The sequence below is a fragment of the Bradyrhizobium commune genome (genome assembly GCF_015624505.1).
Lineage (GTDB): Bacteria > Pseudomonadota > Alphaproteobacteria > Rhizobiales > Xanthobacteraceae > Bradyrhizobium > Bradyrhizobium commune.
The window spans coordinates 4,879,982-4,936,685 of record NZ_CP061379.1; the positions used below are offsets into that span (position 1 = coordinate 4,879,982).

General features: G+C 65.9%; 54 protein-coding genes and 2 riboswitches (2 of these 56 cut by a window edge). Of the genes, 24 read left to right on the forward strand and 30 right to left on the reverse strand.

Going from position 1 to position 56,704, the window contains the following annotated elements; all coding sequences use genetic code 11:
- Nucleotides 1–11 carry the 5' end (the start) of an EthD family reductase gene (locus tag IC761_RS23135; protein WP_195798936.1) on the reverse strand. 301 nt of this gene lie to the left of the window's left edge, so only the first 11 of its 312 coding nucleotides appear in the window; its start codon is at nt 9–11; the stop codon falls past the left edge of the window.
- Nucleotides 12–604: 593 nt separating this feature from the next.
- Here IC761_RS23135 and IC761_RS23140 point away from each other — a divergent pair.
- The 4 genes from IC761_RS23140 (at nt 605) to IC761_RS23155 (ending at nt 3,631) form a co-directional block, all read left to right on the forward strand.
- Nucleotides 605–1,033 carry a PaaI family thioesterase gene (locus IC761_RS23140; RefSeq protein ID WP_246791307.1) on the forward strand — a complete coding sequence of 143 codons (429 nt, stop codon included), beginning with the start codon at nt 605–607 and terminating at the stop codon, nt 1,031–1,033.
- Between the two features lie 170 nt (nt 1,034–1,203).
- Nucleotides 1,204–1,767: a GNAT family N-acetyltransferase gene (locus tag IC761_RS23145; RefSeq protein WP_195798937.1), complete on the forward strand. Its 564-nt coding sequence runs from the start codon at nt 1,204–1,206 to the stop codon at nt 1,765–1,767.
- A 208-nt stretch (nt 1,768–1,975) separates the two neighbouring features.
- Nucleotides 1,976–2,431, forward strand: a complete 456-nt coding sequence (locus tag IC761_RS23150; protein ID WP_195804748.1) for a MaoC family dehydratase — start codon at nt 1,976–1,978, stop codon at nt 2,429–2,431.
- 291 nt (nt 2,432–2,722) lie between these two features.
- A complete protein-coding gene (locus IC761_RS23155) occupies nt 2,723–3,631 on the forward strand; it encodes a DMT family transporter (RefSeq protein WP_195798938.1) in 909 nt (302 codons plus the stop codon).
- A 282-nt stretch (nt 3,632–3,913) separates the two neighbouring features.
- Here IC761_RS23155 and IC761_RS23160 read toward each other — a convergent pair whose 3' ends face one another.
- On the reverse strand, nt 3,914–4,249 hold the full coding sequence (locus IC761_RS23160) for a hydroxyisourate hydrolase (RefSeq protein ID WP_195798939.1): 336 nt from the start codon (nt 4,247–4,249) through the stop codon (nt 3,914–3,916).
- Nucleotides 4,250–4,530: 281 nt separating this feature from the next.
- Between IC761_RS23160 and IC761_RS23165 the strand changes: the two genes are divergently transcribed.
- Complete coding sequence (locus IC761_RS23165) at nt 4,531–5,730, forward strand: MFS transporter (RefSeq protein WP_195798940.1); 1,200 nt, start codon at nt 4,531–4,533, stop codon at nt 5,728–5,730.
- 145 nt (nt 5,731–5,875) lie between these two features.
- Here IC761_RS23165 and IC761_RS23170 read toward each other — a convergent pair whose 3' ends face one another.
- Entirely contained in the window at nt 5,876–7,309 is a 1,434-nt protein-coding gene (locus tag IC761_RS23170; RefSeq protein ID WP_195798941.1) for a PepSY domain-containing protein, read from the reverse strand.
- Nucleotides 7,310–7,318: 9 nt separating this feature from the next.
- Complete coding sequence (locus IC761_RS23175) at nt 7,319–9,670, reverse strand: TonB-dependent receptor (RefSeq protein WP_195798942.1); 2,352 nt, start codon at nt 9,668–9,670, stop codon at nt 7,319–7,321.
- Between the two features lie 116 nt (nt 9,671–9,786).
- Nucleotides 9,787–9,988, reverse strand: a riboswitch (cobalamin riboswitch).
- 72 nt (nt 9,989–10,060) lie between these two features.
- On the opposite strand from IC761_RS23175, the gene IC761_RS23180 reads away from it, so the two are divergent.
- The gene (locus IC761_RS23180) at nt 10,061–10,633 is read left to right on the forward strand and encodes a histidine phosphatase family protein (protein ID WP_195798943.1); all 573 of its coding nucleotides are present in this window, start codon (nt 10,061–10,063) and stop codon (nt 10,631–10,633) included.
- Here IC761_RS23180 and cobT read toward each other — a convergent pair whose 3' ends face one another.
- The 7 genes from cobT to cbiE are packed head-to-tail and all read right to left on the reverse strand — an operon-like array spanning nt 10,634 to nt 16,806.
- Nucleotides 10,634–11,686 (reverse strand): nicotinate-nucleotide--dimethylbenzimidazole phosphoribosyltransferase, encoded by a 1,053-nt coding sequence (gene cobT / locus IC761_RS23185; RefSeq protein WP_195798944.1) that lies wholly within the window; start codon nt 11,684–11,686, stop codon nt 10,634–10,636. It lies immediately after the preceding gene.
- 10 nt (nt 11,687–11,696) lie between these two features.
- Nucleotides 11,697–12,446: a precorrin-6A synthase (deacetylating) gene (cobF, locus tag IC761_RS23190; RefSeq protein ID WP_195798945.1), complete on the reverse strand. Its 750-nt coding sequence runs from the start codon at nt 12,444–12,446 to the stop codon at nt 11,697–11,699.
- A complete protein-coding gene (gene cobA, locus IC761_RS23195; protein WP_195798946.1) occupies nt 12,443–13,174 on the reverse strand; it encodes a uroporphyrinogen-III C-methyltransferase in 732 nt (243 codons plus the stop codon). Before cobA ends, cobF begins: the two co-directional genes overlap by 4 nt.
- Nucleotides 13,171–14,481, reverse strand: a complete 1,311-nt coding sequence (locus IC761_RS23200; protein ID WP_195798947.1) for a cobyrinic acid a,c-diamide synthase CobB — start codon at nt 14,479–14,481, stop codon at nt 13,171–13,173. The genes cobA and IC761_RS23200 overlap by 4 nt, the downstream gene beginning before the upstream one ends.
- Entirely contained in the window at nt 14,481–15,263 is a 783-nt protein-coding gene (gene cobM / locus IC761_RS23205; protein WP_195798948.1) for a precorrin-4 C(11)-methyltransferase, read from the reverse strand. Before cobM ends, IC761_RS23200 begins: the two co-directional genes overlap by 1 nt.
- Nucleotides 15,260–15,628 carry a cobalamin biosynthesis protein gene (locus IC761_RS23210; protein WP_195798949.1) on the reverse strand — a complete coding sequence of 123 codons (369 nt, stop codon included), beginning with the start codon at nt 15,626–15,628 and terminating at the stop codon, nt 15,260–15,262. Before IC761_RS23210 ends, cobM begins: the two co-directional genes overlap by 4 nt.
- Nucleotides 15,625–16,806, reverse strand: a complete 1,182-nt coding sequence (gene cbiE / locus IC761_RS23215; RefSeq protein ID WP_195798950.1) for a precorrin-6y C5,15-methyltransferase (decarboxylating) subunit CbiE — start codon at nt 16,804–16,806, stop codon at nt 15,625–15,627. The genes IC761_RS23210 and cbiE overlap by 4 nt, the downstream gene beginning before the upstream one ends.
- Between cbiE and IC761_RS23220 the strand changes: the two genes are divergently transcribed.
- Nucleotides 16,805–17,551: a cobalt-precorrin-6A reductase gene (locus IC761_RS23220; protein ID WP_195798951.1), complete on the forward strand. Its 747-nt coding sequence runs from the start codon at nt 16,805–16,807 to the stop codon at nt 17,549–17,551. The two genes, cbiE and IC761_RS23220, sit on opposite strands and share 2 nt — an antisense overlap.
- On the opposite strand, the gene cobJ is transcribed toward IC761_RS23220, so the two are convergent.
- Genes cobJ through IC761_RS23255 form a run of 7 tightly spaced genes read right to left on the reverse strand, consistent with a single transcriptional unit; the run spans nt 17,527 to nt 25,434 of the window.
- The gene (cobJ, locus tag IC761_RS23225; RefSeq protein ID WP_195798952.1) at nt 17,527–18,261 is read right to left on the reverse strand and encodes a precorrin-3B C(17)-methyltransferase; all 735 of its coding nucleotides are present in this window, start codon (nt 18,259–18,261) and stop codon (nt 17,527–17,529) included. The two genes, IC761_RS23220 and cobJ, sit on opposite strands and share 25 nt — an antisense overlap.
- Complete coding sequence (locus IC761_RS23230; protein ID WP_195798953.1) at nt 18,258–18,989, reverse strand: precorrin-2 C(20)-methyltransferase; 732 nt, start codon at nt 18,987–18,989, stop codon at nt 18,258–18,260. Before IC761_RS23230 ends, cobJ begins: the two co-directional genes overlap by 4 nt.
- 2 nt (nt 18,990–18,991) lie before the next feature.
- The gene (locus IC761_RS23235; RefSeq protein WP_195798954.1) at nt 18,992–19,621 is read right to left on the reverse strand and encodes a precorrin-8X methylmutase; all 630 of its coding nucleotides are present in this window, start codon (nt 19,619–19,621) and stop codon (nt 18,992–18,994) included.
- Nucleotides 19,621–20,784 (reverse strand): precorrin-3B synthase, encoded by a 1,164-nt coding sequence (cobG, locus tag IC761_RS23240; protein WP_195798955.1) that lies wholly within the window; start codon nt 20,782–20,784, stop codon nt 19,621–19,623. Before cobG ends, IC761_RS23235 begins: the two co-directional genes overlap by 1 nt.
- Nucleotides 20,781–24,029, reverse strand: a complete 3,249-nt coding sequence (gene cobN, locus IC761_RS23245; protein WP_195798956.1) for a cobaltochelatase subunit CobN — start codon at nt 24,027–24,029, stop codon at nt 20,781–20,783. The genes cobG and cobN overlap by 4 nt, the downstream gene beginning before the upstream one ends.
- Nucleotides 24,029–25,063, reverse strand: coding sequence for a cobalamin biosynthesis protein CobW (cobW, locus tag IC761_RS23250; protein ID WP_195798957.1), 1,035 nt, complete (start codon nt 25,061–25,063; stop codon nt 24,029–24,031). The genes cobN and cobW overlap by 1 nt, the downstream gene beginning before the upstream one ends.
- Nucleotides 25,060–25,434 (reverse strand): DUF1636 family protein, encoded by a 375-nt coding sequence (locus IC761_RS23255; protein WP_195798958.1) that lies wholly within the window; start codon nt 25,432–25,434, stop codon nt 25,060–25,062. Before IC761_RS23255 ends, cobW begins: the two co-directional genes overlap by 4 nt.
- A 94-nt stretch (nt 25,435–25,528) precedes the next feature.
- Nucleotides 25,529–25,746: riboswitch (cobalamin riboswitch) on the reverse strand.
- A 40-nt stretch (nt 25,747–25,786) separates the two neighbouring features.
- Here IC761_RS23255 and cobO point away from each other — a divergent pair.
- Both cobO and IC761_RS23265 read left to right on the forward strand, forming a co-directional pair.
- On the forward strand, nt 25,787–26,422 hold the full coding sequence (gene cobO, locus IC761_RS23260) for a cob(I)yrinic acid a,c-diamide adenosyltransferase (protein WP_195798959.1): 636 nt from the start codon (nt 25,787–25,789) through the stop codon (nt 26,420–26,422).
- Between the two features lie 11 nt (nt 26,423–26,433).
- The gene (locus IC761_RS23265; RefSeq protein ID WP_195798960.1) at nt 26,434–27,882 is read left to right on the forward strand and encodes a cobyric acid synthase; all 1,449 of its coding nucleotides are present in this window, start codon (nt 26,434–26,436) and stop codon (nt 27,880–27,882) included.
- Here IC761_RS23265 and cobD read toward each other — a convergent pair.
- Both cobD and cbiB read right to left on the reverse strand, forming a co-directional pair.
- Entirely contained in the window at nt 27,871–28,836 is a 966-nt protein-coding gene (gene cobD, locus IC761_RS23270) for a threonine-phosphate decarboxylase CobD (protein ID WP_195804749.1), read from the reverse strand. The two genes, IC761_RS23265 and cobD, sit on opposite strands and share 12 nt — an antisense overlap.
- An 11-nt stretch (nt 28,837–28,847) precedes the next feature.
- On the reverse strand, nt 28,848–29,789 hold the full coding sequence (cbiB, locus tag IC761_RS23275; RefSeq protein ID WP_195798961.1) for an adenosylcobinamide-phosphate synthase CbiB: 942 nt from the start codon (nt 29,787–29,789) through the stop codon (nt 28,848–28,850).
- A gap of 121 nt (nt 29,790–29,910) precedes the next feature.
- Between cbiB and cobU the strand changes: the two genes are divergently transcribed.
- The 5 genes from cobU (at nt 29,911) to IC761_RS23300 (ending at nt 35,661) form a co-directional block, all read left to right on the forward strand.
- A complete protein-coding gene (gene cobU, locus IC761_RS23280) occupies nt 29,911–30,414 on the forward strand; it encodes a bifunctional adenosylcobinamide kinase/adenosylcobinamide-phosphate guanylyltransferase (protein WP_195798962.1) in 504 nt (167 codons plus the stop codon).
- Nucleotides 30,411–31,196, forward strand: a complete 786-nt coding sequence (gene cobS, locus IC761_RS23285; RefSeq protein WP_195798963.1) for an adenosylcobinamide-GDP ribazoletransferase — start codon at nt 30,411–30,413, stop codon at nt 31,194–31,196. Before cobU ends, cobS begins: the two co-directional genes overlap by 4 nt.
- 3 nt (nt 31,197–31,199) lie before the next feature.
- Complete coding sequence (gene bluB, locus IC761_RS23290; RefSeq protein ID WP_195798964.1) at nt 31,200–31,832, forward strand: 5,6-dimethylbenzimidazole synthase; 633 nt, start codon at nt 31,200–31,202, stop codon at nt 31,830–31,832.
- A 104-nt stretch (nt 31,833–31,936) separates the two neighbouring features.
- Nucleotides 31,937–32,968, forward strand: coding sequence for an ABC transporter substrate-binding protein (locus tag IC761_RS23295; RefSeq protein ID WP_195798965.1), 1,032 nt, complete (start codon nt 31,937–31,939; stop codon nt 32,966–32,968).
- Nucleotides 32,965–35,661, forward strand: coding sequence for a hybrid sensor histidine kinase/response regulator (locus IC761_RS23300; RefSeq protein WP_195798966.1), 2,697 nt, complete (start codon nt 32,965–32,967; stop codon nt 35,659–35,661). The genes IC761_RS23295 and IC761_RS23300 overlap by 4 nt, the downstream gene beginning before the upstream one ends.
- Here the strand turns inward: IC761_RS23300 and IC761_RS23305 are convergent.
- A complete protein-coding gene (locus IC761_RS23305; RefSeq protein ID WP_195798967.1) occupies nt 35,654–36,550 on the reverse strand; it encodes a LysR family transcriptional regulator in 897 nt (298 codons plus the stop codon). The genes IC761_RS23300 and IC761_RS23305 overlap by 8 nt on opposite strands.
- Nucleotides 36,551–36,679: 129 nt before the next feature.
- Here IC761_RS23305 and IC761_RS23310 point away from each other — a divergent pair, with 129 nt between their 5' ends.
- The 10 genes from IC761_RS23310 (at nt 36,680) to IC761_RS23355 (ending at nt 46,465) form a co-directional block, all read left to right on the forward strand.
- On the forward strand, nt 36,680–37,615 hold the full coding sequence (locus tag IC761_RS23310; RefSeq protein WP_195798968.1) for a ring-cleaving dioxygenase: 936 nt from the start codon (nt 36,680–36,682) through the stop codon (nt 37,613–37,615).
- On the forward strand, nt 37,615–38,241 hold the full coding sequence (locus IC761_RS23315; RefSeq protein WP_195798969.1) for an alpha/beta hydrolase: 627 nt from the start codon (nt 37,615–37,617) through the stop codon (nt 38,239–38,241). Before IC761_RS23310 ends, IC761_RS23315 begins: the two co-directional genes overlap by 1 nt.
- Before the next feature lie 179 nt (nt 38,242–38,420).
- Entirely contained in the window at nt 38,421–39,203 is a 783-nt protein-coding gene (locus IC761_RS23320) for an IclR family transcriptional regulator (RefSeq protein WP_195798970.1), read from the forward strand.
- Nucleotides 39,200–40,075 (forward strand): ABC transporter permease, encoded by an 876-nt coding sequence (locus IC761_RS23325; protein WP_195798971.1) that lies wholly within the window; start codon nt 39,200–39,202, stop codon nt 40,073–40,075. The genes IC761_RS23320 and IC761_RS23325 overlap by 4 nt, the downstream gene beginning before the upstream one ends.
- Nucleotides 40,076–40,083: 8 nt before the next feature.
- The gene (locus tag IC761_RS23330) at nt 40,084–40,950 is read left to right on the forward strand and encodes an ABC transporter permease (protein ID WP_438265145.1); all 867 of its coding nucleotides are present in this window, start codon (nt 40,084–40,086) and stop codon (nt 40,948–40,950) included.
- 23 nt (nt 40,951–40,973) lie between these two features.
- Complete coding sequence (locus IC761_RS23335; protein WP_195798973.1) at nt 40,974–42,038, forward strand: extracellular solute-binding protein; 1,065 nt, start codon at nt 40,974–40,976, stop codon at nt 42,036–42,038.
- Nucleotides 42,035–43,111: an ABC transporter ATP-binding protein gene (locus IC761_RS23340; protein ID WP_195798974.1), complete on the forward strand. Its 1,077-nt coding sequence runs from the start codon at nt 42,035–42,037 to the stop codon at nt 43,109–43,111. The genes IC761_RS23335 and IC761_RS23340 overlap by 4 nt, the downstream gene beginning before the upstream one ends.
- A 4-nt stretch (nt 43,112–43,115) precedes the next feature.
- A complete protein-coding gene (locus IC761_RS23345) occupies nt 43,116–43,802 on the forward strand; it encodes an AroM family protein (RefSeq protein WP_195798975.1) in 687 nt (228 codons plus the stop codon).
- Nucleotides 43,799–44,905 (forward strand): S-methyl thiohydantoin desulfurase family protein, encoded by a 1,107-nt coding sequence (locus IC761_RS23350; RefSeq protein WP_195798976.1) that lies wholly within the window; start codon nt 43,799–43,801, stop codon nt 44,903–44,905. The genes IC761_RS23345 and IC761_RS23350 overlap by 4 nt, the downstream gene beginning before the upstream one ends.
- A 6-nt stretch (nt 44,906–44,911) precedes the next feature.
- Entirely contained in the window at nt 44,912–46,465 is a 1,554-nt protein-coding gene (locus tag IC761_RS23355) for a hydantoinase/oxoprolinase N-terminal domain-containing protein (protein WP_195798977.1), read from the forward strand.
- A 139-nt stretch (nt 46,466–46,604) separates the two neighbouring features.
- Here the strand turns inward: IC761_RS23355 and IC761_RS23360 are convergent, their stop codons facing one another.
- The 9 genes from IC761_RS23360 to IC761_RS23400 form a co-directional block, all read right to left on the reverse strand.
- Nucleotides 46,605–48,263, reverse strand: coding sequence for a methyl-accepting chemotaxis protein (locus IC761_RS23360; protein WP_195798978.1), 1,659 nt, complete (start codon nt 48,261–48,263; stop codon nt 46,605–46,607).
- 88 nt (nt 48,264–48,351) lie between these two features.
- Nucleotides 48,352–48,672, reverse strand: coding sequence for a plastocyanin/azurin family copper-binding protein (locus IC761_RS23365; RefSeq protein WP_195798979.1), 321 nt, complete (start codon nt 48,670–48,672; stop codon nt 48,352–48,354).
- A gap of 17 nt (nt 48,673–48,689) precedes the next feature.
- Nucleotides 48,690–49,775: a cytochrome-c peroxidase gene (locus tag IC761_RS23370; protein ID WP_195798980.1), complete on the reverse strand. Its 1,086-nt coding sequence runs from the start codon at nt 49,773–49,775 to the stop codon at nt 48,690–48,692.
- 420 nt (nt 49,776–50,195) lie between these two features.
- A complete protein-coding gene (locus IC761_RS23375; protein WP_195798981.1) occupies nt 50,196–51,692 on the reverse strand; it encodes an ABC transporter substrate-binding protein in 1,497 nt (498 codons plus the stop codon).
- A gap of 54 nt (nt 51,693–51,746) precedes the next feature.
- Entirely contained in the window at nt 51,747–52,751 is a 1,005-nt protein-coding gene (locus IC761_RS23380; RefSeq protein ID WP_195798982.1) for an ABC transporter ATP-binding protein, read from the reverse strand.
- A complete protein-coding gene (locus tag IC761_RS23385; protein ID WP_195798983.1) occupies nt 52,748–53,761 on the reverse strand; it encodes an ABC transporter ATP-binding protein in 1,014 nt (337 codons plus the stop codon). Before IC761_RS23385 ends, IC761_RS23380 begins: the two co-directional genes overlap by 4 nt.
- A 2-nt stretch (nt 53,762–53,763) precedes the next feature.
- Nucleotides 53,764–54,651, reverse strand: a complete 888-nt coding sequence (locus tag IC761_RS23390) for an ABC transporter permease (RefSeq protein ID WP_195798984.1) — start codon at nt 54,649–54,651, stop codon at nt 53,764–53,766.
- Nucleotides 54,648–55,598 (reverse strand): ABC transporter permease, encoded by a 951-nt coding sequence (locus IC761_RS23395; RefSeq protein ID WP_195798985.1) that lies wholly within the window; start codon nt 55,596–55,598, stop codon nt 54,648–54,650. Before IC761_RS23395 ends, IC761_RS23390 begins: the two co-directional genes overlap by 4 nt.
- An 84-nt stretch (nt 55,599–55,682) precedes the next feature.
- Nucleotides 55,683–56,704: the 3' portion of an amidase gene (locus IC761_RS23400; RefSeq protein ID WP_195804750.1), read on the reverse strand. The gene runs 400 nt beyond the window's last position; the window shows 1,022 of its 1,422 coding nt (coding positions 401–1,422); its start codon lies off the right edge, out of view; the stop codon is at nt 55,683–55,685.

Here is a 56,704-nt window from a genome sequence, read left to right on the forward strand (position 1 = left end):
TGAGCCGACATGGTGCGTTCCTTCCTAACCATGAGTGAAGTTGCAACAGAGTATGGATTGGCCGGCGTTGTCTGTGGGGTATGGAATTCTGACCTGCTCGTTGAACGCCGCCCGGGTGTGGCGTCGCCACGCGAGACCGAGCCGCCCGGTCGTCTCGGAAGCCGCTATCGCGACGAATAGGCGGCAAACGATGTCGCCCGAGTCCACCGTCGTTCCGCTCCGTCGCTTCGTGCGGGCGAACAGGATGTTACGACGCGTCTTCCGCGTTGCTGCGGCCAGCGTGGGAATGCCTATCGCTTCGGCTTCCTCAGTCTCAGCGTGGCGGCGGTCAATGGTACGGTTTCACCCTCACTGTCGATCAGGCGTACACTTAGAGGCTTTCCTTGACGATCAATGATTTCGACCGGCGCGTCTCTGCCGGTGACATGTTCTTCGCACCACGGCGTCAGCGCCAGAAATCTTGGCGAAGCGGTCCGGATTACGCACCCAACGCGCCAGCATTTCGGAGCGATAATATCCTCGAACGGCCTACATAGGAATCGAGGACATTTTTCGGTGCATGGCTCTCGTTGCTTGCCGCGCATCATTTCAGGAGAGCAGATCAATGGATATCAAGATCCCCGAAACACTGGACGCCTGGAACGCAGCCGGCGCCGATTATCTCCCCGGTCTCCTTGGGATGCGCTTTCGTAAAGTAGAGGCTGATGAAGTTGTCGCGACGCTTGAGGTAAGCCGCGCCGTCGTCGCCTGGCATGGCTATCTGCACGCCGGCACCGTGACGTCACTCGCTGACACCTGCTGTGGTTACGGGACTCTGCGCGGCCTTCCGGCCGGCGCCAGTAGTTTCACCACCGTTGAGCTCAAGAGCAACCTAATCGGAACGACACGCGAGGGCATCGTGATCTGTACCGCGCGTCCGATACATAAAGGACGTACCACGCAAGTGTGGGACGCCGAAGTGCGCCGCGAGGCCGATGGCGTCGCAATCGCTTACTTTCGCAACACGCAATTGGTCCTGTGGCCGAAAGCGTGATTGGCAGTCGTCGGCTACGCCGTAACCCGGCTCCGTCCGGAGTGGTGTCCGTCGATCGGCTCCGCCGTCGGTCGCAGACGGAGCAATTTTTCTTGGGCTTCCATTCCGACGTGAGCTGCCGGTGTGGCGCACCCGGCACGATTCGACGTGCGGCCTCGAGCGATTGAAGAATGGCTTACCAAATCCAGCGTTATCCTGCCGAATTGATCGACGTGGTACGTCTGACTGCTGGCGAACGTGTCGTTATCCGGCCTGTCTTGCCGCAGGATCGGGAACTTCTGAACGCGTTCTTCCATAGTCTCTCTGCTGACGCGCGGTGCAGTCGGTTCATGCATCCTGTCAATGGACTGTCTTCCGAACTGTTGCGGCAATTCACGCAGGTTGACTATGCCAATCATGTCGCGCTCGTTGCCGAAGTCTTCGTCGATGGCTGCGAAGTCGTAATTGGAGAGGCGCGCTATGTTCGAGCGGCCGACGCCTCGTCAGCAGAATTTGCGGTATCGGTGGCCGACTCCTGGCAGGGTAACGGCCTCGCAAAACTGCTCTTGGGCAGACTTGAACGCTTCGCGTCAGAGGCCGGCGTTCGTCAGATAACGGCTCAGACATTTGCTAGTAATAAGAAAATGCTGGCGGTGGCAGCAAAAGCTGGCTTCAAGATTTCTGCGAGTCTCGACGCGCTGGGCGTAATGCGGCTTGAAAAGAGACTGGCGCCGCTGCAGCAGAGACCGAAATGACGCCCGATACCCCTTTTACGACGTTGAACAAATGCAAGCGCCCCAGGCTGCGAAGTGTGATCGCCCTGTGCCTCGGGCTGGCCGGATTGGTCCTCCTTATGGGGGCAAATTTGGGAGGCGGGGTCGGCGGGCAGCGATACGCGACAATACCGTCAAGCGAGGTCGATGGCCGGGACCAATCGGCCACGCCCCACAGTGATTTGAGGGACTGGCGATGATCGAGTGGTTCGAGGATTTGTCTTTGGGAATGCGCTTCAAAAGTGGAACTGTCCAAGTCTCCGAGCACGATATCAAGCAGTTCGCGGCCAAGTTCGATCCGCAGCCGTTTCATCTAGACGATGACGCTGCGCAAAAAACGATTTTCAAAGGCCTCGCAGCATCGGGATGGCACACCGCTGCCATAGCAATGAGCCTTGCGGTTCAAACTCGTCCGTTTGGTCCTCATCCCCTCATTGGTCTCGGAGTTGACGGTCTTCGCTGGATGATGCCGGTGAGACCCGGCGATATCCTGTTCGTCGAAGGCGAAGTTGTTGGCCTCACGCCTTCCAAGTCCAAGCCTCAAGGCACCGTTTTGATCAAGTGGATTGCTTACAATCAGAACGGCGACGCGGTTTACACTTTCACTCCGATTGGTTTTGTGCCGTGTCGGCCGAAAGCGATCTAGACGCGCGGTGAGGCGATCGAGGCGCCCAAGGGTCCGCGGGATGACGGGAACACCGCAGCCCTTGTGGGCGTCACCTATCGCCTTGTCGGATTCGACGCGGCGGAGACCGGCCGTCTGACGCAAGGGCCAGCGAGGCTGCGCCCGGCGGCTACCCTTCGGCTGCGGTCGATCATTACCGGCGGGCGGCTCAATCTTTCCGCGTCCTATGGGCCGACCGGCCGAGGGAAGCCCAATATGGCCGGCTGTGCGGCGGCCGCACTGACTATGTTCCGAACTGCAGCAGAGACCGAAATGACGCCCAATACCCCGTTGAACAAATGCAATCGCGCTATTCGCTCGCATGCTTGGGGCCTGCTGCTTGTGGTCGCGACCGCCGTTGGTTGGGGCCTCGGCTGGCCCACGATGAAGCTCGCCATGCACGATTGGCCGCCGCTGTTCGCCCGCGGTTGCGCCGGGCTGGCTGCCGCGCTCGGCCTTGCCATCATCGCGGTGGTGCGGGGACAGAACCTCTTACCCTCGCGCAGCCTGGCGCCGCGGCTCGCCCTCGGGGCAGCGACTAATGTGTTCGCCCCTATGGGCTTCACAGCCCTGGCGCTGCTGTGGCTTACGGTGGCACAAGCTGCGCTGCTGACTTACTCCATGCCGATCTGGGCGACGTTGCTCGCCTGGCCGATCCTTGGGGAGCGCCCCAGGCTGCGAAGTGTGATCGCCCTGTGCCTCGGCATGGTCGGATTGGTCCTCCTTATGGGGGCGAATTTTGGAGGCGGGATCGAAACCTTTCCGGGCGTGGCGCTCGCCCTTGCCGCGGCCATCCTGTTCGCCCTGGGCGCGGTCACCTCCCGGGCGCCTATTCCACTGCCGCCGATGGTCTCAACCGCGTGGCAGATCGGCCTCGGTTCGGCGGCAATGATCGTCGTTGGCTTGACCCTCAACGGGTCGGAGATCAGGCCGCTGAGCTTCGCTGGAGCAGGCGGGCTCGCCTACCAGGCGGTGTGTTCCATGGCTCTCTGTTATCTCTCGTGGTTCGCTGCCCTTGAGCGTGTTCCCGCAGCGACGGCATCGACCGGGCTTCTACTGGTCCCGGTTGTCGGCGCGCTGTCTGCCACTGCGATTCTCGGTGAAGCGCTAGGTTTCCGGGAAATCTGCGCATTCGTGCTGACACTTGGAGGGGTGGCACTGGAGTTGCGGGGACGCAGATGATGGACCGCGCCGCCGGCATGTCGGTTTCGGTCAGCGCCTTGGCTTTCCGAATCGCCGAGCCCGGCTGCTTAAGCGCGCAGCGACGCAAACCCACAGACGCAACAGCCGCAACTTTTTTGATTCATTTGAATTGCTTGTCGCTCCAATTCGCGGCAGGCGGTGATCGCCGAAGTCAGCTTCGGGCTAAAGCCGGTAGTTCTCTGAAAGAGCGGGATAATTCCGCCTTGCCTCCAAGACCGGACATCCGCGTTTATTGAGAACGCGCCCTACTCTCATCGCGCTTCACGCGCCGCGGAATAGCGAATAGCCCCAGCGCGTGAATTTCAGCGGCAGATGAAAATGCTCGTTGACATCCTTGATGCGAAAGCGGAACGGCGTCACCGTAAGAAAACCGTCGCTGTCGCCAAAGAACTCGCCGAGATGAAACAGCACCTCATACTCGCCGGCCGTGACGCCCTCGCCTTGCGCGACGGGATGATCGAGCACGCCGTTGGCACCGAGCCGTCCGTCGGCGATGCGCAGCGAGTCCGGATCGATTCGCCAGATCTCGACCCGCAGCCCCTGCGCCGGGCGTCCGCTCGCCACATCGACCGCGTGAATGGAAATGCCGCCTGCCACTATGGTCCTCCCGCGAATGCGCAAGGCAATCCCAAATGGTGTGCACGATGCAGCGGCATCGGCAGTAAGCCCCCTCTCCCGCTTGCGGGGGAGGGTTGGGGTGGGGGTATCTCCGCGTCGGGATTGTTGCGCATTGCGGATGATGTCCCTGTGCGGCGAGAACCCTCACCCGCCGCGCTCTGCGAGCGCGTCGGCCTCTCCCGCAAGCGGGAGAGGCGGAGCAAGCCCGCAGACCGTTTCCTAAAACCCATATGCAATTGCCCTCCCGTAAGCTCAGCGCCATGGTAGACGCAAACACCGCCATTCGGCCAGCGCCCGCGCTGCTGCCGGCACTCGGCGCGATGACCTGGCTCCAGGCATTGGTGGCGCTGGCTTTGTTCGCGCCCGGCGTGGTGGCGCCGCGCGCCCATATCGAGGTCTGGCAGCTCTCGATGTTCTCCTGCGCAGTGTTTGCCGTCGGCATCCCCGCCTCGTTCTGGGGCGGCGGCTTCATCGCCCGCCTCGGCTCGTTCCGGATCGCGAGCCTCTGCGCGGCAGCGATCGTCATCAGCATGGCACTGGCCTCGTTCGGATCGACCGCAGCCCTGCTCGCCGCAGGCCTCTGCCTCGGCCTCGCCTTCGGACCCGAGACACCCGCAAGCGCCGCACTGCTCGCGCGACTCGTGACCGCCGAGCGGCGCGCTTTCGTCTTCTCGGTGCGGCAGACCGGCAACCAGATCGGCGCCGTCTGCGGCTCGCTGGCCCTGCCCGCGATCGCGATCGCGCTTGGACCCGCGTGGTGCTATGGCGCAGTTGCGGCCAGCGCACTGCTCGGGATCGCGCTGTTCGAATGGCTGCGGCCGGCCTATGCCGGCAAGATCGTGCCACCTCCGGAGCTCGGTCTGCGGGCGCGGTTGGCGCTCGTCACCGCCGACCGGCGCATCGCCATGCTGGCGCTCGCCTCGATGCCGTTCAGCGCGATGCAGGTCTCGCTCAACACCGTCTTCGTCACGCTCGGCACGCGCGAGCTCGGCCTCAGCCATATCGAGGCCGGCATGGCGCTGGCGTGCGCACAAGCCGGCGGCCTGGTCGGTCGGCTCGGCTGGGGCGTCCTCGCGATGCGCCTCAAGACCTCGCGCATGGTGCTGATCGTCATCGGCCTCGGCATGGCCTTTTGCGCCGCGCTTCTCGGCCTCGACGGCGCATCGCTGAGCCACACATGGCAGTTCGCCGTCGCGGCGCTGTTCGGCCTGACGGCGTCGGGCTGGAACGGCGTGTTCATCGCCGAGATCGCGCGGCTCGCGCCACAGGACCGGATCGGCGAGACCACCGGTGCGGTGCTGACCGCATCCTATGCGGGTCTCCTTGCGGCGCCCGCGCTGGTGTCGATCCTGGATGGCGCTGCCGGCCTCGGCGCGGCCTTCTTCGCCCTGGCGTGCCTTGCGCTGTGCGGCACAGTCGCGCTGATCTGGAGTGGCGATGGCAAAGCCGGCACATGGTGAGAGCGACGGTTTCGGAATAGTCGCAGTATACCCCTGTTTTGCCCGACAGGTCAAATCGCCTCAAAGCCTGCGTAAGCCGTTGATTCCGCGATCGCCGGCTACTGTGCATGGGGTTGTTTTCAAACTTTTTGCTTGATCGGGCATCCTAGCTGGCGAGAGACAGACGCAACCGCCGCCAGCCGATGACGATTCCGGTGATGGAGAACACCAGCCCGAGCGCGCAGAGCCCGACGATCAGAACATCGCGCAGCCGCGGATGCGCCGTCAGGACGGGGAAATCGAGCGTGTGCAGCGCGCTATAGGCCCAGCGATAGGCCCGCCGCGACGCGTCCAGCCGTTGCAGCACGCTTCCATCGGCCCCATCGATATCGAACCAGAGGTCACCGCATTTGGAGCGGTAGACCGGCGCGCCAGGGACGACGGACCGTGCTGGATAGTCGTCATCATCCGCAAGGACGAACGGTGTATCGCGTCGCGGGGCAAGGCGCGCAACCAGGCCTTGCACCTCCAGCGCGCTCAAGACTCCGGCCTGTCCGACACGAGGTGTTTCTCCCGCTCTTGTCAAAGTCTGGTCGGCGAGGCCGATCCGATCGCGGCGATAGACATTGCCGTTGAAAGCGAACCATTCGATCTCGCGGGCCGATGACGGCATCGGCTCCCAGCGAAGCGATGTGACGGTCCTCCAATCCGGTGCGACGTTGATCTCGCCAGCCTCCCCCGCGGTCAACTGTCCCCGCGAGAACAGCAAGCCGTGATCCATCGAGAGCCAGCCACTGACAATCCAGGTCAGCACGAATATCGTCGCCACCAGGCCGACGATATGATGGAGCGCATGCCAGCCCCGGTAAGGTGAGCCCAGCATACCCCCTCTGAGCCTGATCCGTGCGATCCCGAGCACCGCACCAAGCAAGGCTGCGATCGAGGCCAGCAGCGACAATGTCCAGACCACGCGATCCCACAGCCGCCAGTCGCGCCTCAGGACGGTTGGATAGATCCAGTGCAAGACGCTTCCGGCGAGATTCCACCCGCGCTCGCTTCGCGTCGTGTCCAGGACCACTTCACCCGTCAGCGACGAGACGTAGAATTCGGTGCCGGCGGCATCGCCAAGCGCCACGCGAAACAAGGGCCGGTGGCGATCAAAACCGTTCGGCACGCTCCATTGATCGTAATTCCTGTGGGCGATGACCGCGGCCCGCGCGGCATCGATCCCACGGCTGCGGGCGTGCGCCTGCGCGATGGCGAGCGCCACGTCGTCAGACGCGACCGTCGCATCCCGCCCGTCGGCGCCACGGACCGCGCGCATCAGCAAGGCTCCCGACACGATGTAGACCGGTCCGTCGCTGCGCTGGATCAGGCGAACGCGCGTTGCCCCGGTGATGCCGCTGGACACCACCGCATCCGCGGCTCCGATGATCAGCTGGGCACGATCGACCGGCGCGAGCCCGGCAAATCGTTCCGCTTCCGTCAGCGACGGAAACGGAACGAAATGCATCACGATCCCCGTCGCGAACCACATCGCGAACAGCAGGCACAACGCGACCCCGAGCCAGCGGTGCAGCAGGATGATCGCGCCCATCACCTCAACGCCTCACCATTTGAACGCCGCCGAGATCTCATAGGTGCGCGGCGCACCCAGCAGGATCTGGTCAGGATAGAACGGGTCGCCCCAGATCGCATAGCGCTTGTCGGTGAAGTTGCGCACCCGGAAGGTCAGGCGGGCCTGGTCGACCGCATTGAACACGTTCCTGGGAACGTCGACGAAGGCGTAGAGGTCTCCGACCGTGTAGACGTTCAGTGTCACGGCGTTGGAGTCGGTATTGTAGCGGTCGCCGACATGGCGGCCGACGATACCGACCTCCACCGGCCACGGCGTGAAGAAGCGGTAAGCCGCACCGGCATTGGCGACGATGCGCGGCACGTTCGGCGGCGTGTTGCCCGAGAACGATCCGCCGACGAAATTGTAGTCGGCATAGCGCGCATCGACATAGGCGATGTTGCCCCAGAGCCGCAAAGGCTCGATCGGGCGGATCGATGCCGCGAGCTCGACGCCCTTTGATTCCTGCCGCCCGGCGATGTTGAGCAGCATGCCGCCGGCCGCGGCATAGACGTTCTTGCGCAGGATGTCGTAGGCCGAGAACGACCACTCCGCCCTGTTGCCCCAGAACAGGTGCTTGACGCCGGTCTCGTAGGTACGCGAGGTCGTCAGATCCAGCGGCTGCGTCGGCAAAAGCAGGAAGATGTTGTTGGCGGAGACGTCGGCGCCGGTGGCGTATTGGCTGAAGAAGGTCAGGCCGGGAACGGCCTCCCAGGTGTAGCCGATGCGGCCGGTGACCGGAGCCCAGTCCTTCGTGAACGGGAAGCTCGCTTTCTCCAGGCCGCTGACATCGGTCGAATTGCGGTCGAGCCCGATATGCTCGACCCGCAAGCCGCCGATCAGGGCAAAACTACGCGTCAACTTCAACCGGTCCTCGAACGCCAGCGCCTCGTTGTCGATGCGCGCGGTCTGCTGCTGGATCGTGAGCAGGCCGTAGGTGCCGCGGGCGGGATCGACCAGCGTGACGGTATCGTCGGGGAAGTTGGCAGCGCCCGGTCGCACGAAGTCGAGGTAGCTGGACGACAGCGTCGTGACCAGACGGTTGTCGAAGCCCGCGATATTCGCATCCCAGGTCAGGTCGGTGATGTTGCCGATAAGGCGCTGGCTGTGCGCGACATAGAAACGTTCGCGGTCCACCAGGTTGGTGGTGGAATTGAACGCCTCGACCTCGTTGTTGAACCAGCTGCGTTCCGCACCATAAGCATAGGCCTGGCTCTTCAGCGTCAGGTCGAGAGCGAGCTTCAGCTCGAAGCCGCCGCGCAGCCAAATTTCTTGCGCTAGGTTGCGGTTGTCGATGACGTTGTAATTGGTGTTGAAGGTGCGATCGTCGATTGTGACCGGACCGAGATTGGTTCCGTTGAAGTTCGAGACGTAACTGCCCGAGACGATCCCGGCCGTCGCATGCGAGCCGCTGAAGGCCACCGGCACCAATGGCGCGCCCCAATAAGCCTTGCCGCGATCCTCGCGATATTCGATCGCGCCCCAGACCTTGAGGCTGTCGGAGATGCGGTAGTTGAGCTGGCCGGAGACGTCCAGCGTCTTGGTGTTGGTGTCGTCGGCAAAGCCGTTGAGCGAGGAGCGGCTGACGTCGAAGCGATAGTCCAGGCCCTCGACGTTGGTGCTGCCGCCCGAGCCGTAATGGGTGCGGAAGGAATTCAGGGAGTCCCAGGAGAAATCGGCCTCGCTCCGGATCGCGCCGGTGTGCGGCTGCTTGGTGACGAAATTGATGGCGCCGCCGCTGGCACCCTCGCCCGACATCAACGACGCCGGACCTTTCAGGATTTCGACCGCTTCGAGATTGGCCGTATCCATGATCCGCGAGGTCATGTTCTGCGGGCCGATCTTGATGCCGTTGTAGAGCGTGTTGATCTGGCTGTTGGTGAAGCCGCGCATCGAGAAGGCCGAGGGCTCGGCCGGATTGTCGCCGGCGGTGACGCCGACCGCGCCCTGGGCGACATCCGAGACGGTGCGGTAGCCCTGCTCGCGCATGGTTTCCGCCGAGATCACCTCGACGGTCGCGGGCGTTTCGCGCACGGTCAGGCCGAGGCGCGAGGCGCTTGTCGCGACCGCATTGGTATTCAGCGGTGTCTGCGTCGGTACGACGGGCTTTGGCGCGGCCGGGACCGCCGCGGGCCTGTGCGCAGCGACGCGACGCGCGCCCTGCCCTGCGCGTGCCGCCGGCTTGGGAGGTTTGCGGGATGGCTCCGCCGGAGTCACTTCGACCGGCGGCAGCATATTGCGGGCCTCCTGCGCCAGCGCGGCAGGCAGATTGGCAGCAGCAAATGTAGTGAGAGCGGCTGATGCGAGCAAGAATTGGCGCGGTCGCGCACGGCGAACGGAAGACATGGTCGTGGACCTCGGTGTGACGTCAGTGGCACGTCACCGCGAACCAAGGTCCCATCTTCGGCCTTTCAGCCTTCCGATGAAGCCGAATGTCTGTACTCCCCGACCGACATCTTCGCGTGTGACCACGGCTGACGGCAGGTCTCCTGGCTCGCGGGTCGTGACCGCTTCGTCACCTTCCCGGGACCGAGGACCCAGTGGCTTCTGACGAAGGATTCACCGCTTACAGTTGCGGGGGCAGCTACGGCATTGGGGACAACGTCCCCGCACCGCATTCCCTTTTCATCCCCTCTCGGGGAAACCGTCACGGCCATCTAGGATTACGACCAAGACGGAGTCAATGTGCCAGCCGCGACGATATTGTCACAGCCACCAACTTCCTTGGAGATCTCTATGGAAGGCGAGACCTTGCTCTGGCTGATCCGTCATGCCCCCGTCGACGGTCCCGCGGGGACGATCCACGCGCCCGACGCGCCGGCCGATCTCGGCGATCGCGCGCAGCTCGAGACCTTGCGGCGGCAATTGCCGCAGGACGCAGTGAGTTATGCCAGCCCGGCCCGACGCACGGTCGAGACGGCGCACGCGCTCGGGCTCAATCCCGCGCTCGTGGGCGAATTCGGCGAGCAGGATTTTGGCGACTGGACCGGCCGCAGGCATGACGACCTCGCAGCCAGCGGTGGCGAGGCCTATGCGCGGTTCTGGACCAATCCTGCCTGCGAGCGGCCGACAGGCGGTGAGAGCTTTGAGGAGCAGGTCGCACGGGTCAGGCGAGGCCTCGCAGGGATCGGCGCGGGCTCGGCCACGCTCGTCGTGCATTCCGGCACGATCCGCGCCGCACTCTGCATCGCGCTCGATCTCGCGCCGCAAGCCGGCTTGCGCTTCGTCATCGATCCGCTGTCGCTGACCCGGATCGACCGGCTCGCGACCGACTGGCGCGTCGTCTCGGTCAATCAGCGCATGGCCTGATCAGGCCGGGCGATCCGGCACGTTGGCCTGAGCAAATGTCGCCATGCCGTTGTGGAGGCTGCATGCGAGCCGCACCAGCGGCAGCGCGATTGCGGCGCCCGATCCCTCCCCGAGCCTGAGATCGAGGCTGATCAGCGGCTGCACGTTCAGCGCGCGCAGCACCAGCCGATGCCCCTGCTCCGCCGATTGATGCGACGGCAACAGGAATGGCTGGCACGACGGGTTGAGCCGCACCGCCGCGAGCGCCGCGACGGACACGATAAAGCCGTCGATCAGCACGGGAATGCGGGCTTGCGCGGCCGCGATGATCGCGCCGGAGATCGCCGCGATCTCGAGACCGCCGACGGCGCACAGGATCTTCTCGGGCGACCCACCGGCAACGCCGTGATGCGCAATCGCGGCATCGATCACCCGCGCCTTGTGGGCGCGGCCGGCCGCATCGACACCGGTGCCGCTGCCGGCGATCTCCTCGGCGCTGACGCCGAGCAGGCTCGCCGCGATTGCCGCCGATGTCGTGGTGTTGCCGATGCCCATCTCGCCGAAGATCAGGAGATCGGGCTGGCTGGCTTCCGCGCGCGCGACGGAGCGCAGGCCGGCCTCGAAGGCAAAGGCCAGCTCGGTGGGCGCGAGCGCGGCCTCGACACTGAAATCGCGCGAACCATTGCGCGGCTTGTCGGTGACAATGCCCGGCATTGCCGCGTCCGCCAGCGTTCCGGCGTCGACGACCTCCAGGCTGGAGCCAAGCTCGCGCGCCAGCACCGAGATCGCGGCGCCGCCCGAGGCAAAATTCGCCATCATCGCGATGGTGACGGCTTGCGGATAGGCCGAGACGCCTTGGGCTACGACGCCGTGGTCGCCGGCGAAGATGATGATGGGCACGCGTGCTGCGCGGGGGCGTTCGGTGGCTTGCAGTCCAGCAAGCTCGATCGCGAGCTGCTCCAGTCGGCCGAGTGCGCCGGTCGGCTTTGTCAGCTGCGACTGCCGCGCGATCGCCGCTTCGCGATGAACGGCAGAGACATCGGGGCATTTTCGGGTGATCCATTCGGGGAGCATGCTGCCTCGCTTACGGCCTGCGCTTGAGAATGTAGGAGTCCATGATCCAGCCGTGCCGTTCGCGCGCATCCTGCCGCGCGGCGACGATGCGCGGGCCGATTTCGGCGAGCGCGCCGGACATGATGATCTGATCGGGCATGCCGAGATAGGCGCCCCACCAGATCCGAAGCCCGGTTGGATCGAGCGACTGAAACGCCGTGCCGCCGTCGAGCATCACCACCACGGTGTCAACGCCTTGCGGCCAGCCGCCTTCGCGCAAGCGACGACCCGTCGTGACCAGGAAGGGCTCGCCGATATCGTTGAGCGGCAGCGCATGCGCCGCACACAGAGCCTGGATCGCGGTGATGCCGGGAATGACCTCGATCGTCGGCAAGCGTTTTAGACGCCGCGCGATACGCAACGAGGAATCATAAAGCGACGGGTCGCCCCAGATCAGCAGCGTGACCTTGCCGTCGTTGCCGAGATGGTTTTCGATCGCCTGCGACCAGGTCGCCGCGACCGCATCGTGCCAGTCGTCAACGCCTTTGTGGTAATCCACCTCGCCAGCATTCCGCACGGGAAGATCGAACTCGGCGATGCGCGTCGCTGGATTGGTGAGCACGTCCGCGCAGATCGTCCGCCGCAAATCGGCGAGATCGGATTTCGCGCTCCCCTTGCGCGGGATCAGAACGAGATCAGCGGCGTTGATGGCAACGACGGCCGCGCGCGTGAGCTGCGCGGGATCGCCGCAACCGATGCCGATCAGGGAGAGCGTCATCATGACGGATAGTCTCCCGCCAGCGCGCCGAACAGGATCACGGCGGCCGTCGAGGCCGCGCCGCCTCGCGCCAGCTCGTCGGCCAGCTCGGCAATGGTGGTGCGGACCAGTCGCTCATCGGCGCGGCCGAGGGACTCGGCAAACAGCGCCGGCGTGGTCGGCGCGAGGCCGTGGTCGATCAACTTTGCCGCAAGCACGGGAAAGGTGCGGCGTCCCATATAGACCACGGTCGTCGCCTCGGGGTCGGCCAGCGCCGCCCAGTTGAGATTCTGCGGAAGCTTGCCGGTGACGTCGGCACCGGTGATGAACTGCACCCGGCGCGAGGTGTGGCGCCGGGTCAGCGGAATGCCGGCTTGCGCCGCGGCGACGCAGGCCGAGGTGACGCCGGGAATGATCTCGTAGCCGATGCCGGCTTCGCGCAGCGTCTCGAGTTCCTCCTCGAGCCGCCCGAAAATACCGGCATCGCCGGACTTCAGCCGCACGACGCGCGCGCCGGTCGCGGCATAATCGACCAGCAGGCGGTTGACATGATGCTGCTTGGTCGAGGGCCGCCCCGCCCGCTTGCCCACCGCGACGAGATTGGCCCCAGGCCGGGCGAGATCGAGGATCGCACCAGAAGCGAGGTCGTCGTAGAGCACCACGTCGGCCTCACGCAGCCGCGCGGCGCCCTTGAGCGTCATGAGCTCGGGGTCGCCGGGGCCGGCGGAGATGAAAGTGACAAAGCCGCTCACCGATCCTCCGCGATCAAATGGAAGAACGTGCCGGTGGCGTGTCCCCGCCGCGAGCCAGTCTCGGCGATGACCGCGCCTGTGGCATCATGCACGACCGCCAGTGGCGTATCCGGCTGCGCATGAATAGTCGAATAGTGGAACTCATGGCCGCGCAGGCGCGCGCCGACCTGATGGCCGGGCATAGGCGCTGCGAGCGCGGCGAGCCGATAGCCCAGATGCATGCGTCGCTTGGCAAAGCTCGTCTCTAGGCCGAGCAGGCCCGCCATCTCGTGACGGATACCATCGGCATCGGTGAGGCCTGCGCCAAGCACCATATAGCCTCCGCATTCGCCATGCACGGGTCGCGTCCCGGCGAAGGCGCGCAGGCCGCTGCGGAAACGCGCATTGGCAGCGATCTTGCCGGCATGAAGCTCGGGATAGCCGCCGGGCAGCCAGCAGACATCGGCGCTCGCGTCAGGCGCTTCATCGGCAAGCGGCGAGAATGTCGAGATTTCGGAACCGGCGGCGCGCCAGGCTTCCAGCATGTGCGGGTAGATGAAGGAGAAGGCCGCGTCGCGCGCCAGCGCGATGCGCTGGCCGGGCGGCGTTACGTTCAGACCGTTCGCCGCAGGTGGCGGTGACCAGCCCGCGGCCGATCGCAGCACCGCGTCCAGATCGACATGCTCGGCGACAAAGCGCGCGGCTTCGTCGATCAGCTTGCCGATCTCGGCTTGCTCCTCGGCCTGCACCAGCCCGAGATGCCGCTTCGGCAGGCTGATCTCGGCGTGGCGCGGCAGCGCGCCGAACACGGCAATGCCGGCGTCCACAAGCGCGCGCCGCACGAGATCCTCGTGGCGCGCGCTTGCGACGCGGTTGAGCACGACGCCAGCAAGCCGAACACCGGCGCGATAGTCGCGAAGCCCCGCGGCGATCGCAGCCGCCGTCTGCGCTTGTCCGGAGGGATCGATCACCAGCAGCACCGGCCAGCCCAGCATTTCCGCGATGTCGGCAGTGGCGCCGGTGCCAGAGACACCGCGCACGGCGACACCGTCGAACAGGCCCATCGATCCCTCGGCGAGCACGATGTCGGCATCACCGCCGCGGCTGACGAGATGCGAGATCGCCGCGCGATCCATTGCCCAGCTGTCGACATTGACCGAAGCGCGTCCTGTCGCGGCGGCATGGAAGGCGGGATCGATATAGTCGGGTCCGCTCTTGAAGCACTGCACCTTGAGGCCACGATTGCGCCAAGCGCGCGCGAGAGCCAGCGTCAGCGTCGTCTTGCCGACGCCGGAGGCCGGTGCGGAGATGACGAGGCCTGCCGGCATCACGGCGCCTCCGGAAAGCGCGGCTCGGCGCCGATGGGACGATAGCGGCGATCGTAATCGGCCGCATAGAGGCGGCTCTCATCAAAATCCGCAGTGCCCAGCGTCTTGCCGACGAGGATCAGCGCAGTGCGTTCCATCTCGGTGCCAACGGCGGCATCGAGTGTCGCCAGCGTGGCGCGGACGATGCGCTGGTCCGGCCAGCTCGCGCGCCAGACGACGGCAACTGGACAGTCTGCGCCATAATGCGGCGTCAGCTCGGCGATCACCTTGTCGAGCAGATGAATGGAGAGATGGATCGCGAGCACCGCGCCCGTCGCGGCGAAGGCGGCGATCTTTTCACCCTCGGGCATCGCGCTGGCGCGACCCGGCGTGCGCGTCAGCACGACGGTCTGGGCAAGACCTGGCAGTGTCAATTCGGCTTCGAGGGCTGCCGCAGCGGCGGAGAAGGACGGCACGCCGGGCGTGACGGTGAAGGGAATGCCGAGCGCGCGCAGGCGGCGCAACTGCTCGCCCATCGCCGACCAGATCGCAAGATCTCCGGAATGCAGCCGCGCGACATCCTTGCCCTCCGCATGCGCGGTCGCGATCTCGGCAATGATATCATCGAGCGACAGCGGCGCAGTGTTGACGATGCGCGCGCCGGGCGGGCAATGCGCTAGCACGCCCTCGGGTACCAGCGAGCCGGCATAGAGGCAGACCGGACAGCCGGCGATCAGATCGCGACCGCGCAAGGTGAGAAGATCAGCCGCACCTGGGCCGGCGCCAATGAAATGCACCGTCATGTGCCGTCTCCCTCCGCGATCGCGGCGGTCGCGGTCCGGTCCTGCGACACTACGCGCGTCGCGATCAACCGCGCGCGGGGCCCCGCGGCAGCAAGCGCCGCGGCCTCGGCGACCGATCCCGTGCCGAATTTTTCGGTAACGAGTTTTGACTGCGTCGGCGTGTCGACGCCGGCCAGCATTTCGGCCGGAACCGCCTTGATCGGTAACCCGCATTCGCGCGCGAGCTGTCTGAGCGCTTCCGCGTCAGCCTTGTCGCTGATAGTCGCCACCGCAGCAAGGCCCTTGGAACCGCCGACCGCCAGGAGCACCTCGCGCAGCGAAGTCAGCGTCACGTCCTGCTTGAATCCGAGTCCGGCGACCTTCATCGGACCACACTCCATTGCACCACCGGTCGCGCGGCCTCCCAGGAGCGGTAACGGCCCAGCGGTGCGGCATGGGCGATCTCGACCCGCATCAGCTCGCCACCGTGACGCTGATGCAGCTCGCCGAGCAGCGCTTCAGTCTCCAGCGTCACGGCATGCGCGACCAACCGCGCGCCGGGCGCGAGGCGCGACCAAACGGCGTCGAACACTGCGATGTCGAAACCTCCGCCGATGAAGACGGCATCCGGCGCTTCCAGCGCGGTCAGAGCCTCGGGTGCCCTTCCCGTGATGGGCGCGATGCGATGCGCCAGTCCGAACGCGGCTGCGTTGCTGCGAATGTTCACGGCGCGATCCTCGCGTGCCTCGACGGCGATCGCGGTCCCGCCACATAGCGCCCACTCGATCGAGATCGAGCCGGAGCCGGCGCCGATGTCCCACAGCTTCTCGCCGGGACGCGGCGCCAACGCCGAGAGCGCGAGCGCGCGCACCGGCCGCTTGGTGATCTGGCCATCATGGGCGAAGAGATCATCTGGCAGGCCCGAGCTGCGAGAAACGCCTTGCGTTCCGCTCGCCTCCAGTGCCACCGCAACCAGATTCGCAGAGAGATCGCCGACAAACCCGTCGGCGCGATGCTCGGCAATGTTTTCGTGCCGCCCACCGAGCGCGGCGAGCGTCCAGCATGCCGACGCTCCCCATCCACGCTCGCTCAGCCATTTTGCGAGATCGCCCGCCGCCCTGCCGTCGCGCACGAGACAGATGATCCGCACACCGGACGCGAGATGCGGAACGAGGCGTTCGAACGGCGCGGCGTGGAGACCGAGACAGACAACGGATTCAAGCCGCCAGCCGAGCCGCGCAGCGGCAAGCGAGAAGGTCGATGGCATCGAGTACGCGATCCACTCGCTCGCATCCAGCTTCTCGGCAAGGCTTGCGCCGACACCGTGCCAGAACGGATCGCCAGAGGCGAGCACAGCGGTCCGGCGGCCGCGACAGCTGAGCACGATTTCTGCGTCGAACGGCACCGGCCATGGGCGACCACGGCTGCCTACGTCCGCAAGCGCGAGATGGCGCTCGCCACCGAAGACTGTTTCCGCCTTGGCGAGTGCCTTTCGGCTTGCCTCGGACAGCCCGGCAAGGCCATCTTCGCCGATACCGATGATGGTCAGCCAGGGATCAGCCATGACACGCGCCCTTATTCTGGGCGGAACAGCCGATGCGAGCCTGCTCGCAGCGGAGATCGCGCGCGCGCGTATCGAGGCCGTCTATTCCTATGGCGGCCGCACCCGCGCGCCGGCCGATCAGCCGCTGCCGACCCGTATCGGTGGCTTTGGCGGCGTGAGCGGGCTTGCCGACTACATCCGCAGTGAAGGCATCACCCATGTGATCGACGCAACGCATCCCTTCGCTGCCGAGATGAGCCGTAACACCGTTGAAGCGTGCACGGAAACCGGCACGCCATTGATTGCTCTCGAGCGAGCGCCCTGGACCAGAGCGCCGGATGACAGGTGGATCGAGGTCGCTGATCTCAGCGCCGCGGCGGCCGCTCTTCCCGAGTCGGCGGCAAAAGTGTTCCTCGCCATCGGGCGCCAGCACATAGCGCCGTTCGCAAGCAAGTCGCAACATGCCTACACGCTGCGGTTCGTCGATCCGCCTGAAACGGCCCTGCCCTTCGCAGCCGATGTCATCGTGTCGCGCGGACCGTTCACGCTCGACGGCGAACTCGAGATGATGCGCGCACGCGGCATTGCATGGATCGTCGCTCGCAATTCCGGCGGCGATGGCGCACGCGCGAAAATCGACGCCGCCCGCACGCTCGGCCTTTCCGTGATCATGATCTCGCGACCGAAACTGCCCGAGCGGCAGCGGGTGGAGAGCGTCGTCGCCGTGATGCAGTGGCTCGGTCATCGCACGCCTCTCGGCGCATAGACCCAGCGGGCGATGCGGCGCGTCTGCGAATTGCCGATGATCACGAGTGTGCGCATGTCGGCCATCTCGGGCCGTGCTTCATTCAGGGTGACCGTCTCGATCTTCTCATCGGCCGCGCTGATGGCGCGCGCGAAGATGACGAGGCGCTCACCACAGCCGGCTTCCTTCAGCACTGCGAGTGCACGGCCAAATCCTTCCGGCCGGCTCGCTGAGCGCGGATTGTACAGCGAAATGGCAAAATCGGCTTCGGCCGCGAGCCGCAGGCGCTTCTCGATCACCGCCCAGGGCTTGAGATTATCCGAGAGATTGATCGCGCAAAAATCATGGCCGAGCGGAGCGCCAGCCCGCGCGGCGGCCGCCAACATCGCCGTGATGCCCGGCAGCACGCGGATTGGCAGCGCCTGATATTGCGGCGCCTGTTCGAGCGCCTCGAACACAGCCGACGCCATCGCGAACACGCCGGGGTCGCCGGAGGACACGACGACGACCTGACCGCCTTCAGCCGCAAGCCGCAGGGCCTCGGCTGCCCGCTGCAGCTCTTCGCGATTGTCCGATGGATGCAAGGTGAGACCGGGACGCGGCGCAACACGTGCGACATAGGGCGCGTATCCCAAAATATCGGTCGCAGCAGCAAGCGCAGCGGAGACCTCCGGCGTCACCAGCGCGTCACTGCCGGGCCCGAGGCCCGCGATGGTCAGCGTGCCCGTCATTCGGCGGCGTCCAGATGCCGGCCTTTACCGTGCACCAGTACGATCGCGAAATAGGGACACTCGGTGGCGTCGATATCGGCGAGCCGCGCCACGCGCTCGCCCGGCATGGTGCCGCGCTCGACCAGCCATGCATCGTTCAGCCGGCCGGCGGCGGCGAGCGCGCGCCGCACTTTGGCGAGATTGCGGCCGGTCTTCATGATGACCAGCGCATCGGAATCGCGCATGCGCCGTTCGAGCTCGTCCTCGGCGAGCGTGCCCGCCAGCACCGTCGTCACGTCGTCGCCGAGCGCGATCGGCTGGCCGACCGCGTTCCAGCAGCCGACCATGCCGGGAATGCCGGCGATCACCTCGATCTCGACGCGGCCTTGCAGGCGCGTGTGCAGATGCATGAAGGAGCCGTAGAAATAAGGATCGCCCTCGCAGAGCACGACGACATCGACCGCGCGCGAAAGCCGCGCCAGCCGCTCGGCCCATTCGTCGTAGAAGCCGGCCAGCAGCTGGACGTATTCGGCGCTGTCGAAGGCGATCTCCGTGGTGACCGGATATTCCATGGGATTTTCGGTGACGTCGGCAGCCAGCATGCCCTCGACGATGCGCCGCGCCTGACCGGGCCGGCCCTTCTTGCGGAAATAGGCGACGTGCTTTGCCCCACGCACCGTGCGATCGGCGCGCACGCTCATCAGATCGGGATCGCCGGGACCGAGACCGCAGCAGATGATGCGTCCCATCGCTATTCGCTCCGGCTCGCCAACGCATTCACGGCGGCAACTGTGATCGCGGAGCCGCCGAGGCGACCCTCGACTGTCAGCGCCGGGACCGGCGGATCGGCCATCAGCGCGGCCTTGGATTCGGCGGCGCCGACGAAGCCGACCGGGCAGCCGATGATGGCCGCCGGCCGCGGACAGTCGCGATCTTCCAGCATGTTGAGCAGATGAAACAGCGCGGTCGGCGCATTGCCGATCGCAACGATCGCGCCGTCGAGATGCGGCCGCCACAGCTCGAGCGCCGCGGCCGAGCGGGTGTTGCGCATGGATTGCGCCAGCGCGGGCACGACAGCGTCGCCGAGCGTGCAGAACACGACATTGTCGGCGGGCAGCCGGGCGCGCGTGATTCCCTCCGAGACCATGCGCGCGTCGCACAGGATCGGCGCGCCCTTCTGCAAGGCGGCGCGCGCGGCGGTCGCCATGCCGGGGGTGAAGCGGATGTGCGCCTCGAGGCCCACCATGCCTGCAGCATGGATCATCCGCACCACGACCTGCTCCTCGTCCGGCGTGAAGCGCGCCAGATCGGCTTCGGCACGGATGGTCGCAAAGGACTGGCGATAGATCGCCGCACCGTCGGTTTCGTAAGTGTGCGGCATCAGTGCCCTCCCGTCAGGATGGAGGGATCGCCGACGATATCATCTCGGCTCAGGCCGCGCAGGATCGGCTCATCCCGCGTCGAGCCGTTCCGGACAAGATCGAAGCCGACGCTGGTCGCAACCAGTGTCACCGCGGATGCGCCGGAGCGGGCGCAGCCCTTGGCACAACCGGACACATGCAGCCGGGTATCGAGCGCAATGCGCGGCGCGAGCGCCGCCGCCAACGCGCGCGTATCGGCGTGCGCTTCGCGGCAGCGCGGAGCACCGCTGCACGCTATGACCCGCAATGCGGGGTCATAGGGCTCGGTGATGAGGCCCGCCCCACTTGGCATCTCGCGCTTGTCTTCGCTGAGCACCATCCGCCACGGCGTCATGCGCAGTGCATGCCCGGAGCCGGAGAATTGGTCGAGCGTTGAGTGCAGCATCTGCCCGAACGCGACGCCAACCAGCGCGCCGTGCGGATAATACCCGGGCCGCGAGGCGGCCATCACGGGCGCGGGCTCGGTCTCGCCACGCAACATCTCAGGCAATACCGCGCCGGCCGCGATGTGGGCCGCCATGCGCCCTCGCCCATCCTTCGCACCGCCCGATACGATGAACCAGTCCGCGAGCGCGAGCGCCGTGGCCACGGCCTCCCCGCGCCCGACGGCGTAGCCAAGCATGGCACCATCGGCCCGCACCAGCAGGCGACCGCCACGATCGCGCTCGATGCGTACATCGGCGGAATCGCCGGCGAGCACGCGCGATCTTCCATCATCGACGGCGAAGCCGAATTTTGTGGGAAGATCAAGCGTACTCTCGGCGAGCGCTTCTTCGAGCTCGGCGGCGAGCGCCTGCGTCTCGTCATCGGCATTCCAGAACGGCGTCACCAAAATGTTGCGGCGGGCCTCTATAGTAGGGTCAGGGTCGAGCAGCCGCAGCAACGCAAGTCCGTCGAGCAGCCGGCGATGGCCCTGTTCGCTGACGCCTCTAATCTGGAGGTTGGCGCGGCTCGTTACATCGATCAGACCATTGCCGTAGCGCTCGGCGAGTTCGGCAAGCCCGGCTGTCTGCGCTGCATCGAGCCGCCCGCCAAACGGGCGCACACGGACCACGAGCCCGTCGCCCGATTGCATCGGCCGCAACGCGCCGGGGCACCAGCCCTTGACCATGGCCGCGCTCATGACGCCTCCTTGAGCGCGGCCGCAATCGAATTGCGGCGCGTTCGCCAGAGTGAGGCCTCATGCAGGCGCGTGAAGCATGTCTCCATTGCGGCGAGCGCCGACGGATTTTCGCGCGTCATGAAGGCGCGGACGTCGTCATTGCCGAGCGTCGCATCGTAGTAGAGATCGAACAGATGCGGCGGCACCGCACCGGCGAGATGCGCGAAGGCAGCCATGTGCTCGAGCGTCGCTGTGATCTCGGCGGCGCCGCGAAAACCGTGGTGCATCATGCCGGCGATCCAGGCCGGATTGGCCGCGCGCGCGCGAACCACGCGCGAGATTTCCTCCGTCAGCGTGCGCGCATGCGGCTGCTCGGCGCGCGTCGCATCGAGATGATAGAGCGACGGCGCTCGCGCGCCGAGATGTGCTGCAGCGGCAGCAACACCCGCTTCATGCGCTGCGTAATCGGCGACGAGCAGGAGATCGGCTTCCGGCAAGTCCTGGATGTGGACGAAAGCATCGGCAGACGCGAGCCGCTGTTCGATACCGGCGCGATCGGCCTTGATCTCGCCGTCGGCGGAGAATGCCCAGGAGGACGCCGACAGCCAGGCTTCGCCGGCGGCGGCGCGAGTCTCGGGTGTGAAGACATCAGGGATCGCCGACAGACCAACGCCGTATTGTCCAGGGCGGGGCGCGAACACGCGCGACGCGCGGTGGCGATAGGGGTTTTCCTCGCCCTCCTCCTCCCGTGCCGCGAGTGCCTCGGAGGCGGCTTCGAACAGTTGTGCGAGGCCTGCAAAGACATCACGGAACAGACCCGACACGCGCAGCGTCACGTCGATGCGGGGACGGCCAAGCTCGGCCGGCGGGATGATGTCGTAGCCGGTGACACGGCCGGAGGCGCGATCCCAGCGCGGCGCGAGGCCGGCCAGATGCAACGCCATCGCGAATTCCTCGCCGGCGGTGCGCATCGTTGCCGAGCCCCAGAGATCCACCACGAGCCCCTTCGGCCATTCGCCGTGATCCTGCAAATGCCGGCGCAGCAGCTCTTCGGCGAGCTTGATGCCCTGCGCATGCGCCGACGGCGTCGGCACCGCGCGGGGATCGACGGCGAAGAGATTGCGTCCCGTCGGCAGCACGTCCTGCCGACCTCGATAAGGCGAGCCTGATGGTCCCGGCGCAACGCGCTGGCCCGCGAGCGCAGCACGCAATGCGTCGCGCTCCGCCTCGCCACAGGCGCCACGGCCGAACACGTGCAGGCCGTCACCGAACTGGCTCTCCTTGAGGTCGCAGACGAAGCGGTCGATCCGCGGGATCGCTTCGGCCGGCGCTGCCGCGGCATCAAGGCCGAGATCGTCTTCGAGACCCGCCGCGCGGGCCTCGTCACGAATTGCAGCGATCAGGCGCTGGCGGCGAGCGGGATCGAGGCCGTCGGCGGTCGAATATTCGTCAAGCAGCTGTTCCAGACGACGCAGGCTTTCCGGCACGGTCGAGGCCGCCAGCGGTGGCGGCAGATGGCCGATCGTAACGGCGGCAGTGCGCCGCTTGGCCTGCGCGGCCTCGCCGGGATCGTTGACGATGAACGGATAGATGATTGGCAGATCGCCGATCAGCGCTTCCGGCCAACATGCTGATGACAGGGCCACGGATTTGCCCGGCAGCCATTCCAGCGTGCCGTGCGCGCCCATATGGACGACGGCATCATACCCCTGCTCCCGGAGCCAAAGATAAAACGCGACATAGGCATGTCGCGGCGTGCGGGCGAGATCGTGATAATCGGCGCCGCGCTCGGCCGTGTCGCCACGCTCGGGCTGGATTGCGATGATCGACTTGCCGCATGCGATGGCTGCAAAATGAAATACACCGTCGCGGCAGCCTGGATCGTTCTCGGGTGCACCCCAGGCACGCGAGAGATCGTCCTGCAATTCTTGGGGAAGGCGAGCGAGCGCGGCACGATAGCTCGCGGCACTCCAGGTCAATTTCTGCTCTAGCAGCGTCTCGCCGAGGGCATGGACCGGCGCGACATCGAAGCCGGCTTCACTCAGGTCGGACAGCAACGCTTCCGCCGAAGCAAGCGCATCGAGGCCGACCGCATGCGCAATCTGATGCGGGCGTCCGGGATAGCTCGAGAGCACAATCGCCAGCCGCTTCTCGCTAGCCGGCGTCTCTGCCAGCCGCCGCCAAGCCGAAACGCGCGCGGCGACGGCCTTCACTCGCTCTTGGTCCGCACGATGGGCCAGATGCGAAAACTGCAGATCAAGGTCACGTTCGGCCGCCGATTTGAAGCTCACCACGCCCGCGAACAGGCGGCCGTCGACCTCGGGCAGCACCACATGCATCGCGAGATCGCCGGGCGACAGGCCGCGCAACGATCCCGCCCAGTCCTCGCGTCGGGCCGTCGACAGCGCGACCTGGAATACGGGGCAAGGCGCTGCATCGAATGGCGTCGTGCCGTCGTCGCCGGCTGCGGAGAACGCCGTCGCGTTGACGATCGCAGCCGGCGGACTTTGCGCAAGATGTGCCCGCAGCCAATCCGCGGCACTTGTGGCCTTCAGGGACGCGACGAACACGCCGTAAGCGTCAAAACCTTTTTCACGCAGCGCCGCGATCAACGCGTCGACCGGGCCAGTATCCGCGGCGATGAGATAGGAGCGATAGAACGTCACCAGCGCGCGGGGCATCCCCTCGCCTATCGGCGACTCGGCGATGACGCCGCGCGCGGGATCGTAAAAACCCATTTCGGGCACAGTCACCTCGCCGACGACCGGCCCGGCATAGAGGCCTGAGGCCAGCGCGAGCTGTGCGATCGCGGCTTGCGCAGCAACCGCGCCGCCGGTGTCGCAGAGCACCTTGAGCCGTCGCAGCGTCGAAACTGGCAATGTCGAATATTCGTCGAGCCGCGTGTCGTCGCGGCCATCAGCCGGCAGCACGGCGAGCACGATGTTGCGATCCTTCGCGAGCTGTTGGAGCGCTGCCAACCCGTACGACCAGTAGGACTCCCCGCCAATCAGGCGCACCAGGATTCCGCGCGCCTGCGACAGCGTGCGCTCGATATAGGTGTCGACCGAGAGCGGATGACGGAGCTCCGCGAGGTTCGCGAGCCGCAGCGACGGCAGGCTGTCGCGGCCGCGACGCCAGCCGGCGGCGAATGCGGCGAGATCGGAATCCGAGTACGAGAGCACCACGAGATCGGCCGGGTCCTGGCCGATGTCCCTTGGCGTCGCGGTCTCCTCGAGACCGCGGCTCTCGCGGAAGACGACGTGCATCAGATACCAAGTCCTGCCTTGATGGCGGCCTCGTCGATATCGCCGTGCTCGCCGATTACGACGAGTTTTGACTGCCTGATACCCGCGCCCCAGGGCTTGTCGAACTGGTGGCGCACGCGCTCGCCGACGGCTTGCAACAGCAGACGCATCGGCTTGCCCGCGACTGCGACATAGCCCTTGGCACGCAGCACGTTCTGCTCGCGCGCCAGCTTCTGGACCGATGCGACCAGCGCATCGACGTCTGTGACTTCGGGAAGATCGATCACGACCGAAGCAAAATCGTCGTGCTCGTGCTCCTCTTCGCCATCATGATGCGAGGGACGCGCGGCGAGATCGTTCTCGGCGGCGGCGCCGAGACCGAGGATGATGCGCGCATCGATCGCGCCGTCGGTGATCGGTAACATCGGCACCCGGCGCGGCATCTCGGCCGCGATCACTGCTTTTGCTGCCTCGATGCCGGCGCTGCCCGCCAGATCAGCCTTGGTCAGCAGCACGATGTCGGCGCAGGCGATCTGGTCCTCGAACACTTCCGACAGCGGCGTCTCGTGATCGAGATTTTCATCCGTCGCGCGCTGCGCTTCCACGGCATCCGGATCCGGCGCGAAACGGCCGGCGGCGACGGCTTCGGCGTCGGCCAGCGCAATCACGCCGTCCACCGTGATACGCGAACGGATCTCCGGCCAGTCGAACGCCTTCAACAGCGGTTTTGGCAGCGCCAGGCCCGAAGTCTCGATCAGGATGTGATCGGGCCGCACGGGGCGCGCCAGCAGCTGCTCCATGGTCGGTATGAAATCGTCCGCGACGGTGCAGCAGATGCAGCCATTGGCGAGCTCGACGATGTTCTCCTCCGGACAATTCGCGTCGGCGCACGACTTCAGGATCTCACCATCGACGCCCTCACTGCCGAACTCGTTGACGAGCACCGCGAGCTTCTTGCCGTTTGGGTTTGCAAGGAGATGCTGGATCAGCGTGGTCTTGCCGGAGCCGAGAAAGCCGGTGACCACCGTGACCGGGACTTTTGCGAGCGAGTTCATTCGGCGGCCTCCGGCAACACGGCAATGGGGGGAATGCGCGCAAGCGATTGCTTGCGGAAGATTTCGGGACGGCTGCGCCAGGGCACGATGCCGTCAGGCGCGGCCGCATAGGCGGCAGCACCCGCGACCACGTCGGACGCGTTGGCATCCGAGAGGCGGCCATAGACATAGGACCAGCGGCCGGGCGCGCTCAGCGCGACCGAGCAGCCCTGGTTGCAGGCCGACAGGCATTCGACGGGAACAACGGTGATGCCCTCAGGCACGCCGGCCTCGAGGATCGCGCCATGCAGACGCTTGCCGGGCGTGGCCTCGCCCTCAACTGGCGTCTGGCCGGCACGGCAGGTGATGCAAACGTGAAGTGTGACGGTCATCGCCTCTTCCAGAATGACAGCGGGAGGCGAAGAGGTGCACGGACCGGTCTTGCGAAGGCCCGTTTCCCCGTCGCGGAACACCCCGTCCGCCGGTCCAAATTCGTCCGCGTTGGCAGGTCTCCCGGCTTGCGGAGCAGGGTTTCCCCTTCGATCCCCGCCTTCCCGATCCCCGTGGGATCAGTGGCTTCGGACATCTCTCCGGTCACGGTCGCGGGGGCGGCTGCATTTTGGAGCCAAATCTTGCCGATTCGGACCCTATCGCATTCCCTCTTCGCCTGTCATAGGACAGGAACCAACGCCGGGCCACCATTTGCCCCCGGCCGCCACTTGTCAAGCCGAAGGACCCCGTCCGATGACGCCTGAACCGGAGACCCCGACGGCCGAGGAAACCGACGCTCGTCACGCCGCGAAGATGGCGAAAATCAAGGTCGCCCGCGACAAGATCATGGCGACCAAGAGCGGCGAAAAGGGCCTCATCATCGTCCACACCGGCGCCGGCAAGGGCAAATCGTCCTCGGCCTTCGGCATGATCGTGCGCTGCGTCGCCCACGGCTTCCCTTGCGCGGTGGTGCAGTTCATCAAGGGCGCCTGGGATACCGGCGAGCGGCGCCTGCTCACCGGCCATTTCGGCGAGCTCTGCCAGTTCCACGCGATGGGCGAAGGTTTTACCTGGGAGACGCAGGACCGCGCCCGCGACATCGCGGCTGCCCGCTCCGGCTGGGAGAAGGCCAAGGAGCTGATCCTCGACCAGACCTTGCGCATGGTCGTGCTCGACGAGATCAACATCGCGCTGCGCTACGACTATCTCGACATCGCCGAGGTCGTCGACTTCCTGAAGACCTCGAAGCCGCCGATGACGCATGTCGTCCTCACCGGGCGCAACGCCAAGGACGAGCTGATCGAGATCGCCGATCTCGTCACCGAGATGACGCTGGTGAAACACCCGTTCCGTTCCGGCATCAAGGCGCAAGCCGGCGTCGAGTTCTAAAGACACAAGCGATGGCGCGCGCGTTGATGATCCAGGGGGCCGGCTCGGACGTGGGCAAGTCGCTCATCGTCGCCGGCCTCGCGCGCGCCTTCACGCGGCGCGGCCTGCGCGTGCTTCCTTTCAAGCCGCAGAACATGTCGAACAATGCCGCCGTCACCATCGACGGCGGCGAGATCGGCCGCGCCCAGGCACTGCAGGCGCTCGCCGCCGGCGTCGAGCCGCATACCGACATGAACCCGGTGCTGCTCAAACCCGAGACCGATGTCGGCGCTCAAGTCGTTGTGCACGGAAAGCGCATCGCGACCACGCGTGCGCGCGATTATGCGGCGATGAAACCCTCGCTGATGGGCGCCGTGCTGGAGAGCTTTGAGCGGCTGAAGGCGCGCGCCGATCTCGTGCTGGTCGAAGGCGCCGGCAGCCCGGCCGAGGTCAACCTGCGCAAGGCTGATATCGCCAATATGGGCTTTGCCCGCAAGGCCGACGTGCCGGTCGTGCTGGTCGGCGACATCGACCGCGGCGGCGTGATCGCGCAGCTCGTTGGCATCAAGACGGTGATCGACCCCGACGACGCTGCAATGATCCAGGGCTTTGTCATCAACAAGTTTCGCGGCGATCCTACGCTGTTCGACGACGGCTATCGGTTGATCGAAGATAAGACAGCCTGGCGCGGGTTTGGCGTGCTGCCCTGGTTTTCGCGTGCCGGCGAATTGCCAGCCGAGGATGCGCTCGGCCTCACCGACGCGCGCAAGCCCGGCCAACGCAAGATCGCCTGCCTGGCCCTGTCGCGGATCGCCAATTTCGACGATCTCGATCCGCTCAAACTCGAGCCGGGCGTCGATCTCGTGATGGTCCGTCCGGGGGAAGCGATCCCGGGCGATGTCAGGCTCGTCATCATCCCCGGCTCCAAATCTACCCGCGGCGATCTCGCCTTCCTGCGCGCACAGGGCTGGGACATCGATCTGCTCGCGCATCATCGCCGCGGCGGCCATGTGCTCGGCCTCTGCGGCGGCTATCAGATGCTCGGACGCAGCGTCGCCGATCCCGATGGCATCGAAGGACCCGCGGGCGAAACGCCCGGCCTTGGACTGCTGGACGTCGTGACGGAGATGAGCCCGCAGAAAACGCTGACGCGCGTTGTGGCCGTGCATGCCGCAACAGACCAGCCGATCGAGGCCTACGAAATCCACATCGGCCGCACCGAGGGCCCGGATCGTGCGCGGCCGTTTGCGAAACTCGATGGCGAGCCGGAAGGCGCGATCTCCAGCGATGGGCGCGTGCAAGGCAGCTATCTGCACGGCCTGTTCACATCGGATGATTTTCGTAAGGCGTTCTTGGCAAAGCTCGATATCCCCGCCGGCGACGAGCCTTATTTCGGCAGGGTCGAGGGCGCGCTCAATGCGCTGGCCGACCACATCGAAAGGCACCTCGACGTCCAGGGCCTGCTCGCCCTAGCGCGCTAGGACCTTACCGAGCCGCGTCCATTCGGACTCGGCGCCCGGAAGCCCGAGGCGCAGCCATGTCGGATTTTGTGTGAAGACACGCGACCAGATTTCAGCCCGCGCCAGCATCACCTGTGCGGCACGTGCGTCGGGCGTCTCGTAGAGACGAAACAGCGGCGCGCCGCCGACGAGCCGCCAGCGCTGCCCCTGCGCCATCTCGTCCAGACGAACACAGTCCTGCGCAAGCCGCGCTGACGTCGCCTTGGCCCAGGCATCATCGCGCAAGGCACGACAACCGATAGCGATCGCCGCGCCCGACACCGGCCATGGACCTGAAGCCGCCGCGAGCCTGCCTATGTCAGCCGCATGGCCGATCGCGAACCCAAGCCGCAGGCCGGCAAGACCATAAAATTTTCCGAACGAGCGCAGGATCAGCAGCCCGGGCCGCCCCGCTTCCGAAGCGAGCGAGAGTTCGGGAACAGCGTCTGCAAAGCTCTCGTCGATGACGAGGTGACCGACGCGCGGCAAGAGCGCAAGCAGGTCCTTCGGCGCGTGACGGCAGCCGTCGGGATTGTTGGGATTGACGACGATGGCGAGGTTTGCCCCCACCAACGCATCGAGCTCGCTCGCCTCTTCGACCTCCCAGCCGGATGCCGACAGAACGGGAGCATACTCGTTATAGGTCGGTGCGAGGATACGAGCCCGGCCGCGCGGCGCAAGCTGCGGCAACAGTTGAATGACGGCCTGCGCGCCGCCCATCGCAACGATCGGTGCGTCTGTACGATAAGCGTGCTGGGCGGCCTGATGCAGCGCCTCGATCTCGGTTCGCGACGGCAACGCCTGCCAATGATGCGCAGCGATCTCTCCCACGGGATAAGGCAGCCGGTTGATCCCGGTCGAGAGATCAATCCAGTCTTCCGCACGCCCACCAAAATGCCACCGGGCGTGATCGAGATTTCCACCGTGCTCGCGCATGTCTTGTTCTTTCATGCGAAAGCCAGGATCGCAAGGAGGCCGGCGAGAAGCAGCATGGCACGGCGGCAGACGGTCAGCGCATGATCAATGTCGGCGGCGAGCGGGTCGCGCGCCCCTTCATTGAGCCAGGGCTCGTCGGTCGCGCTGCCGTGATAGATGCGGGGACCAGAGAGCCGGACACGAAGCGCGCCGGCCATCGCCGCTTCCGGCCAGCCGGCATTGGGCGAGCGGTGGCGGCGCGCATCGCGCGTCATGCAGGACAGCGCTTCCAACCGCCGAGGCGCAAGCAGCACGAACAGAAATCCGGTCAAACGCGCCGGAACGAAGTTGGCGACATCGTCGATGCGCGCTGCCGCCCAGCCGAAGGCCTCGTGGCGTTCGCTGCGATGACCGATCATCGAGTCCAATGTGTTGATCGCCTTGTAGCCAAAAATGCCGGGCAGCCCGAACAGCGCACCCCAGAACACCGGCGCCACGATGCCATCGGAGGCGTTTTCGGCGAGGCTCTCGATTGCGGCGCGCGCGATTCCGGTCTCGTCGAGCGCCGCAGGATCGCGGCCGACGATGCGCGACACCGCTTCGCGCGCGCCGGCGATATCGCCGGCCTGCAATGGTCTTGCGACGGCGGCGACATGGTCATGCAGCGAGCGCAAAGCGACCAGTGGCCAGGCCAGGAGGCCGACGAGCACAGTCTGCACCCAGCCCCATGGGAGCAGGGATTGAAGCACCCAGCCAAGCACAACGGAGAGCACGATCACCAGAAGCGCTCCGGCGACCCCCGCAGCACGCCGCCGTGCCGGCGGATCGAAATCGCGATTCCAGGCGGTATCGATGGCGCCGATCAGCCGGCCGAGCCATGTCACGGGATGGCCGATCCGCGCGAACAACGGCGACGGCCAGCCCAACAGGGCATCCACCACCATCGCCACCGCCATCGCACCTGCAAAACCCACATGCGCCTCCTGCCCTGCCCCTGTTGCGCAAAGCGCTGGCCGAGCGCAAGCCCCAAGCGACGGATTTCGGCTTTGTCTTTGGCCGCGTTTGGTGATTAGTGCTTGGCCGATAGGAGACCTTATGGTCGTCATCTTGATCACGGGCGGAGCGCGATCGGGCAAGAGCAAACGCGCGGAGAGCCGCGCGCGCGGCTTTCCCGGGCGGCCAGTCTATGTCGCGACGGCCGAGGCGCTCGACGCCGAGATGGAAGAGCGGATCGCAAGACATCGCGTGCGGCGCGGAACCGACTGGATCGAGCGCGAGGTGCCGCTCGACCTCGTGCCAGCGCTGGTCGCAAGCGATGGCGGCGGCGCGCGGCTGGTAGACTGCCTGACACTCTGGCTCTCCAACCTGCTGCATGCGGAGCGCGACTGGGAGCACGAGGTGAACGCGCTTGCCGCCACCCTGCTCCATCTCAAGAGCCCGGTCGTGCTCGTCACCAATGAGGTCGGCCTCGGCATCGTGCCCGACAACGCGCTGGCGCGCAGCTTTCGCGACGCCGCGGGGATCATGAACCAGATCATCGCCGATGTCGCCGACGAGGTCGAGTTCGTCGTTGCCGGCCTGCCGATGAAGCTGAAATGATGCCGCGTTTCGACATCCTGAAAGACGTCGTCACCGATCTCGGGATCGCGGCGTCCTTTGTCACGATCGTGCCGGTGGCATCACCGAAGCCAGCCGCCGACGGCGCTGTCGCGCGCGCGACCTGGGCGCTGCCGGTCGCGGGATTGCTGGTAGGGCTTACAGGCGCTGTGGTCTACGCGGTCGCGAGCAAGCTGGGACTGGCGCCAGGAATGGCCGCCCTGCTCGCGCTTGCCACGACCGCCCTTATCACCGGCGCGCTGCATGAGGACGGGCTTGCAGATACCGCCGACGGGCTCGGTGGCGGCCGCACGCGCGAGCGCAAGCTCGAGATCATGCGCGACAGCCGGATCGGCAGCTACGGCGTCTGCGCGCTGATCCTGTCGTTCGGCCTGCGCTGGAGCGCGCTGGCCGCAATTGCCAGCCCATGGCTCGTGACGCTTGCGCTGATATCCGCGCATGCCGCGGCCCGCGCGGGCGTGCCGGCCTTCATGTCGCTGGTCGCCCCGGCCCGGCCCGACGGACTCTCCGCGCGCGCAGGTTCGCCGCCGGGCCGCAGCGTCGCCATCGCCTTTGCGCTTGGCACGCTCACGCTTGCGCTTGCGCTCGGGCCGGCCAAGGCGCTGGTTGGGCTCGTCCTGCTGTCGCTCGCCGGGCTGATCCTGGCCCGACTTGCCATCCGCCAGATCGGCGGACAGACTGGCGACATCCTCGGCGCTTTCGAGCAGGTCGGCGAGATCCTGATCCTGCTTGTCGCGGCAGCCTTCCTTCACGGGGGAGGATGAATCATGGTCGAGTTCGATGATACCTTCCGCCGGCAATTGCACGAGCTGTTCGTATGGCGCCGCGACGTGCGGCGCTTCCGCGTCGATCCGCTGCCGGACGGCGCCGTGGAGCGCCTGATCGAAACCGCCTGCCTGTCGCCCTCGGTCGGCCTGAGCCAGCCGTGGCGCTTCGTCGTCATCGATGATGCCGCGCGGCGCCGCGCCGTGATCGACGACTTCAGGGCTTGCAACGCCGACGCGCTGGCCTGCTATTCCGGCGAGCGCGCGGCGCGCTATGCCGTGCTAAAACTCTCGGGCCTCGAACAGGCACCCGGCCACGTCGCCGTGTTCGCCGACAAGGCCAGCGAGATCGGCCACGGCCTCGGCCGCGCGACCATGCCGGAAACAACTGAATATTCGGTGGTCGCGGCCATCACTGCGATGTGGCTCGCCGCGCGCGCGGAAGGTATCGGTCTCGGCTGGGTCTCGATCCTCAGTCCGGACCGCATCCACGGCATTCTCGACGTGCCGGCGTCCTGGAAGTTCATAGCCTATCTCTGCATCGGCTATCCCGAGGCGGAGTGCGATCAGCCCGAGCTCGAACGGGCGAAGTGGGAAGACCGGCGCAACCCGGACGAATTCACGCTGCGGCGCTAGCCGACACTGCGAACGAGCGTTCACATGCCCGTTTCATCAATTGTGGATACCGCCCGTTCGCGTTAAGCATCCACCTTGGGACGGACCATCGAGCAGTAGATTCCATGACCGACCGGCCTTCCGCTTTCGCGGTCGATCGCCGCGGCTTCATACGCCTTGCAGGCACAACTGCCGCGGGCTTCCTCGCGCTCGGCGCAACGCCGGATCGCATGCGAATCGTCGCTACGATCACCAGTCTGTCGCTCGACGACGAGCTGACCAGACGGAACATGACCGACGGCTCGACCTCTCGCCTCGGCGGGCTCATCGCGGGCTTGCGGCAGCGCGGCTGGGTCGAGGGAATCAACTACCGCTTCGAAATCCGTTCGAGCTTCGGCGGACCTGACAAGATGAAGATCGCGGTCCAGGAAATCATCGATCTCAAGCCGGACGTCATCCTGACCGGCTCCACGGTCGAAACCGCGGCCATCATGGCCGCGACCAAGACGATCCCGATCGTGTTCGCGACCTCCAACGACCCCGTCGGCAACGGCTTCGTCCAAAGCCTTGCCCATCCCGGCGGCAACGTCACCGGCTTCACCAGCAGCACCGCCGAGATGGGCGGAAAATGGCTTCAGCTCATCCGGGAGGCTGTGCCGGATATTGCGCGCGTCGGCATCCTGTTCAATCCGGCGTCCACACCCCGTGCCGGGCGCTTCTACCTCGACTCCATCGAGCAGGAGGCCGTGGCGGCCGGCGTCGCCGTGGTCCTCGCGCCGGTCAGCACGGCAGCGGAGATCGACGGCGCGATCGGCCGCTTTGCCGAGCCGCCCAGGGCGGCGATGATCTCGCTCGTCGACAGCTTTCTGGTGGTGAACCGTCAGGCCATCATCGCGGCAACGGCGAAGTACCGCGTGCCCATGATCTATCCGTTCCATTATTTCATGGATGCGGGCGGGCTGATGAGCTACGGGCCGACGCTGGAGGTACGCTCCGCCGATTACGTCGATCTCATCCTGCGCGGCACCAAGGCCGGCGATCTCCCGGTGCAATCGCCGCGGAAATACGAGCTCCTGATCAACCGCACCGTTGCCAACGCGCTCGGATTGACCATTCCCTTCACACTGCTGGCGCGCGCCGACGAGATCCGCGAGTGAACGAAACGGTCGACCAGGGACATTTGCGGACGCCTCCGGGCCGGCTGTTCCGGAAATATCTCTACTCGATCGTCGCACTCGCCTTTGCCGCGCTCGCCGTCAACACCGGTTTCGACGTCTGGTTCTCCTACCGCGAGCAGAAGCAGCTTCTCGCGGCAACCCAGCGCGAGCAGGCAGCAAGCGCGGCCATTCAAATCGGCCAGTTCATCGGCCAGATCGAAAACCAGATCAGATGGCTCTCGCGCCTGCCCCCGGAGCTGTCCACCAACGAGGACGAGCGGCTGAACGCCATCCGTCTCCTGCGTCTCTCGCCCGCTATCGCGGAGATTGCCGAGCTCGACGCGGAGGGCCGCGAGCAGGTGCGCGTGTCGCGCCGCGTCGCCGACCGGATCGGCAGCAAGACCGATCTCTCCGCCTCGCCCGCCTTTCGCGGCGCCAATGAAAGCCGGACCTATTACGGGCCGGTCTACTTCTTCGGCGACACCGAACCGTACATGACGCTCGCCGCGCGCAGCGGCGGCCGCAATCCCAACGTGGTCGTCGCCGAGGTCAATCTGCGCTTCATCTGGGACCTCGTCGCCGGGATCAGGGTGGGCAACACCGGCAAGGCCTATGTGGTCGACCGCATGGGCGTGTTGATCGCGCATCCCGATCTGTGGCCGGCGTTGCGCCGCAGCGATCTCTCCGCGCATGCCGACGTCCGCGCTGCGCTCGATGGTGTGGGACCGCCCTCGGGCGGCCTGGTCAAGGAGGATTTTTCAGGTCAACGCGTGCTGTCGACCTATGCGACCGTCCCCTCGCTCGGCTGGCTGGTGTTCGTCGAGCTTCCGCTCAGCGAGGCCTATGCTCCGATCTACGCCTCGATCGGACGATCGACGTTTCTGCTGATCGTCCTGCTCGCCTTCGCGGTTCTGGTGTCGCTCTGGCTCAGCCGGCGCATGACCGTGCCGATCCAGATGCTGACCCAAGGCGCGCGGCGGATCGGCAGCGGCGATCTCGGCCTGCGGCTCGCGATCAAGACCGGCGACGAGCTGGAAGCGCTCGGCGACCAGTTCAACCGGATGGCCGCGCATTTGCGCGAATCCTACGCAACCCTCGAACGCAAGGTCATCGAACGGACCTCCGAGCTCGAGAAGGCACGCGATCACGCCCTTGCCGAGCACGATGCGGCCGAACGCGCACGTAGCGTCGCAGTTGCGGCCAACGAGACCAAATCACGCTTCCTCGCCGTGGTCAGCCACGAGCTGCGCACGCCGCTGAACGGCGTCATGGGCGTGCTGCAACTGCTCGATGACGGCAGGCTCGGTGAGGTCCAGCGCCGCCACCTCGCGACTGCGGCCGCATCGGGAGAGACGCTGATCGCGCTGGTCGACGCCATCCTGGAATATGCCCGCCTGGAGGCCAGCACTGAGGCGCTGGAGACGCGCGACTTCCGCCTCGACCACCTGATCGAGACGGCAGCCGATTTGATGCGTCTGCAGGCGTTCGGCAAGGGCCTGACCTTCGACCTCGCCTGCGACGCGACGGTCGGCACGTCCGTGCGCGGCGATCCGGTGCGGCTCAACCGTGTCCTGCTCAATTTGATCGGCAATGCGATCAAGTTCACCCCGAGCGGTGGGATCGGCTTGAAGGCGTCGGCGGAACAGCACGACGACCACGTCCTGTTGCACGTCACGATCCGCGATACCGGCATTGGCATCGCGCCCGACATGCACGAGCGGATTTTCGAGGATTTCGTCCAGGCGGACGACAGCATCGCCCGGCGCTTCGGCGGCACTGGCCTCGGACTTGCCATCGCGCGCCGCCTCACCCGGCTGATGCACGGCGAGCTGACCGTGGAGAGCGCGCCGGGTGTGGGCAGCGTGTTCACGCTCGAAGTGCCGCTCAGTCGCGCCACGAGCGGCGTAGCGCAAGGCGCGGTCGAGCCGCCGTCACGGCCGCTCAGCGTGCTTCTGGTCGACGATGATCCCGTCAACTGCGAGGTCGGCGAAGCGATCCTGAACCGGCTCGGCCACCGCCCCACGATCGCCACGAACGGCGCAGCGGCCGTCGCGCTTGCTCGCGAGCAGTCCTTCGACGTCATCCTGATGGATCTGCACATGCCCGACATGGATGGAGTGGAAGCAGCGTCGCTGATCGGAAAGCTCGGCCTGCCGCGGATGCCGCGCATCATCGCCGTCACCGCCGACGTGTCGCGCAGCGCCCGCGGGCGGCTCGCAAGCGCGGGGATCATCCAGATCGTCAGCAAACCGATCCTGATCAACGCGCTGCGCGAGGCGATCGAAGAGGATCCCCAGAACGAGCAGCCGACCGCGACGCGCCTCGCCGCAGGCGCATTGATCGACCGGCACTTTCTCGACGACCAGAGAGAGCTGCTCGGTGTCTCGCAGATCGCGAAGCTTCATCACTTGCTGCATCAGACCGGCGCCAAACTGATCGAGGACATTGCCGGTGCAGCCGAAGCCGGCGATCGCAAGCAGCTTGCGCGATCCGCGCACCAGCTCGGCAGCGCGGCGAGCGCGCTCGGCCTGGTTCGCCTGTTCGATCATTGTCGCGATGTCGAGCTGGCGGCACCGACGATGTCGCCCGCCGAATGCGAGAGCGCCGCGCGCGAACTCGCCGCGCTTCGAGAAGCATCGATGCACACGCTCGACGATCTGCTCGCACCCGCGGAGCAGCGTTCGATCAGATAACGTCCTCTCGGCCAAAGCGCTCGACGAGGAAATCGATAAACAGCCGCACCTTCACCGACAGATGCCGCGTCGGCGGATAGACCGCATAGAGCGCGAGCGGCGGCGCGAAATAGTCGTCCAGCACGGTCCGCAGCTCGCCCTTCCGCAAGGCGTCAGCGGCAATGAACTGCGGTAGCAGTGCGAGCCCCCTGCCCTTGATCGCGACGTCGCGCAGCACCTCGGCATTGTTGACGCACAGCGACCAGGCCGGCTGGATCCAGTGATCGCCGTCGGCACCGGTGAGCTTCCACTGATTGCCGGTGAGCAGGAAGCCGTAGGTCAGCGACACGTGGTCGCGCAAATCCTGCGGATGTTTTGGCGTCCCGTGACGCGCCAGATAGTTCGGCGAGGCACAGATCATGCGCGGCACTGGCACGATCTTCCGCGCGATCAGGCTGGAGGATTCCAGTTCCGCAATCCGCAGCGTCACGTCAAAACCGTCCTGGACGGGATCAAGCAGATCGTCGCTGAGCACGAGCTGGAGTTGAAGCTCCGGATATTTGTCCATGAAGTCCGCGAGCACAGGCCCGAGCCGCATCGTGCCGAACGACATCGGCGCATTGACGCGCAGCAGCCCGCGCGGCGCCGACTGGGCCTGCGTCACCGCCTGATCGGCCGCCTCGATCTCCGAAAGGATCACGACCGCGCGCTCGAAATAGCGCTGGCCGTTCTCGGTCGGGCTCGCGTGGCGGGTGGTCCGGTTCAGGAGCTGGACGCCGAGGTTTTCTTCAAGATCGGCGATGTATTTGCTGATCGCCGAGCGCGACAGCCGCAGCTGGCGGCCGGCCTCGGCAAAGCTGCCGCTCTCGACGACCTTCACGAAGGCCCGGAGGCTCGCGACCTTATCCAAGGGCCGCCTCGGGCCATTGTTTCCAAATCGTAGACATAGACGTCATATTTGCATGGATTGTCTCCAATCCAAAGCGGAACGATATTTCGCTCCAGAGCAAGACCACTCCCCGAATTCTGGAGGACGACAATGTCTGGACTGCACCACGTCACCGCGATTGCCGGCGATCCCATCCGCAATTTCGGCTTCTACACCCGTGATCTCGGCCTGCGCTTCGTCAAGAAGACGGTCAATTTCGATGATCCCGGCACCTACCACTTCTATTATGGCGACGAGACCGGACGGCCCGGCACCATCCTGACCTTCTTCCCCTGGGCTGGTGTGCCGGCGGGCCACCGCGGCGTCGGCGAGACCCATCAGACCGCCTTCCGCGTGCCGCAGCGCTCGCTCGGCTACTGGACCCAGCGCTTCATCGAGAAGGGCATCGCCTACGAGGCGCTGGAGAAGCGCTTTGGCGAATCCGTGCTGCCGTTCACCGATCCTGACGGCATGGCGCTGGCGCTGGTCGGCGTCCCCGGCGCCGAGAACGAGCCGGGCTGGAGCAATGGCGACGTGCCGGCCGAGCACGCGATCCGCGGCTTCCACGGCGTGACCCTGCTGCTCGACAGCGCGGCGAAGACGGCCGCCGTTCTCACCGACGTGTTCGGCTTCACGGAGACGGGCCGCGAAGGCTCGGTGATCCGCTTCAAGGCGCCGGGCGATGTCGAGGGCAGCGTCGTCGACATCTATGAAGCCAAGGGTTTTCTGCGCGGACATCAGGGCGGCGGCTCGGTGCACCACATCGCCTTCCGTGCGGCTGACGACGCCGAGCAGGGCGTGATGGCCCAGAAGCTCGTCTCCAATCACGGCCTGCATCCGACCGAGCAGAAGGATCGCAACTATTTCCGCTCGATCTATTTCCGCGAACCCGGCGGCGTGCTGTTCGAGATCGCGACCGACATCCCCGGCTTCGCCGTCGACGAACCGGTGGCAACGCTCGGACGCGATTTGAAGCTGCCGGGCTTCCTCGAAAAGCATCGCAAGGAAATTGAAGGCGTGCTGCCGAACCTGGAAGAGACTGTGTGATGACCGAGAGTACATTCATCCATCGCTTCGAGCCCGCGAGCGGCGCGGGCTCTCCCCCGCTGCTGCTCCTGCACGGCACCGGCGGCGACGAGAACGATCTGCTCGGGCTCGGCCAGATGATCTCGCCCGGCTCGGCCCTGCTCTCGCCGCGCGGCCGCGTGCTCGAGCACGGCATGCCGCGCTTCTTCCGCCGTCTCGCCGAAGGCGTGTTCGACGAAGAGGACGTGCGCCGCCGCGCGCTCGAGCTTGGCGAATTCATAACGGATGCGCGCAAGCAATATGGCATCGCGGCGCCGATCGCGGTTGGCTTCTCCAACGGTGCCAACATCGCAGCCGCGTTGTTGCTGCTGAAGCCGGACGCGCTCGCAGGCGCGATCCTGCTGCGTGCCATGGTGCCTCTGTCGGATCCGCCGAAGGCGGAGCTCGGCGGCAAGCCGATCCTGCTGCTGTCCGGCCAGGCTGATCCGATCGTGCCCGCCAGCAACTCGGCGCATCTCGCCGCGCTTCTGACGCAGGCCGGCGCGCGCGTGAGCCACAAGGTGCTGCCGGCCGGCCATCAACTGTCACAGGCCGACGTGACGCTCGCCCGCAACTGGATCGGCAACGTCGCCGCCGAAGCGGCCTGATAAAACGAAGCGGCGCACCGCCTCGCTGGTGCGCCGCTTTCAATCCCACCAAGCGACCTTCCGCCGCATCTGCGCAATCGGGCACCACCCTGCCGGAAATTTCCGCTTGCCCGTTTCCACGCCAGGCCTAAAATTTGGGACATGGTTCCGAATTTTGGAACTGACTTGGACCATCCCTCATGAGCGCCCTGACCAACGCGATCGAGATTCTGCGCTGCTTTTCCAGCGCGTGGCCCGATCTGTCGTTCGCGGACGTGATGGCGCTGACCGGCAAGCCGAAGAGCTCGACCTCGCGGCTGCTGCGCTCCTTGCGCGATTGCGGCCTGCTCGAGCAGGACCCGCACACCCGCCGCTACCGGCCGGGTCTGCTCACCTTCGAGCTCGGCCGGTTGCACCGCGCCCATGACGATCTCATCAGCATGGCCGAGCGCGAGCTGCGCGAGGTCTGCGCCCGCACCGGCCACACCGGCTACATCGCCGTGCTCGACGGCTTTGAGCAGGTCGTGCTCCGGATCGTGCCGGGCTCCAATCCCCTGCGCGTCGTCAATCCGCCGGGCCAGCGCACCCCTGCGCTTGCGACCTCGAACGGCCGCGCCATGCTGGCCCGCCTCTCCGACGAAGACATCCGCGCGCGGGTGCCCGCGACCTATCCAAAGCTGCCGCGCAACTCGCCGCAGAGCTTCAGGCAGCTGATGACGCGGCTCAGCGAGATCCGCAGCACCGGTGTCTCGGAAGCGGCCGACGAATCGATCGAAGGCGTCGGCTCGCAAGGCTTTGCGCTCAAGAGCGGCGAGACCGGCGAGATGATCGGGATCGCGGTGTCCTATTCGGTGCAGGCGACCACCGCCGCCGAACGCGCCAATGTCCGCCGTGAGCTCGCGGCGATGGCGGCAAAGCTGCGGCGCCTGACCGGCGATCCGCTCGATCAGGATGCGGCGCGCATCCAGACGGGGACGCGATGAGCAGCGCCGCCGCCCAGCGCCCCAACGGCCTTGCGCTCTTCATCCTGCCGAGCGCGCTCCTGTTCGCGCTGTTCTTCTTCCTGCCGATCGGGCTGATGGCGCTGATGAGCGTGCTCACCGGCAATCCCGTGGTGATGCCGAAGGTCGCCTTCACGACACGCCACTATGCCCGCATGGTCGGCGATCCCTTCTACCTCGAGGTGATCTGGACCACGATCCGGATCGGCCTCGTGACCACGCTGGTCGCGCTTCTGATCGGCTATCCGCTGGCGCATTGGATGGCGCGGATCAAGAGCCGCGCCGGACACGCGCTGCTGCTGATGGCGGTGCTGGCGCCGATGCTGACCGGGATCGTGGTGCGCACCTTCGCCTGGATGACGCTGCTCTCGGACAAGGGCGTGATCAACCAGACCCTGATGTCGCTCGGCCTGATCAGCCAGCCGCTGAAGCTGATGTATACCGAGACCGGCATCGTGGTCGGCCTCGTCCACATCTATGTCCCCTTCATGGTGCTGACGCTCACCGGCGTGATCGGCCGCATCGACGATCGGCTGGAGCAGGCCGCGGAAAATCTCGGCGCCAGCCCCTTGCGCGCGTTCGTCGAGGTGACGTTGCCGCTCAGCCTGCCCGGCATCCTCGCCGGCTCGCTCTTGGTGTTCGCGCTGGCGATCAGCGCCTATGTCACGCCGATCCTGCTCGGCGGTTTCCAGATCATGACGCTGCCGATCCTGATCTATCAGCAGATCTCCGCGAACTTCAACGTCGGTTTCGCCGCTGCGCTGGGCATCGTTCTACTGCTGATCTCGCTCCTGCTCGTCATCGCCTATAACCGCGCGCTCGGCCTCGTCTCCGGCCAGCGCGAGCTTCAGTGAGGCCGATGATGCAAACCACGGCCTCACACAGCCCACCGCTCGCACGGGCCCAGCAGGTCGCGCCCGCGCGTATCGCCGCTGCACCCCGGCACTTTGGCCGCTACCTCTATCTCGCCATCAACATCGCGATCCTGATCTTCCTGCTGGCGCCGATCGCGATCGTCGTCGTGTTCGCGCTCAACCCGACGCCGTTCATCCAGTTTCCGCCGGTCGGCGTGTCCTTGCGCTGGTTCGAGAAATTCTTCGCCTCGCGTGATTTCATGCAGGCGCTCGGCTTCAGCCTCGAAGTGGCGTTGCTCACCACGGTGTCGGCGACGGTGCTCGGCGCATCAGCAGCGCTGGCGCTTGCCCGCGGCAATCTGCCGGGCACGCGGCTGATCGTGGCGACCATGCTCTCGCCGCTGATGCTGCCGGCGATCCTCACCGGATTGGCGTTATTCCAAACCTACGTCCTGCTCGATGTCGGACGTCCGACCTGGGGCCTCGTCGCCGGCCACACGCTGGTGACGCTGCCTTACGTGGTGCGCACGACGCTCGCGGTGCTGCATAATTTCGACACGCGCCTGGAGGAAGCCGCGCAAAATCTCGGCGCAAGCCCGTTGCGTACCTTCTTCGAGGTGACGCTGCCGCTGATCAAGCCGGGAGTCATGGCCGGCGCGATCTTCGCCTTCATCGTCTCTTTCGACCAGTTTCCGGTGTCGCTGTTCCTGGTCTCACCGGGCAACGAGACGCTGCCGGTTACGCTGTTCAACTATCTCAAGTTCGATCTGGACGGCACCATCGGCGCCGCTTCGGTGGTCTCGATCGTGCTGTCCTTCATCGTCGTCATCGGGCTCGACCGCACCGTCGGGCTCCGCTCCTACGTCAGATTGTAACGCACACCCGAAGGAATCGACACATGCTGAAAGCTCTGGGATCGTCACGGCTCAGCCGCCGCCGCTTTCTGACCGCGAGCGCCTCGCTCGGCATTGGCACGATTGCCGCGCCTCACGTCGCGCGCGCCGACGATCCGACGCTGCGCATCACCGGCTGGGGTGGCAAGTGGGGCGAGGTCATGAAGGCCGAGATCGGCCCCGCCTTCGAGACCGAATTCAAGTGCAAGCTTCAGATCGACTCTGCCTTCCCCTATCTGCCAAAGCTCCAGGCAAGCTCGCGCTCGGCGCCGATCTACGACGTGCTGCACACCAATTCCAACGAGCAGTGGGCGGCCGCCGAAATGGGCCTGGTCGAGCCGAAGATCGACCCCAAGCTCGTGCCGAACCTCGCCGACGTCTATCCCTACGCCGTCAGCGACAAGATCGTCGGCGTCTCGATCTTCACCAGCGCGATCGGGCTGGGCCTGCGCACCGACAAGGGCTACGGCAACGTCACCTCCTGGAAGGAGCTGTGGGACGCCAAGTACAACGGCGTCCGCGGCGGCTACGTCATTCCCGTCAACAGCCTCGGCCAGGCCTTCCTGATGATGTGCGGCACGCTGTTTGGCAAGGGCCAGACCGATCTCGACGCCGCCTACACGGCGCTGGAGAAGCTCAAGCCGATCAAGATCGTCGATTTCACCGGCGCGATGGAGAAGATGCTGCTGTCGGGCGAAGTCGGCCTCTGCGTCATCCACGATTCCGGCATCTACCGCTATGATGGGCAGAACCAGCCGACCGATTTCGTCTCACCGAGCGAGGGCGTGCTGTCGCTGGAGCAGGTTCTGACCATCACGCCCGGCAGCAAGATGAAGGAGCTCGCCAACGCCTATGTCAACTACATGCTCCGCCCCGAGGTGCAGAAGCGTCTCGCCGAGACCGTGTGGTACTCGCCGGCCAACAAGAAGGTCAAGCTCGACGCCAAGTATGACGCCAAGCTGCTCACCACGCCGGAGAAGGTCTCGAAGCTGATCCAGGTCGACTGGAAGTGGTACAACGAGCGCAAGGACGAGATCGACCAGCGCGTCAACCGGATCTTCCGCGCATGAGCGCATCGATCGAAATCGCCGGCGTCAGCAAGGTCTATGACGGCGGCGTGCGTGCGGTGGACGCGGTCGCGATGGACATCAGGCAGGGCGAGTTCTTCTCCCTGCTCGGCCCGTCCGGCTGCGGCAAGACCACGACGCTGCGCATGATCGCGGGCTTCGAGACCCCGAGCGCGGGCGAAATCCGCGTCGACGGCGCCGACATCACCCATGTGCCCGCACACAAGCGCGACATGGGCATGGTGTTCCAGAACTACGCGCTGTTCCCGCACCGCACCGTCGCCGAGAACGTCGCCTTTGGCCTGCGCATGCGCGGTCTGGACAAGGCCACCATCGCAGCCAAGGTGAAGGCTGCGCTCGCCATGGTCGAGCTGTCCGGCCTGGAGGATCGGCGCCCCGCCCAGCTCTCCGGCGGCCAGCAGCAGCGCGTTGCGCTGGCGCGCGCCATCGTGATCGCCCCGCGCGTTTTGCTGTGTGACGAGCCGCTCGGCGCTCTGGACAAGAAGCTGCGTCAGCAGATGCAGTTCGAGCTCAAGCAACTCCAGAAGAAGCTCGGTCTGACGCTCGTCTTCGTCACCCACGACCAGGAGGAGGCACTCGCCATGTCCGACCGCATCGCCGTGATGAACGGCGGCCGTGTCGAGCAGGTCGGCACGCCGACCGAGATCTACAACCAGCCCATGACCCGTTTCGTCGCTGACTTCATCGGCGACACCAACATCTTTCGTGGCGAGCGCGTTGCCGCAAGCCTGAGCCTCGACGTGGGCAAGGGCCTGATCCTGGTGTTGCCGCCCACCGAGGCGCAAGGCACCGGCGTTCTCTCGGTGGCGCTGCGCCCCGAGAAGATCCGCCTCTCGCCACGCGGCGATGTCTCCGGCGCCGCAAGCTCTTCCGCACACGGTGTTGTCGAGAACACCAATTTTCTTGGCGGCGCGGTGCTCTACCGCATCACGCTGGAGGGCGGCCATCGAATCCTCGTGCAGCAGCCCAACGCAGGCACGAGCCGCCTGTTCGTTCCCGGCAACGGTGTCACGCTCGACTGGACGCCGGCCGATCTCGTCGTCTTGAAGGACTAGACCCATGAACATGCCATTGAAGCATCAGCGCATCGGGGTGGTCGTGATCGGCCAGAGCCCGCGCCCCACCGTCGCCGCCGAAATCGCTGCGGTGCTGTCGCCGGGAATCCAGATCGAGCTGCGCGGCGCGCTCGACGGCATGAGCCGCGCCGAGATCGACGCCATTCCGCCGATGGATGGCTACGACACGCTGTTCACGCTGCTTCCGAGCGGCGACGGCGTCACCATCAGCAAGAAGGAGGTCGAGCGGCGCGCGAGCCAGCAGATCACCCGCTTCAAGCACGAGGGCGTCGGCGTGACGCTGATGGCCTGCACCGGGAAATTCCCCAATCTCGCGGCCGATGGCCTCGTCATTCTGCCTTCGGCCGTGCTGCACAATCTGGTCGAGGCCGTGCTGCCGAAGGGCCGGCTCGGCGTGTTCTCGCCGCTGCCCGAACAGACCGCGCTGATCGACAAGAAATGGCAGCGCGACGGCGTCGAGGTGGTCGGTATCACGCTCCGCCCCGGCTCCAGCGATGCCGCCGTCGACGAAGCCGCACGCACCATGGCCGACCTCGAGCCCGATCTCGTGGTGATGGACTGCATCAGCTACTCGAGTGCCAACAAGGCGCGCGTGCGCACCGCCTATCCCGGGCCCGTGATCCTCGGCATTGCCGCCGCGGCCCGCATTGTCGAGGAGCTGGTGTCGTGAGAAGTGCGGAATTGAAGACGATCAGCCTCGAGGAGATCGAGGCGCTCGCGGTCGGCGCCTGGATCCTCGGCACCGGCGGCGGCGGCAGCCCCTATCTCGGCCTGCTCAATCTGCGCCGGCTCTATGCCGAGGGCCACCGCGTGCAATTGATGTCGCCGCTCGACCTCAACGACGACGACTGGGTCGCCGTGGTCTCCAACATGGGCGCGCCGCTGGTCGGGCAGGAGCGCCTCGCCGACAGCCGCAACATCGCCCGCGCCGTACGCATGCAGGAGGAGATCAACAACATCAAGTTCCGCGCGGTGATGTCGGTCGAGATCGGCGGCGGCAATGGCGTGCAGGCGCTGATGGCGGCCGCCCATCTCGGCGTCCCCGTGGTCGACGCCGACTGCATGGGCCGCGCCTTCCCCGAGGCGCAGATGACCTCGGTCGCAATCGGCGACCTGCGCCCCTACCCCTGCACGCTTTACGATCCGCGCGGCATCGAAGCCGTGGTGACGAAGGTGCCGAGCTGGAAATGGATGGAGCGCGCCAGCCGCAAGATCTGCGTCGAGATGGGCTCGATCGCTTCCACCAGCAAGGCGCCGCGCACCGGGCGCGAAGTGAAGGACTGGGGCATCCACTTCACCACCACCAAGGCGATCCGCATCGGCCGCGCCGTGCAGGAAGCCAACCGCCGTCACGAAGACCCGATCGCGGCGCTGCTTTCGACCGAAGGCGGCAAAAAACTGTTCACCGGCAAGGTCGTCGACGTCGCCCGGCGCACCACAGAAGGATTCTTGCGCGGCTCGGCCACGATCGAGGGCAGCGATGCCGATCGCGGCAGCCGGCTCAAGCTGTCGTTCCAGAATGAATGGGTCGTGGCTTGGCGTGGCGAGGAGGCGATTGCGACGTCGCCCGATTTGATCTGCGTGCTCGACAGTGTCAACGGCCACGGTGTCGGCACTGAGACCGTGCGTTACGGCCAGCGCGTCACCGTGGTGGCGCTGCCCGCGCCACCCGTGCTCACATCCCCCCGCGGTCTGGAATTCGTCGGCCCGCGCGCCTTCGGCTACGACCTCGACTACCGTTCCCTCTTCTCGCCCGCTGCGGCCGGAGCTTAAGATCCCATGAAGCGCATTGGCATCGATGTCGGCGGCACCAACACGGACGCCGTGCTGATCGTCGACGAGAAGGTCGTTCATTCCGTCAAGCGTCCGACCACGGCCGACGTGACGTCGGGCATCCTCGACGCGTTGAAGGCGTTGCGCGCCGAGCCCACAGCGGCGGTGAAGGTCGATGCGGTCGTGATCGGCACCACGCACTTCATTAACGCGGTGGTGCAACGCCGCCACGTCCAGAAGATCGCCGCAATCCGCATCGGCATGCCCGCCAGCGCCTCACTGCCGCCGTTTTGCGACTGGCCCGCGGACCTCGCCTCGCTGGTCAATGGCGAGAGCTTCATGCTCGAAGGCGGCCATGATTACGACGGCCGCCCGTTCATGCCGCTCGACACCGCCGGCCTCAAGGAGGCCGCGCGAAAGATCAAGGACGCTGGCTTGCGCTCGGTCGCGGTGTGCTCGAGCTTCTCCCCGCTCGATCCGTCCTGCGAAACCACCGCGCGCGAGATCCTCGCCGACATCTGCCCGGATGTCGCGGTGACGCTGTCGCACGATCTCGGCCGCATCGGCCTGCTCGAGCGCGAGAACGCCGCGCTGCTCAACGCTTCCCTGCATGATCTCGCCATCACGACCGTCGCGGCGTTCCGCAAGGCGATCGCCGACAGCGGCATCGATGCGCCGCTGTTCCTGACTCAGAACGACGGCACGGTGATGCAGGCCGAGATCGCCACCGCCTTCCCGGTGATGAGCTTTGCCTCCGGCGCCACCAACTCCATGCGGGGCGCCGCGCATCTGTCCGGCCTCGACGACGCCATGGTCGTGGATGTCGGCGGCACGACGAGCGACATCGGCCAGCTCCGCCACGGCTTTCCGCGCGAAGCCAATGCCGTGGTCGAGGTCGGCGGCGTGCGCACGCTGTTCCGGATGCCCGATCTGCTCTCGATCGGGCTCGGCGGCGGCAGCCATGTCGATGAGGATCCGGTTCGCGTCGGTCCGCTCAGCGTCGGCTACCGACTGACATCGGATGCGCTGGTGTTCGGCGGCTCGCGCCTGACAGCCACCGACATCGCAGTGGCCGCAGGTCTGATCGATATCGGCGACCGCTCACGCGTCGCCAATCTGCCCAAGCGCCTGATCGAGGCCGCGCTGCGCGATGCCTGGCGCAAGCTCGAGGAAGACATCGACCGCATGAAGACCGAAGCCGGCGACGTGCCGCTGCTCGCGGTCGGCGGCGGCGCCTTCCTGGTACCGGACCGCCTGCCCGGCATTTCCGAGATCGTGCGCGTGCCGCATGGCGACTGCGCCAATGCGGTGGGTGCTGCGATCGCGCAAGTCTCCGGCGAGGCCGATCAGGTGTTCCGCGATCTCAGCCGCGAGGATGCGATCGCCGCCGCGCGCGATATCGCCGCCGACCGTGCCGTTCAGGCCGGTGCTGCACGCGACAGCCTCAAGACCGTCGACGTCGAGGACATGCCGATCGCCTACCTACCCGGCAACGCGCTGCGCGTGCGGGTGCGCGTCGCGGGTGCGATTGCCGATCCGGATTTGCCTGCGGCGGCGTAGTCAAACATCAAAAACTGAAAAACAACCCCATGCACAGTACCCGGGACAGCGAAATCAACGACTTGCGCGCGCAGGCCACAGGACGGTTTGACTCGTCGGGCAAAACAGGGGCATAATACTATTATTCCGAAATCGTCTGCTACGCCGCGACGTTGGACAGGAAGCGGTCCACCGACGAACGCAGCTGCGTGGCCTGGCCGGACAAATCGTGCGCGGTGGCGAGAACCATGTCGGCGGTGCGGTTGGCGGTGTCGGTCGCCTCTGCCGTTCCGGCAATGCTGCGCGCGACCTGCGCCGTGCCGGCGGCCGCCTGCCCGATATTCCTGGATATCTCGCCGGCCGCGGCGTTCTGCTGCGCGACCGCAGCCGCGATCCGCCCCGTAAACCCGTCGATGTCGCCGATGATCAGCGCGATCGCGCCGACGTTCTCGACCGCCAGCCGGGTCGCCGACTGCACCTCGGTGATCTGCGACGAAATCTCCTCGGTCGCCTTGGCCGTCTGCGTCGCCAGCGCCTTCACCTCCGAGGCGACGACCGCAAAGCCCCGGCCCGCCTCGCCGGCGCGCGCAGCCTCGATCGTGGCGTTCAGCGCCAGCAGGTTGGTCTGGCCGGCGATGGTCCGGATGAAGCCGACCACCTCGTCGATCTGCTGCGCGGCGCTCGCCAGCCTGCCGATGGTCTGGTTGGCGGATTCCGCCATGCCGGAGGCGCGCTGCACGATCGTGGTGGCGTCTGCAAGCTGGGCCGTGATCGCCTGCACGGATTGCCCGAGCTGGGTCGCGGCGGTCGCCACCGTCTGGACATTGGCCGAGGTTTCCTTCGCGGTCGAGGCCGCCTCGTTCGATTGTGCGCCGGCAGACCGTGAGGTCGAGGCCAGGCTCTGTGCGGTGTCGGTCAACTCGCCGGTCATGCGCGCGGTGTGGCTCAAGACCGCGCTGAAGGCGGAGCGGAAGGCATCGATCTCGGCTTCTAGACGCTGGCGGCGACTGGTCTGCTCCGCGCTGCTCTGATCCTTGGCGATGCTCACGGCAAGATCGCCGTCGGCGCGGGTCTTGAGGCTCGCCTGCATGACCGCAAGCGAGGTGAGAAGACGGCCGAGCTCGTCGCGGCGACGGACCACGATATCGTCTGCGAAGTTGCCCGCCGCCACGCGTTCGGCGACCCGCACCGCGGCGGAGATCGGCCGGCTCATCGAATACGTGAATGCAAGCGCGATGATCAACCCGATTGCGACGGTTCCGACGGCGATCGACAGCATCGTCGTCCGCGCGGATTCCACGGCTCCTTCCGCCGCCGTGCGATACTCATATCCGTATGCCGCCACGAGCTCGACGAGATCGTCGATCGACGCCATCAGCCGGTCGCCCTGCTGCGCGAGGACGAAGCTCGTCGGGATCTCCGTCGTGCCGCCCGGCACCGGCTTCAGGACCTTGAGCACGGCCCCCGACCAATCCCTGAGCTGAGCTTCGACCTTTTCGCGCGTCGCCGTGACGCTGGGCGACGGGACACGCTCACGCACCACGTTCAGGTCTTCGGTGGTGCCGCGCACCAGCTTTTCGAATTGCGCGACCAGTTCGCTGGAGCTTCCCGCGACCAGTCCACGCTGGAGCACAAGACGCGCATCGTGCAATCCGGCATGGGCGGAGCGCGCGTGGTTGATCCCCATCAGGGGGCCGTCATAGAGACGCACGACCAGGTCGCCGGAGTTGCCGATGGCGCGGATACCGTAGAAGGCGATGCCGCAGGCGAGCAGGACGACGACGCTGAAGGCGGCGAAAATCTTGTAGCGTATCGACATCGTCAATCTCCGGTGCCTCGGATAGAGCGTTTTCAAGCGAAGTGGATACCGGTTCGCGTAAAGAAACGCTTCAAACCAAGAGTCTGCTCTAGTCGGTCACCTTGACCATCATCTTCATGCGCGGGTGAATGGCGCAGATCACCTGCACATCGCCTGCTTCCTTGAAGGTGACATCCGTCGATGTACCAGGCGCCTGCGAACCCAGGTTGAACTCGTTGCCCTTGCTGGCCGACATGATATTGTGCGGCACGGTGTCGTCATTCAGGAAGGTGACGGCTTCGCCCTTCTTGACCGAGATGCTCTCGACGGAGAAGGCACGTCCCTGCTGGTGGATCATTTCGGTCGCGGCAAAGGCGCCGACCGAGAAACCGGCGACGATCACGCAAGTGAACAAAGCGATTGTGCGCATGAGAATATCCTTGAGGTTCAGCGTGGAAGGACCGGCACGGCCGTGGGCTCGAGCTCGCTGGTCAACGTCTTGAGGAACGCAACGAGGTCGGCCTTGTCCTGAGCGGTCAGGCTGAGCGGGCGCATGAGGTCGGACCGGCTGGGACGGTCGACGCCGCCATGGTCATAGTGATCGACGACCGCTTCGAGCGTCGCGAGCGAGCCGTCATGCATGAAAGGACTGCGACGGCTGATCTCGCGCAGGCCGGGCGTCTTGAACGCGTGCTGCATCTTAATGACGCCGGGAAGGTATTCGCCACGGCCGATGTCGGTGCTCGGCAAGCCGATATCCTGAAAGCCCTCGTTGGTGAAGTTCCAGCCCTCGTGGCAGGCGGCGCATTGCGCCTTGCCGTTGAACAATGCGAAGCCACGCTTGGCGTCTTCGGAGATGGCCTTTTCGCTGCCTTCGATCCAGGCGTCAAACGGCGCGCGCTCCGAGACGACCGTGCGCTCATAGGTGGCGATCGCCTGCGCAAGGGTCTTGGCCTTCATGCCCTGACCGGGAAAGGTCGTCTCGAACATCGGCTTGTATTCGGGAATGCTCGCCAGCCGCGCCATCAGATCGTCGAGCTTCATGTTCATCTCGCCGGGCGACTGGATCGGACCGAGCGCCTGATCTTCCAGCGTCGGAAGCCGCCCATCCCACATGAAGATCGCGCTCCAGGCGGCGTTGACGATGGTCGGCGAATGGCGCCCGAGCCTGGCCATGCCGTGACCGACGCCGACCGCGAGCCCGTCACCCCAGCCGAAGCCCGGACTATGGCAGCTCGCGCATGACTGCGCGGAGGTCACCGAGAGGCGCGTGTCGAAATAGAGCTTCTTGCCGAGAGCGGCCTTCTCGGGGGTGTAGGGATTGTCCTTCGGGAAAGGGATCGAGGCGGGCCTGCGGTACAGCGCCTTCAGTGCGTCGATACCGCTCGGCGCCTTCTGCGTGATCTCGACCTTGCGGCTCTCGCCAACCACGGCGGCGCCAAAGCCGATCGTGCTGAAGCCGAGCATGCCGAGCGCTGCCGATGCGATCGTTCCGGCAAGGATGCGCGAGCGATAGGAGCCGGGCGCCGGCATTGCAAAGTCCCCCAAGAGGGTGCCATTTGCGACACCGAAAAATAGCAACGAAACGAATCTGCCCAGAAACATGATGAACATAGCGGCAAATTATTAAGTAAAAGTGCCATCGATCAGTCGCTTTTCGGCAATTCCGCAAGCAAAAAGTGCAGGAAGAATCGGCAACAACCGGAATGTTGCAAGCACTTCGCGCAGAGCGGGCAATCACGCGGCGATCAACCCGCTTGCAGCCATCCTTCGAGACGCCCGCCTGCGGCGGGCCCTCGGGATGAGGTCGCGTTTTGCGGCGAGATATCCCTCATGGTGAGAAGCCCGCCAAAGCGGGCGTCTCGAACCATGCAGGCCGAGCTCGTCCGGCAGCCTTCTGCTGTCTCCTGCCCTCTCACGCAAGGGGAGAGGGCACAACAACGGGCCTCGTGCCTACTCCCAAGCCCACGTCGAGAAATCGTTCTCGAACTGCGGGACGTCTTTCCAGACGCCCTTCAGCTTCTTGTTGGTGATGGTGATCAGCTGCGGCTGGTACAGGTAGCCGGCGACGGCGTCGGTCGCCAGCATGCGCTGGGCATCGCCGAGAAGTTTTGCGCGTGCGGCTTCGTCGGGTGTCGACACGATCTGCTTGTAGAGCGCGTTGAAGGCCTCGTTGTTGTAGCCGAGATAGTAGTCCGGCTCGGTGATTTTGACGAGGTCGAACGGCTCGACATGGCTGACGATGGTGAGGTCGTAATTGTGCGGGCCGTTGCCGGCGAACACCTGCGACAGCCATTGCGCCCATTCGACGTTCTCGATCTTGGCGACGATGCCGACCTTGGCGAGCTGGGCTGCGAGGATTTCACCGCCCTGCCGTGCATAGCCCGGCGGCGGCAGCTTGAGCGACAGCTCGAGCGGCGTGGTGACGCCGGCCTCGGCGAGGAGCTTCTTGGCCTTCTCGGGATCGTAAGGGTTGATGCCGGTGGTGTCGACATAGCCGAGCGATCCGGGCACGTAGAAGCTGCCGATCGGCGTGCCGAAGCCATCGACGGCACCGTCGATCATGGCCTTGCGGTCGATCGCGGCAAGGATGGCGCGGCGGACACGGACGTCGTCGAGCGGCTTCTTGCGCTCGTTGATGGCGACGATGGTCTTGGCCTTGGAGCCGCCGACCAGCACCGTGAAACGCGGATCGGCCTTGAACTGGGGCAAGGCACGCGCCGCCGTGACGCGCGGGAACGCGTCGACGTCGTCCGACAAGAGCGCAGCGATCTGCGCGGCCGGATCGGAGATGAAGCGGATCGTCACCTTGGAGAGCTTGATCGCGGCGGCGCTGCGATAGTCGGCCCATTTGTTCAGGGTGATCGAGGAGCCTTTGGCCCAGGCGCCGAGCTGATAGGGCCCGGTGCCGACCGGCTGGGTCGCGTTGGTGGCTGCGCTCTTCGGCTCGACGATCGAGCCGCTGGCTTGCCCCAGAAGGAACGGCAAGTTCGGCTCGGAATATTTCAGCGAGATCACGATCGTGTCGGCGTCGGGCGCGTCGACCTTCTCGAAGGCCTGAAACAGGCTCTTGTCCTTGTTGGTGCTGGTCGGCGCGCCATTGCGCTCGAACGAGAATTTGACGGCCGCGGAATCGAACGGCTCGCCGTTCTGGAATTTGACACCCTTGCGCAGCTTGAAAGTGTAGGTCTTCAGGTCGGGCGACGCGGTCCAGCTTTCGGCCAGCAGCGGGGAGACCGAGCCGTTCTCGTTGATCTTGGTCAGGGTCTCATAGATGTTGTAGAGCGTGACCTCGGCGATTGCGGCGGCGGCGGCATTGGTCGGATCGAGGCCCGGCGGCTCCAGCGACATTGCCGTAACGACGCTGTCCTTCTTGCCTTGCGCCAGCACCGGCAGCGGCGCCGCGACAAGCGCGGCAGTGAATGCGACGATGGATAATTTCCTGAACATGCGTAACTCCCCTGCCTTCTCAATTCCCAGTCTACGCCAATCCTGCGCCCGAGACTAACCCTCCGCAGCAAGCGGCGGCAACGCCATCACGGCTTCCGCCTTGTGACAGGCGGCGAGATGGCCCTCGCCGACCTTGCGTAGCTCAGGCAGGGCCTCGCGGCAATGCTGGTCGGCGAGCGTACAGCGCGCGACATAGGGACACCCCGTTGCCGCCGCCGATTGCGAGGCGATCGCCTGGGCCCCGCGCCGGCGCCGGCCGCCGCCGGCGCGCGCCCGCGGCACGGCGTCCAGCAGCGCCCGCGTATAGGGATGGGCGCAACGCTCGAACAGATCCTCCGGCCGGCCCTGCTCGACGATCCGGCCGAGATACATCACCGCGACCTCGTCGCAGAGGTAGTCGACCACGGCGAGGTCGTGGCTGATCAGGACGTAGCTCAGCCCGAACTGCTCCTGGAGGTCCTGCATCAGGTTCAACACCTGGGCCTGCACGGAGACGTCGAGCGCGGAGACCGGCTCGTCGGCGACGATCAGTTTTGGCTGGGTGATCAGCGCGCGCGCGATCGCGATGCGCTGGCGCTGGCCGCCGGAGAACTCGTGCGGATATTTGTCCATGTCGGCATCGCGCAAGCCGACCTGGCGTAGCACCGCGGCGACACGCTCGCGGAAGGTGGCACGGTCGGCGTTCTCGAGCACGGTCAACGGTTCGGCGACGATGCGCGCGATGGTCTGGCGCGGATCGAGCGAGCCATAGGGATCCTGAAACACCATCTGGAAATCGCGCCGCGCACGGCGCAGCTCGTCGGCGGAGATCTGATTGAGGTCGCGGCCGAGCATAGCGACCTGCCCCGAGGTCGGCCGCTCCAGCGCCATCGCGACGCGCGCAAAAGTGGACTTGCCGGAACCGGACTCGCCGACAATGCCGAGACTCTTGCCGCTAGCGACCTGCACGCTGACGCCGTTGAGCGCGCGCACCTGGCCGGGCGGCCGGAACAGGCTTTCGCGCGGCAGCGTGTAGCGCTGCTCGAGATTTTTGACGTCGAGAAGGGGTGCTGTGCTCATGCGGACAGCGCTCCGACATTGGCGGCCATCGAGACGTCGGTGCGCACGCAGCGGACCCCATGACCCGGACCGACCTCGACCATCGGCGGCAGCGCCGAGCGGCATTTGTCCTCGACCAGCGGGCAGCGCTCGCCGAAGGCGCAGCCGGCCGGCAGATCGGCAAGCTCCGGCACCGTGCCCGAGATCGTCATCAGCCGCGTGCCCTTGCGCGCGCCGAGCCGCGGGCGGGCGCGGAACAGGCCCTGCGTATAGGGATGCCCCATGCGGCGGAACACCTCGTCGGTCGGCCCGCTCTCGACCACGGTGCCGCCATACATCACCATCATGCGCTGCACGTTCTCGGCGATGACGCCGAGATCGTGCGAGATCAGGATCATCGACATGCCGCGCTCCTCGACGAGATCGGCGATCAGATCGAGGATCTGCCCCTGGATGGTGACGTCGAGCGCCGTGGTCGGCTCGTCGGCGATCAGAAGGTCCGGCTCGCAGGCGAGCGCCATGGCGATCGTCACGCGCTGGCGCTGGCCGCCGGAGAACTGGTGCGGATAGGCATCGATGCGTTTGGCCGGGTCGGGCAATCCGACGCGGTCGAGCAAGGCGATCGCCTCCTTGCGCGCCTGTGCGGCGGAATATTTCTTGTGACGCCGCAGCGGCTCGGCGACCTGATGGCCGATCGTATGCATCGGATTCAGCGCCGTCATCGGCTCCTGGAAGATCATGCTGATGCGGTTGCCGCGCAGCTTGCAATAATCCGCATCGGGCAGCCGCGCGAGCTCATTGCCATCCAGCTTGATGCTGCCGGTGACGACCGCGCTGTCCGGCAACAGGCCCGTCAGCGACAGCGCGGTGACCGACTTGCCGCAGCCGGATTCGCCGACGAGCCCGAGCGTCTCGCCGCGCTTCAAGGAAAAGCTGACGCCGCGCACGGCCTGCGCCGGGCCGCGGCTGGTGTTGAGGCGAACGCCGAGACCAGCGACCTCGATCAGCGGTGCGGTTGCGGAACCCGTCATGATCATCGCTCCCGCGCCAGTCTGGGATCGAGCAGATCGCGAAGACCGTCGCCGAGCAGATTGAGGCCGAGCACGGCGATGGCGATCGCCGCACCCGGATAGACCGCGAGCATCGGCGACTGGAACAGCAGCGTCTGCGCGTCGTTCAGCATGCGGCCCCAGGACGGCTGCGGCGGCTGCGTGCCGAGACCGAGATAGGACAGCGCGGCCTCGGCCAGAATGGCGAGCGCGAACTGGATGGTCGCCTGCACGATCAGGATTGACAGGATATTTGGCAAGACGTGCTCGATGGTGATGCGGAATTTGCCCTTGCCCGAGGCGCGCGCCGCCAGCACGAATTCGCGCGCCCAGATCGCGTTGGCCGAGCCGCGCGTCAGCCGGATCAGCGTCGGGATCTGGAAGATGCCGATCGCGATGATCGACGTCACCATGCCCGGACCCACCACCGCGGCGAGCATGATTGCGGAGAGCACGGCCGGAAAGGCGAAGGTGAAATCCGAGAAGCGCATGATGATCTCTTCGGTCCAGCCGCGCTTGGCCGAGGCGATCAGGCCGAGGCAGACACCGAAGGTGAGACCGATCGAGACCGCGATGATGCCGACCAGGATGGTGGAGCGGGCGCCGGCGAGCAGCAGCGAGACGATGTCGCGGCCGAAGGAATCGGTTCCGAGCCAATGCGCCGCCGACGGCGGCTGGAGTTTCGAGGCGATGTCGATTTCATAGGGCGACCACGGCGTCCATACCAGCGACAGCAGCGCCGCGGCGAGCACGAGCAGGCTGAGCGCGCCGCCCAGCACAAAGCTGCGATGGCGCAGCGCGCGGCCCCAGAAGGTTTTGGCCGGGAGAGGATGCGCCGGTGCGTCAACGGCGGTGGCGAATGGCGCGCTCACAAATCGTGCACCTTGATGCGGGGATCGATGAAGGCATAGAGGATATCGACCACGAAATTGACGATGACGACCATGGCCGCAAGCAGCATCACGCAGTTGCGCACCACGATGAGGTCGCGGTTGGCGATCGACTGGAAGATCAATCGTCCCAGGCCCGGCAGATAGAACACGTTCTCGATCACGATGGTGCCGGCGAGCAGATTGGCGAATTGCAGCCCCATCACCGTCATGACGGGGATCATGGCGTTGCGCAGCACATGGCTCCACAGCACCTCGCGCTTGCCGAGCCCCTTTGCGCGCGCGGTGCGGACGAAATCTTCGCGGAGCACTTCGAGCACGGCCGAACGGGTGACGCGCGCAAGGATTGCGGCCTGCACTACGGCCAGCGAGATCGCCGGCAGCAGTAGCGACTTGATGCCGGGCCAGATGCCGTCCTCCCAGCCGGCAAAGCCGCCGGCGGAGAGCCATTGCAGCCGTACCGCAAACAAGAGGACGAGAAGAATCGCGAACCAGAAGTTCGGCAGCGCGATGCCCACTTGCGTCAGCGACATCACGCCGACATCGCCGAGCTTGTTGTGGTTGGCGGCGGTGTAGATGCCGGCCGAGAGCGCCAGCGTCACCGTGATCAGCATCGACATGATCGCGAGCGGAATGGTCAGCACCAGCCGCTCCGCGATCAGGCTACCGACCGGCGTGCCGTAGACATAGGAATTGCCGAGATCGCCGACCAAGAGCCCCTTGATCCATTGCAGATAGCGGATGGCCAGCGGCTGATCGAGCCCGAGCTTGACGGTGAGCGCACGGACCGCGTCGGCCGAGGCGTCGGCGCCCATCAGCATCTGCGCGGCATTGCCCGGAAGCGCGTCCAGCACCAGGAAAATGATCACGGATGCGCCGACCAGCGTCGCCAGCAAGGTCAGGAGACGACGGAGAAAAAATACGCTCATGCGCGCTCGGAGTCAGGGCTCATCAGCGGCACGATCAACATGTCCGGGCGCCCGACGCAAGCCCTTTGCGGCATGGGCCCCATCTCAACCGGGCCGCCGAGACAAAAGGTCTTGCGAGGCCTCGAACAGCGCGCTGACACGCAGCAATTCCGCGTCCTCTCGGAAGCGGCCGACGAGCTGAAGCCCGATCGGCAGGCCGTCGCGGCCGAAGCCGCAGGGCAGACTGATCGCGGGGTGGCCGGTCATGTTGAACGGCATGGTCCAGGGGAACCAGTGCGGCCGGACGCTGTCAAACTGCTGGCCGTCGATCTCGATGGTGCCGAACAGGTCCTGCTCGATCGGCAGCGCGGTGCGGGTGGTGGTCGGCATCGCCAGAAGGTGCCCGCGCGCAAGCAGGGATTGCACGCGACGGAACAACGCCGTGCGCGCGAACATCGCCTCCTGATAGGCGACGCCGCTGACATTGGTCGCCAGCGCGACCTGCTTGATGAAGGCTTCGCTTAAGGCGCTGCCATGCTCGGCCACGAGCTTGGCAAAGCGCGTGCGCCAGACCGTGTGGTTGATGGCGCGCCAGATCGGCTCGATGTCAAACCCCTCGCCGGAAAACTCTTCGAGCTCGGCCCCGAGGCTCGCAAGCCGATCGAGGCTCGCCTTGAAGCTCGCGGCAACGTCGGCCGACACCGGGCGCCCGGGCGGCGAGGCGCAGAACAGGATCTTTTGCCCGCGCAGGTCGCCGCGCGGGGCGGCGGTGCCGATGAAATCCGGCACGGGGACGCCGATCGACCAGGGATCGCAAGCGTCCTCGCCGGCCATCGCCTGCATCATCAGCGCGGTGTCGGCGACGGTGCGCGTGGTCGGCGTGACATAGGTCTGGTTGCCGAACGCGTCGAGCGCCTGGCTGTGCGCGATCACGCCATTGCTCTGCTTCAAGCCCACCACGCCGTTGCAGGCGGCCGGAATCCGCGTCGAGCCGCCGCCGTCGGTCGCAATTGCCAGCGGCGCGATACCGCTCGCCACCGCCACCGCCGCGCCACCGCTGGAGCCGCCGGAGGAGCGCTCCGCGCTCCAGGCGTTGCGGGTGCGGCCGAACAGCGGCGAGTCGGTCA

Excerpts from the sequence above, each read along its gene's own strand:
- cobU (WP_195798962.1), top strand. The coding sequence starts at position 29,911 with ATGGTCGTCATCTTGATCACGGGCGGAGCGCGATCGGGCAAGAGCAAA.
- IC761_RS23235 (WP_195798954.1), bottom strand. The coding sequence starts at position 19,621 with ATGCCGCACACTTACGAAACCGACGGTGCGGCGATCTATCGCCAGTCC.
- bluB (WP_195798964.1), top strand. The coding sequence starts at position 31,200 with ATGGTCGAGTTCGATGATACCTTCCGCCGGCAATTGCACGAGCTGTTC.
- cobF (WP_195798945.1), bottom strand. The coding sequence starts at position 12,446 with ATGATGACGCTCTCCCTGATCGGCATCGGTTGCGGCGATCCCGCGCAG.
- IC761_RS23365 (WP_195798979.1), bottom strand. The coding sequence starts at position 48,672 with ATGCGCACAATCGCTTTGTTCACTTGCGTGATCGTCGCCGGTTTCTCG.
- IC761_RS23370 (WP_195798980.1), bottom strand. The coding sequence starts at position 49,775 with ATGCCGGCGCCCGGCTCCTATCGCTCGCGCATCCTTGCCGGAACGATC.
- cobS (WP_195798963.1), top strand. The coding sequence starts at position 30,411 with ATGATGCCGCGTTTCGACATCCTGAAAGACGTCGTCACCGATCTCGGG.
- IC761_RS23315 (WP_195798969.1), top strand. The coding sequence starts at position 37,615 with ATGACCGAGAGTACATTCATCCATCGCTTCGAGCCCGCGAGCGGCGCG.
- cobT (WP_195798944.1), bottom strand. The coding sequence starts at position 11,686 with ATGCTCCCCGAATGGATCACCCGAAAATGCCCCGATGTCTCTGCCGTT.
- IC761_RS23380 (WP_195798982.1), bottom strand. The coding sequence starts at position 52,751 with ATGAGCACAGCACCCCTTCTCGACGTCAAAAATCTCGAGCAGCGCTAC.
- cobO (WP_195798959.1), top strand. The coding sequence starts at position 25,787 with ATGACGCCTGAACCGGAGACCCCGACGGCCGAGGAAACCGACGCTCGT.
- cbiE (WP_195798950.1), bottom strand. The coding sequence starts at position 16,806 with ATGGCTGATCCCTGGCTGACCATCATCGGTATCGGCGAAGATGGCCTT.
- IC761_RS23265 (WP_195798960.1), top strand. The coding sequence starts at position 26,434 with ATGGCGCGCGCGTTGATGATCCAGGGGGCCGGCTCGGACGTGGGCAAG.
- IC761_RS23255 (WP_195798958.1), bottom strand. The coding sequence starts at position 25,434 with ATGACCGTCACACTTCACGTTTGCATCACCTGCCGTGCCGGCCAGACG.
- IC761_RS23230 (WP_195798953.1), bottom strand. The coding sequence starts at position 18,989 with ATGGGACGCATCATCTGCTGCGGTCTCGGTCCCGGCGATCCCGATCTG.
- IC761_RS23295 (WP_195798965.1), top strand. The coding sequence starts at position 31,937 with ATGACCGACCGGCCTTCCGCTTTCGCGGTCGATCGCCGCGGCTTCATA.
- IC761_RS23395 (WP_195798985.1), bottom strand. The coding sequence starts at position 55,598 with ATGAGCGTATTTTTTCTCCGTCGTCTCCTGACCTTGCTGGCGACGCTG.
- cobM (WP_195798948.1), bottom strand. The coding sequence starts at position 15,263 with ATGACGGTGCATTTCATTGGCGCCGGCCCAGGTGCGGCTGATCTTCTC.
- cobN (WP_195798956.1), bottom strand. The coding sequence starts at position 24,029 with ATGCACGTCGTCTTCCGCGAGAGCCGCGGTCTCGAGGAGACCGCGACG.
- cobW (WP_195798957.1), bottom strand. The coding sequence starts at position 25,063 with ATGAACTCGCTCGCAAAAGTCCCGGTCACGGTGGTCACCGGCTTTCTC.
- IC761_RS23140 (WP_246791307.1), top strand. The coding sequence starts at position 605 with ATGGATATCAAGATCCCCGAAACACTGGACGCCTGGAACGCAGCCGGC.
- IC761_RS23155 (WP_195798938.1), top strand. The coding sequence starts at position 2,723 with ATGACGCCCAATACCCCGTTGAACAAATGCAATCGCGCTATTCGCTCG.
- IC761_RS23335 (WP_195798973.1), top strand. The coding sequence starts at position 40,974 with ATGCTGAAAGCTCTGGGATCGTCACGGCTCAGCCGCCGCCGCTTTCTG.
- cobJ (WP_195798952.1), bottom strand. The coding sequence starts at position 18,261 with ATGACGGGCACGCTGACCATCGCGGGCCTCGGGCCCGGCAGTGACGCG.
- cobD (WP_195804749.1), bottom strand. The coding sequence starts at position 28,836 with ATGCGCGAGCACGGTGGAAATCTCGATCACGCCCGGTGGCATTTTGGT.
- cobG (WP_195798955.1), bottom strand. The coding sequence starts at position 20,784 with ATGAGCGCGGCCATGGTCAAGGGCTGGTGCCCCGGCGCGTTGCGGCCG.
- IC761_RS23320 (WP_195798970.1), top strand. The coding sequence starts at position 38,421 with ATGAGCGCCCTGACCAACGCGATCGAGATTCTGCGCTGCTTTTCCAGC.
- IC761_RS23210 (WP_195798949.1), bottom strand. The coding sequence starts at position 15,628 with ATGAAGGTCGCCGGACTCGGATTCAAGCAGGACGTGACGCTGACTTCG.
- IC761_RS23340 (WP_195798974.1), top strand. The coding sequence starts at position 42,035 with ATGAGCGCATCGATCGAAATCGCCGGCGTCAGCAAGGTCTATGACGGC.
- IC761_RS23325 (WP_195798971.1), top strand. The coding sequence starts at position 39,200 with ATGAGCAGCGCCGCCGCCCAGCGCCCCAACGGCCTTGCGCTCTTCATC.
- IC761_RS23330 (WP_438265145.1), top strand. The coding sequence starts at position 40,084 with ATGCAAACCACGGCCTCACACAGCCCACCGCTCGCACGGGCCCAGCAG.
- IC761_RS23180 (WP_195798943.1), top strand. The coding sequence starts at position 10,061 with ATGGAAGGCGAGACCTTGCTCTGGCTGATCCGTCATGCCCCCGTCGAC.
- IC761_RS23375 (WP_195798981.1), bottom strand. The coding sequence starts at position 51,692 with ATGTTCAGGAAATTATCCATCGTCGCATTCACTGCCGCGCTTGTCGCG.
- IC761_RS23165 (WP_195798940.1), top strand. The coding sequence starts at position 4,531 with ATGGTAGACGCAAACACCGCCATTCGGCCAGCGCCCGCGCTGCTGCCG.
- IC761_RS23360 (WP_195798978.1), bottom strand. The coding sequence starts at position 48,263 with ATGTCGATACGCTACAAGATTTTCGCCGCCTTCAGCGTCGTCGTCCTG.
- IC761_RS23220 (WP_195798951.1), top strand. The coding sequence starts at position 16,805 with ATGACACGCGCCCTTATTCTGGGCGGAACAGCCGATGCGAGCCTGCTC.
- IC761_RS23345 (WP_195798975.1), top strand. The coding sequence starts at position 43,116 with ATGAACATGCCATTGAAGCATCAGCGCATCGGGGTGGTCGTGATCGGC.
- IC761_RS23145 (WP_195798937.1), top strand. The coding sequence starts at position 1,204 with ATGGCTTACCAAATCCAGCGTTATCCTGCCGAATTGATCGACGTGGTA.
- IC761_RS23310 (WP_195798968.1), top strand. The coding sequence starts at position 36,680 with ATGTCTGGACTGCACCACGTCACCGCGATTGCCGGCGATCCCATCCGC.
- IC761_RS23200 (WP_195798947.1), bottom strand. The coding sequence starts at position 14,481 with ATGCCGGCAGGCCTCGTCATCTCCGCACCGGCCTCCGGCGTCGGCAAG.
- IC761_RS23385 (WP_195798983.1), bottom strand. The coding sequence starts at position 53,761 with ATGACGGGTTCCGCAACCGCACCGCTGATCGAGGTCGCTGGTCTCGGC.
- IC761_RS23355 (WP_195798977.1), top strand. The coding sequence starts at position 44,912 with ATGAAGCGCATTGGCATCGATGTCGGCGGCACCAACACGGACGCCGTG.
- IC761_RS23175 (WP_195798942.1), bottom strand. The coding sequence starts at position 9,670 with ATGTCTTCCGTTCGCCGTGCGCGACCGCGCCAATTCTTGCTCGCATCA.